We start from the raw sequence: 45060 nt of genomic DNA on the forward strand, positions 1-45060 counted from the left end.
GGGGCTGGCTGCGCGGGCTCGCGCGGCCCGCCGGGAGGTGCTGCTGCGGCAGGCGGAGGCTTGCGGGGCGGACGCGATCGTGTTGGGTCACACCGCGACGGACCAGGCAGAGACGATGCTGATGCATGTGACTCGGGGCGCGGGGCTCGATGGGCTCGCGGCCATGGCTACGCACGAGCCGCCGTGGCTGCGTCCGTTGTTGGGGCTCAGTCGGGGGCAGACGGGTCGGCTGTGCGAGCAACTTGGGCTGCGCTTCGTCGATGATCCGACCAACGCGGACACCGACGCGCTGCGGGTGTGGTTGCGCGAGCTGGTGCTGCCGCGACTGCGCGAGCAAAATCCCCGGGTCGAGTTCGCGCTGCTCGGGCTCGCGCGTCAGGCGGGGGACGCCGAGGATGCGCTGCTCGAGTGGGCGAACGCCGAGGTCGAGCGGCGCCGGGTTGGCGGGGGGTGGGAGCTCAGCCAGTTTCACGTGCTGCCGCGGGCGGTGAGGACGCGCGTGCTTCGGCGTGTGTGTGAGCTGTGTGGGGTCGATCTCAGCACCGTGCACCTGCGCGTGATCGAGGCGATGGACGAGGCGGCGGTGGCCGTGTCTCGGTCGCGGGCAGGGGGGCCGGGGACCCCAAATCCGGCGCCCCGAGGCTGGGACCTGCGCCCCGGCTGTCGGGTGGAGATCGGGAAAACAGGCGTTCACGCCCGCCAGCGCGGGACGAAACGGGGAACCGCGAACCATTGACCCCTCCGGGGCCGAGGGCTATCCTGGCCTGAACGGTCAGTCGGACGGTTCACGCCGCGCCAGGCCGTCATTTCCGCAGCTTCGGAGGCCTCCGGCAGGTCTGGGCTCTAGTGCGCTATGACGCACCTGCGGACCGTGAGCCCCCGCGACGGACACTCGGAAGCAACCGACGTGAAGCAGCAGACCAAGACCCTCCTCGTTTGGCTCGGCCTGATCGTGGCCGTGCTGTTGTTGGCCAACCTGTTCAACAACAGCAACAAGGCCAACCCGATCACCTACACGGAGTTTCGGGAGCAGGTCGAGGCCGACGAGCTCAACTCCGCGAAGACCTCGACCTCGGTCGAGCTCGAGGTCCACCCCAGCCACGTCAACATCACCTACGAGCGCGACGACGCCGAGGTCAAGGTCGTGGCGCCGGCCACCGACGAGCTCTACACGCTGCTCGAGTCCCACGGGGTTCAGTACAAGGTCGAGCCGGAAGACGACGGGGTGTTCTTCCAGATCGCCATGATGTGGCTGCCGGTCCTGCTGATCGTCGCCGTGATGATCATGTTCATGCGCCAGATGCAAGCTGGCGGCGGCAAGGCGATGAGCTTTGGCAAGTCCAAGGCCCGCCTGCTCAACGAGCACCAGCAAAAGGTCACGTTCAAGGACGTCGCCGGGATCGAAGAAGCCCGCGAGGAGGTCGAAGAGATCATCGACTTCCTGCGCGACACCCGAAAGTACATGCGGGTCGGCGGTCGGATCCCCAAGGGCGTGCTGTTGATGGGCCCGCCCGGGACCGGCAAGACCCTGCTCGCGCGGGCGATCGCAGGCGAGGCCGGGGTCGCGTTCTTCTCGATCTCGGGCTCGGACTTCGTCGAGATGTTCGTCGGCGTCGGGGCCAGCCGGGTCCGCGACCTGTTCGAGCAGGGCAAGAAGAACGCGCCGTGCATCATCTTCATCGACGAGATCGACGCGGTCGGTCGCCACCGCGGCGCCGGGCTCGGCGGCGGTCACGATGAGCGCGAGCAGACCCTCAACCAGCTGCTCGTCGAGATGGACGGCTTCGAGGGCAACGACGGGGTGATCCTGGTCGCGGCGACCAACCGACCCGACGTCCTGGATCCGGCGCTGCTGCGACCCGGTCGGTTCGATCGTCGGATCGTCGTGGGGCTGCCGGATGTCCGCGGCCGCGAGGCGATCCTCTCGGTCCACACCCGCAAGGTCCCGCTCGGTGACGACGTCGAGCTCAACTCGATCGCCCGCGGCACCCCGGGCTTCTCGGGCGCTGACCTCGAGAACCTCGTCAACGAGGCCGCGCTGTTCGCCGCTCGCTGCAACCGCGACCGGGTGCTGCACGGCGACTTCGACCACGCCCGCGACAAGGTCATGATGGGCGCCGAGCGCAAGAGCGCCTACGTCTCGCACGCGGAGCGGAAGATCACCGCCTGGCACGAGGCCGGTCACACCCTGGTCGCGGCGCTGCTGCCCAGCGGCACCGTCGATCCGATCCACAAGGTCACGATCATCCCGCGTGGCCGCGCGCTCGGGGTCACCCACTTCCTGCCCGAGCAAGACAAGCTCTCCTACGATCAGAACAACGCCGCGGGGATCATCGCGGTCAGCCTTGGCGGTCGGATCGCGGAAGAGATCGAGTTCGAGGGGCTCAAGAGCACCGGGGCCGGCAACGACCTGTCCAAGTCGTCCGAGATCGCCCGCAAGATGGTCTGTGAGTGGGGCATGAGCGATCGGCTTGGCCCGATCACCTTCGGCCGCGAGGACTCCGAGCCGTTCCTCGGCCGCGACATCCAGCGCCCGCAGAACTACTCCGAGGCGACCGCCCGAGCGATCGACGACGAGGTCCACCGGATCGTCACGGATCAGTACAAGCGGGCCCGCAAGCTGCTCGAGGACAACTACGCGGCGCTCGCCCGGATCGCCAACGCCCTGATCGAGCGCGAGGTCCTCGACGCCGCCGAGGTCGCGGATCTGATCGCCGACCGCCAGCTCGGTCCGTTCGAGAAGCGCCGGCCCTTGACCTCACGGGTCGAGGACAGCCGCGAGGCCGCTGGTGAGTCCCGGGTCGAGCCTCCGCGCGCGACCGGGTTTCCAGTGCCCGATCCTGGTTGAGCGCTGGGTTGCCCGGCTGGGATCCAGTCGAGCCCCGGCTGGGCGCCCGCTCACTCGGCCAAGACGGTCTCGAGCACGGCCCCGAGCTCGGGGTCGTTCTTGGTGATCTCGCCCTCGCGCTTCCAGCGAACGTTGCCCTGGCGATCGATCAAGAACGAGGTCGGGTACCCGCGGAGCTTCAGCGCGACCTGGGACTTGCTCTCGAAGTCGAGCCAGATCGGGAACGGCAGGGCGTGGTGGATGACCATGGTCCGGACCGCCGCGAGCTTGCTGCGGACGTCGGTGTTGAGGCCGATGACCGTGAAGCCCTTGTGCTTCAGGCTCTCGTGCATGCGCGCGAGCTCGGGCAGCTCGCGCACGCACGGGTCGCACCAGGTCGCCCACACGTTGAGCAGCACGACCTGGCCCTTCAGATCGGCGAGGCTGACGTCGTCGCCGTCGAGGTTCTTGGTCGCAAACTCGGGAGCGGGCGTGTGCTCGGCGGCCTCGTCCTCGCTCGATCGTGTCTTGCAGCCGAACCCGAGCACCAAGCTCGAGGCCAACGCGAGCGCGCTGAGGCGTGATCGCGATCGCGGTCGGGCGAGCGAGTGGCTCGAGGACTCCGTGCTTCGCTCGATCGTCACCGCGCGAACCGATCTACCTCGCTCCCGGTCCACCGTCCACCGCACACCGCCGCGCGCGGGGCCGGCCAGGTCGCCAACGAGCGTCGACATCAGGCGGCCATGCCCAGCCCATAGTTGGTCGCGTAGTCGCTCAGCTGCTCGCGGAGCAGCTTGCGGGCCCGATGCAGCCGGCTCATCACGGTGCCGAGCGGGCAGCCGATCTCGTCGGCGGCTTCCTTGTAGGCGAGGCCGCGAACGTCGACGAGCTCGACGACTTCGCGGTACTGGGGCGGGAGCTCGGCGAGGGCCTCGAGCACCTCGTCCGAGAAGTGGTTGCTGTGCCAGCTGCCCTCGGGGGCCGCGGCCTCGTCGAGGCGGTTGGGGTCGTAGAGGTGGGTCAGGATGTCGGGGCGAACCGCGGTGGTGTCGACGACCCGCTGATGACGGTGGCGCGAGATGAAGGTGTTGACCAGGATCCGCGAGAGCCAGGCCCCGACGCTGCCGGACTGCTCGAACCGGTGCCAGTTGGCCCACGCCTTGCTCAGCGCTTCCTGTACGAGATCTTGGGACTCGCTCGGCTGGTGCGTCAGCCGCATGCCGATCCGAAACAGGCGGGGGAGGTGGGGATTGGTCAGGGCGACGAACTCGTTACAGGTGGCGACGGTCATGCAGCACAGATATGCATGTCGGCGGCCACTCTATAAAACCGATTGATATCAAATAGTTATGTGTTGGCAGGGAGGCCGTGGCGGGGCTTCGCTACGTAAAGTCGCAAGCACATATGATTTTCATGACGTTTGCGTTGGCGGGCCCTGAGGCCTTCGTTGCCCGCGAACCATCCAGTACGCTGAGGCGCAGCTATCCATGAAAGCTCGACTCCCCGCGCTGATCATCGCCACGCTGCCTGCGCTGGCCTCCGAGGCCGCCGCCGCCGACGTCCCCGATGGGCGCTACCCGGTGTGGCCCACGGAGATCGATCGCATCGCGCAGCCGCTGCGGGACCCGACGATCATGAGCGAGAGCGCCAGGATCGCGGCGCTCGAGGAGCTCGATGCGTACGCCTCGGAGGTCATCTTGCCGGACCTCGAGCTCGCGCTCACCGATCCCTCGCCCGAGGTTCGCAAGATCGCGCTGCAGCTGTGCGCGTCGCGGCACTTGCTCGCGTGCGTCGATGAGGCCGAGCAGATGTGGGAGACGGGCGAGGGCAGCGTGCGGCTGCTGGCGCTTCAGCTGCTGAGCCAAGATCCGACCCCGGCCCATCTCGACCTCGTGTACGAGGCGATGCGGGATCCCAACGATCTGATCCGCGAACAAGCGATCATGTTGTTGGTCGACGCGCCGCTCGGGCCCGAGCGAGCCGTGGAGGCGCGGCGAGAGCTCGTCGCCCAGCTCGGAGACATCTCGGCCCGGGTCCGTCGCACCGCGGCGCGCAGCCTCGGCCGCATGGGACCGGGGGAGGGCGCGCTGGCGCTGGTGCGGCTGCTCGATGACATTGACGCCGACGTCGCGACGGCCGCGGCTGTCAGCCTCGGGCAGATGGCCGACGCACGCACGGCCCCGGCGCTGCGTCGCACCCTCGACAACCCGGCGAACCCGGTGTTTGGATCTGCAGCCGTCACCGCGCTCGCGCGCCTGCCAGGTCGAGAGATCGATCTTCAGCTGCTCGATCTGCTCGACGCGCCGCCGCGAAACATCAGGCGTCCCGATGTCGCCAAGGCGATCGGTGGCCGACCCGATCCCGATCCCGAGCTGATCGCGGGGCTCGTCGATCGCATGCGGGACCCGGAGCTGCGCGAGCCCTCGACCCAGGCGCTGCTGTGGTTGGGTGATCGAGCCGTCGCGCAGCTCGCTTCGGCGACCGAGCGCGGGCTCGAGCCCGACATCGCCCTGGAGGTTCAGCGCCTGCTCGCGGCCCGCAGGCTCGAGCCAACCCCGCGCGTGGCGACCAGCGGTGACAGCCCCGTCGTCGAGTCGACGCCGCTCGAGCTGCCCGCGATCGACGATCGCAAGGCATGGTTCGATCGGCTCGGCGATCCCGAGGCCGAGCTGATCGGCGCGGCGCTGGCCGAGGCCGCGCCCGCGTGGATGGGCGGCGCGCTGGCGTGGCAGCTGGACCGGGCCGCGAGCGCCGAGCAAGTCCGGCCCTGGCTCATGGCCCTGGCCCTGGCCCCCGAGCCGATCCTCGACGATCCCGCCCACGCCGTGATCTGGGGGCGGGTCGCCGGCTGGGCCCACGATCGCAGCAACAGCGGCGACTCGCGCTGTCTGGCCACGCTGGGGCTCGGCCGCGCCGAGGGGACCCGCCACGCGGAGCCCGCTCGCGTGGAGCTGCGCCAGCTCGCGGCGGCCCACCACGCCGACGTGCGCGCTTGCGCTGCGCTTGCGCTCGCGCGGTTTGGCGAGGACCCGCTGCTCGAGGCGCTGCTCGCTGATCCGTCCCCGCGGGTCCGGGCTGCGACCGCGCTTTCGCTGCGGATCATTCGCCGGCCCGCGGCGGTGGTTCGAGCCCGCCTGTCACTGCAGGCCGATCGAGACTCGGAGATGCGCGCTCGAACCAGCGCAGCGCTCAGCCTGCAGTCGCGCGATCCCGAGGCCCGCTTCGTGCTGGTGCGCGCGCGCCCGAGCAGCGCGAGCGGCTGGGCTGGCAGCGATCTGTGGGAGCGGTTTGTGTTCGGCGAGGTCGAGGTCGACGTGCCGATGTTCGGGTCCGGCCGCGGCTGGGCGATCGTGCCGCTGCCTGGAGCCGTGCCCGCGGTCGTCGACACGGGCGCGGTGCTGCTCCCGATCAACGACTACGCGCCGCACGACTACTATCACATGTGAATGGGCCCACGGCTGGGCGTCAGCGAAGCGCGAGCAACACCGCCGCCGCGACCAGCCCGACCGCGAGCAGCCCGATCACGGTCCACAGCGCGCCGCGGCGGCTCTCGGGCTCAGCCAGCACGACGGGCGAGATCGCGGCCACGCGCGGGGCGCTGGCCTCTTCGGCGCGGGCGCGGGCCTCGAACAGCGGACGCAGACCGGGAAGATCCACGGCCAGGGCCTGCCCGCCCGAGCTCTGGACCTCGATCGAGTCGACGCTGCGCAGCTTGCCCATCGGGATCAGCCGCTCGAGCTGGGCCAGATCGTAGGGACCGTGCCGCTTGCCGTGCCGCAGAATGACGAAGTCGGCGGGGCCTCGGCTCAGCGGCGCCATCATGCTGCCGTCGGGCGCCGGCATCATGATCGAGACCGAGTGCGACTTCTTGAAGATCGACGACTGATGCGGCCCGGGGGCGACGATGACGGGCGTCGGCGGTGGTGCTGCCGGCGGCGCGCTGGCACCGAACGACTGAGCGCGGTCGTCGGCGCGGGCTGATCGGCCGTTGTCGTAGCTCGGCAGCGCCATGGCTTCGGCGGTGCTCGGGCTGACACCCTGCGGTGGCGGTGGCGCAGGCATCGGGAAATTGCGACCGAAGGCCGGCGGTGCGACGGGCGGAGGCGCCGGGCTCGGCTGCCCAACCGGCTGCCCAACCGCCTGCCCAGCCGCCTGCCATGACGCGGAGCTCTGCCGCGGGATCGATGGCGGGATCGGTGGCGGGATCGGGGCCGGCGCGCTGGGCGGGGCCGGATGACTCCACGCGCCCGACCCTCCCTGGCCGGGAGCTCCCTGCAGCGATTGATGGTGCCAGGCCCCCGAGCCCGGGGTTGGCGCGCCGACGTTCCACGCGCCCGACCCGTGGTTCGGCCCGGCATCCTCGGCGGCCCACGGTGGCGGGGCCGGCGGGGGCGGGCGCCAGGCGTGAGCGCGAACCGCAGGGTAGCGCGGGTCGGCGTGGTCACCGTGGTGAACCGGCTCGAGCACCGCCGAGGGCTCCGTGGGATCTTCGCCGAGCCCAACCGCCGCCTGCAGGCGACGAGAGAACATCAAGATGTCCTGGGGTCGATCTTCGGGATCGGGCCGACTCGCGACCTCCAAAATTCGCTGCAGCTTGGGCGGCAGGCCGAAGCGATCCAGCAGCATGTCGGGCTCGAGCGGCTGCCCGGTGAGGATCTCCAGGACCAGCGCTGCACACCCGAGCACGTCGGTCTCGACCCGCGGCTCGTGGGGAGGCGCGGACATCTCGGGGCCGGCCTGCGGCAGGTACCCGGCCTCGGCGAAGCGATCGAAGCCCGGCGCGAACGGCAGCAGCGAACCCTCGCCGGTACCCGACAGCAGCGCCTGCGGCATCCCGCCGGTCGGGTACATGAACACGTTGTCAGCGGTGACGTAGCCGTGGGGAAATTTCTCGTGGAGCAGCGCGAGCGCCTCGCAGATCTGCACGGTGATCGCCACGGCGTTGAGGGGGTCGAGCGTGTGCCCGGCCTGCCAGACTTCGTGCAGCCACTGGCGAAGGGTCGGGCAGCCGGGATCGGGGCGCACGATGAACAGGGTCTCGAAGCCCTCTTCACCGAGTGGCAGCCGCACGCAGCCGTAGGTCGGCAGCAAGTTGGGGTGGCTGACGTCGCCGGCCTGCACGACCCGGTAGCTCAGCAGGTCGTGCAGCTCTCGCTGCATGGTGACGTCTGGCACCAGCGTGGTGAGCAGCAACAAGCTCTTGCCCTGCCGCGCACGGAAGCGCTGGCCATGGGGGACCTCTCCTAGATCCTCGAGCACGACGATCGGCGTCCCCGGCTGTTCGCCAGGGATCCGCAGGTCTTCAGGATCGATGATGGCGCCCGGGGCGAGCACGCGGCGCCATCATATGCCAGTTCCGGACCCCACGCGATTCTGGTGATTCTCGATCACCCCACCGCGCGAGAATCGAAGCCGGACCCTCACGTCCGGTCGTCGCGTTGCGTGCGAATTCCGCTGAGCAGTGACTGCGCGGACTCACGCGTGATCACGGGGGTGCCCGGGGCAGCGATCACGGCTTCGAGCCACGGCTCGACTTCGGCGCGGATATGCGGGGTCGTCGCGCGCATGGCCCCGAGCGCCTGCATGGTCTTCATCCCGAACCGCTCGGTCGGGAGCAGCAGATCTTCCCGATCGTTCTCGCCATCTGGACAGGCGTACACGGTGACGCGCTCACACACGAACTCGCGCTGGTCCGCGCTCAGGCCATCGTAGGCGTGCATGAGCGCGAGGTTGGAGCGCTCGTCAGCGAGCACCCCGAGCGAGTGCACGATCGCGCACTTGGTCGCGAGCGGGGCTGCGGGCAGTCGCTGCTCGAGCAGGTCGGCGGCCTCGCGGCCCTTGCCGCTGTCGCGCTGTTGCGACAGCGCCCAGGCGGCCAGCCGCTGGATGGTCTCGTCGGGGTGGTAGAGCGCGCGGTCGAGGACCGGCAGCGACTCGCCGACCTGCAGATAGCCCAGACCCCAGATCAAGCGGACGTCGATCGCCTCGCCGCTGTCGAGCTGGGCCGCGAGCTCGGCCTGGACCTCGTCGGCGATCGCCTGGTGTTGGAGCCGGGCGAGGGCGATGAGGGCCTCGTGCCGGACCTGCGGCGCGCCGTTGCGAACCCGCTCGATCAGCGCGGGGACGCGGTTGATGTTCATGACTTCGTTTTGCTTGTGGCGGCCGATCGCCCACGCCGCCCAGGCCTCGACCTCGGGGTCACCATCGAGCAGCGCTTCCTCGAGAATAGGTAGTACTTCCGGGCGGATACGCTGCGAAAGTTGAAGGATTGCTTGCTGCTGTTCGGCGGGGGTGGAGGCGCTGCTTCGGAGCACGTGGGCGTGCTCGCCGACGTCCTTCCACCAGTTGTCGAACCCGCGGTTGACCAGGTTGAACACGCCATACGTCACCGCTGCGCAGACGATCACGACGACCGGAAAGCTGATCGATCCGCGCTGCAGCGAGGCCGCCATCTCGTCGACGTCATCCTTCTTGCCGGCGAACCGGCCGGTCTTGCCCTGGAGGCTGCGGCGGAACGAGCCCTTGAACACCAGCTCGTCGAGCCACATCGCGTCGGCGACGCCCGCGAGCAGCATCGCCCCATAGTAGAAGAGGAACAGGACGTCGGGGTTGCCACCGCCAGCGCGCAGGGTCGCGGACACGTAGAAGGCCGCGAACAGTCCGATGAGGTTCGTCGAGACGACCGCCAGCCACAGCATCACGCCTGTGCGTCGGGGGTCGTTTCGGCCATATGCTCGGGGTGCCTTCGCGGCCATGGCGTGATTCATACCGCGGCCTGACCACGAGCGGCGGCATCGGTTCCAGATCGTCGCAAACCGAGTACAGGGGGCTGTTCGCGGCCGACGCCGTCCGCGAGCGGACAACCCCGGGGTCGACCCGTCGAGATCTTGGATTTTTTGGTGTTCGCGGTCGGGTTGCCTAGGTTGCGAAGCGGTGACCGCACAAGCCGCCCTACGCATCACCGGTGCCGTGGCCAAGGTCGCGGGGCCGGCTCGCGCCTCGCAGGCCCGGGGGCGGACCGGCGCGCGTCGGAGCCAGCGTCCGGTCAGCGAGCCGGAGCCCGAGCTGACGCCCCAACCACAGCGCCGTCGCGGATGGTGGGGGGTGCTGGCGGGCGCGGAGTCGATCGCGATGCTGGCCGCCGGGGCGGCGACGGCCGCCGTGCTGGCGGGCGCGTGGGAGACCAGCCAGGCGCGCGACCGAGCCGTGCCGGGGCTGATGCTCGCGGGCGAAGACGTCGGCGGGCTCGACCGCGAGCACATCGATGAAATCGCGACGGCGGCGGGCGAGCGATCGCTGGATCGCAGCCTGAGCCTGGCCGCGGGCTCGGTCACGACCACGACGACCGCGCGGGCCCTGGGCGCGGTCCCCGATCCCGCGGCGGTCGTGGATCAAGCGCTGGACTATGGGCACAGCGGCGATCTGATCGCGGATCTCCGCGCGCGCGCCCGGGCCCGCGCGGGCCGGGCCGATCTGCGGATCGGCATGCGCTTCGACGCCCGCGAGGCGCTCGCCGAGCTGCTCGAGCTCGCGCCAGCGGTCGACACGATGTCGGTGCCGACGCGCCTGGATCTCGAGGCTCGCAAGGTGCTGCCCGCGGCGCGGGGCACCGCGCTGCTGCCCTACGACTCGCTGTCGAGCGTGGCGATCGGCCTGGCGTCGGGGCTCGATCGGATCGAGCTCGCCGTCGCTCACAAACCGCCGGTCGCCGATCCGCTCGCGGCCCAGCTCGCGGACCAGGGCCTCGACAGTCTCGACGTCGGGGTCGTGCTCGGGACCTTCTCCACGCCCTACTCGATGGAGGCGAGCTCGGCCGACCGCACCTTCAATTTGAAGGTCGGCGCGGCGGCGCTCGACGGCCACGTGCTGATGCCGGGCGAGCGCTTCTCGTTCAACGAGGTCGTGGGTGAGCGCAGCGCCGAGAACGGCTACCGGTGGGCGCCCGGGATCTCCGGCGGGCAGATCGTCGACTCGGTCGGCGGTGGGATCTGTCAGGTTGCGAGCACGATGTTTGGCGCGGGCTTCTTCGCTGGCCTCGAGATCGTCAATGCCCGGCCGCACAGTCGGCCGAGCGGCTACGTCGACATGGGCCTCGACGCGACCGTCGTGTGGGACACCGTCGACCTGGTGTTGCGCAACCCCTTCGAGTTCCCGGTGGTCATTCACATGACCGTCAGCCAGGGCCAGGTCCGCGGCGAGATCCTGGGTCCGCAGCGGACCCACCAGGTCGCGTTCGAGCGCTCGCTGGTCGAGTCGATGCCGTACGAGACGGTCTATCGCAGCGATCCGCGCCTGCGCACGGGCGCCGAAGTGGTGGCGCAGCGAGGCATGCGTGGCTTCAAGATCGAGCGGGTTCGCAAGCTCTACCGCGGCGGCACCGTCGACAGCGAGCAGAGCTGGGAGCTCGTGTATCCGGCGACGCGGGAGATCATTCGGATCGGGACGGATCCGAGCGGCGAGGTGCCGGAGCAGACCAGCCAGCCGCCGCTGCGTGATCCCGCCGCGTCGATGCGAATCATGCAGTGACGATCCGTCGGTGCTGTGCCGAGATCGTCCACGCCGTGACGCGAGTGGGTGTGACGCGAGTGGTCGCTCGCTCGCTCGCTCGTTCATTCATTGGTCGTCGAGAGCGCCGATCTCCATCGCGGGGGTCGCTGGGTTTCGCCGGTTTTTCGTGCTCGGTCCCGAAATGTCATAGGCCGATAGGTGATCGCTAGGAGCCGCGGGCTCCACGAAATGAGGAACGACGACATGCGTGAAATGCACAAGTGGAAGGACAAGGTCGAGCTGTCGCTCGACAATCGCCAGATCTTCTTCCTGTTCTTTGGTCTGTCCGTGATCGGATGCTTCGTGTTCGCGCTCGGGATCATGACGGGGCGTCGGATCCAGTGGGAGCCGGGGCAGGAGGTCGCGGCGGTCGGTGGGCAGGACTCGCTCGCGCTGCTCGAGGGCGAGGCGCCCGAGGATGAGCACTTCGCGTTTCAGCGCGGGCTGTCCGAGTCGGACGCCGAGGCGATCCCCCCGACCCGCGATCCCGCGGTGCCCCCGCGCGATGAGGGCGAGGTCCGGGCCGAGCGAGCCGAGGCCGCTGATCAGGCCGCCAATCAGGCCGCCAGTCAGGCCGCCAACCACGCCAACGCGGTCGCCGACGCAGCCTCGGCCCGCGCCGAGCAGCGTGCGGCCGAGAATGACGAGGTCGACGCCAAGATCGCCGAGCAACAGCAGGCGCTCGCGCACGCGACCCCAGCCGCGGCCCAGGCCAAGCCCGCGAGCAGCGAGGCCGACGGTACCCGCCGGTTTACCCTGCAAATGAAGGCTTTCTCGCGCCAAGAGGACGCCGACAAGCTGGCCGCGACGCTCCGCCACAACGGGCACGACGTGCGCATCGAGAGCCATGACGTGCGCGGCCGGAGCTGGCACCGGGTCCGGCTCGGGACCTTCGACACCTGGGACGAGGCGCTCGCGGCCAAGCAGACCTTCGAGAAGGCTGAGAAGGTCATCGCCTACGTCGTCAGCTTGTAGCTGCCCGCTCGCGGCTGATCATTTGTGAGCCAACGGGCCCTGCGGGGTCCGTTGGCTTTTAAGCTACAACGCGGACGCCGTGCCGGCCCCACACAACAGCGCCGATAGTCCGGTGATGCGGCAGTTCCTCGCGATCAAGGGCCGCTACGCCGACGCGATCGTGATGTTCCGAATGGGGGACTTCTACGAGATGTTCTTCGAGGACGCGGTGACCGTGGGTCCGGTGCTCGACATCGTGGTCACCAGTCGCGACAAGAACGCCGAAGATCCCGTGCCGATGGCGGGGGTTCCGTACCACGCGATCGGTGGGTACCTGCGGACCCTGGTCGAGCGTGGCTTCAAGGTCGCGATCGTCGAGCAGATGGAGTCGCCCGAGGAGGCGCGCAAGCGCAAGGGGCCCAACATCGTCCGGCGCGAGGTGGTCCGCGTGGTCACGCCGGGCGCGCTGCTCGACGAGGAGCACCTGCGCGGCGGTGAGCCCAACTACTTGGTCTCGCTGATCCCCGGCCCGCGCGGCGCTGGCTTGCTCGACGACGACAGCCCGCCGCCCGCGGCCAAAGCCGAGAAGACCAAGCGCGCGGGCCAGAAGCCCGCGGAGCCGCTCGCGGTCGCGCTGGCGGCCCTCGACATCTCGTCGAGCGAGTTCGTGGTCATGGGGTGTCGGCGGCTCGACGATCTTCGGTCCGAGCTGGCGCGCCTGAGCCCCCGCGAGATCTTGGCGCCGCCGTCCGTGCATGCGTGGTTGCGGGCCGAGCTCGGGCCCGACTGTCCGCCGTTGGCCACCCGCGAGTCGCTCGATGGCGCCGTCGATCCGCGCCGCCTGATCGCGCGGGTCCGGCACCTCTATGAAGAAGGGGGGACCGGGCTGGCGCTGCATGATCTCGAGGCCGACGCCGCCGCGACGGCGCTGTCCTACGCCGAAGCCACGCAGCCCGGTCACACCTTGCTGCTGCATCGGCTGCGGCGCCACGAGCCCAGCCGCCACCTGATCCTCGACGAGACCTCGCTGCGCAACCTCGAGATCTACCGCACCGCCCGCGATGGCCAGCGCCGCGGCTCGCTGGTGTGGGCCTGCGATCGAACCCAGACCTCGATGGGGGCGCGGCTGCTGCGGGCGTGGATCGGCGCGCCGCTGCTGGACATCGCGGCGATCAACGCCCGCCAGCAGGGGATCGCCGCGCTGCTCGGCGAGTCGCGGCTGCGGGCCGAGCTGCAGTCGCGGCTCAAGGACGTGCGCGACGTGGTCCGGCTGGCCGCGCGCGCGCGGCTGGGAACGATCAGCCCGCGCGAGCTCGGGGCCCTGCGCGCGAGCCTGCAGGCGGTCCCGAGCCTGGCCACGCTGCTCGCGGAGCTCGGCTCGCGTCGCACCGACAAGCTGCTGCCCGCGATCTTGGATCTCGGCGACGATCGCTTGGCCGACGTGTGCGCGCAGCTCGAGGCCACGCTCGTCGATGATCCGCCGTCGGTGGTGCGCGACGGCGGGATGATCCGATCGAGCGCCGATCCAGTGCTGGCCGAGCAGCGAGAGCTGGCCGCCGGAGGCCGCGACGCGCTCGCGGCGATCGAGGCCCGCGAGCGCGAGTCGACCGGGATCACCAGCCTCAAGGTCAAGCACAACAACGTGTTCGGCTACTTCCTCGAGGTCCCGCGGGCCCACGTCAAGAAGGTCCCGAGCGGCTGGGTCCGCAAGCAGACCCTGGTTAACGCCGAGCGCTACGTCACCGAGGAGCTCGCCGGGCTCGAGGCCAAGGTGCTCGGGGCCCAGAGCATCGCGCTCGAGCGCGAGCTCGAGCTGTTCACCGCGCTGCGGAAATTCGTCAGCGACGCGGGCGAGCGGCTGGTGACCCTCGGCGATGCGCTCGCGTCTCTGGACGTGCTGGCTGGGTTCGCCGAGGTCGCCGAGGCCCACGACTACGTCCGCCCCGAGCTGGTCGTGGGGCCGGAGCTGGACATCTGCGAAGGGCGGCACCCGGTCGTCGAGCGGATGCTGGGCGCCGGTCGCTTCGTGCCCAACGACACCCAGCTGGTCGCGGGGGCCCAAGCCGAGGTCCCCACGGACGGCGCGGACGGGCGCGCGCGGCTGTGGGTGATCACGGGGCCCAACATGGGCGGCAAGAGCACGGTCATGCGGCAGGTCGCGCTGATCACGATCCTCGCGCACGTCGGCAGCTACGTGCCGGCCAAGCGCGCCCGGATCGGGCTCGTCGATCGCGTGTTCACCCGGGTCGGCGCCGCCGACGATCTCGGCCGCGGCGACAGCACCTTCATGGTCGAGATGCGCGAGACGGCGCAGATCGTGGCCCAGGCGAGCCCTCGCTCGCTGGTCCTGCTCGACGAGATCGGCCGGGGCACGGCCACCTTCGACGGGCTCGCGCTCGCGTGGGCGATCACCGAGCACCTTCACGATCAGGTCGGGTGCCGCGCCATGTTTGCGACCCACTACCACGAGCTGTGCGGCCTCGAGGCTCGGCTCGCGGGGGTCCGCAACGTCCACGTCGCGGTCCACGAGCACCGCGGCGAGATCGTGTTTCTGCACCGGGTGGAGCCGGGCCCAGCCGGCCGCAGCTACGGCATTCAAGTGGGTCGCCTGGCGGGCCTGCCCGCTCGGCTGTTGCGCCGAGCTCAGCGGATCCTCGATCGGCTCGAGGCGCAAGAGCGCGCTGCCCCGAGTGCCCAGCTGGATCTCTTCGCTCCACGTGCGCCGCACGAGAGTGAGCCAGATCGTCATGGCGCCGCGGTGGCAAGTGAACCGCGCTCGCTGGCGGCCGCCGATGTGCTCGCCGAGATCGAGGACTGCGACCCAGATCGGCTCACGCCGCGGGATGCCCACGCGCTGCTGTATCGCCTGTGTGATCGCATGCACACGCCCGAGTGACGCAGGGGCCCATGATTACTGGGCGCAAAAAAAGTGATCACTCGCGCAGCGGCCGTGAAAGCTCGTCCGCAACGCCGAGCGTCGCGGGCAGGTGACAAAAAAACATCGCTGACCCATCCGATAGGCGTGATAGATTGCCGCCGCGACCCGGAGAGAGACAAATGCGAAAGTTCCCCTTGATTACGACCATGTTCGTTGGACTCGCGCTGAGCATCAGCATCGCCGCCTGCGATGGCGGTGACGACGGAAGCGAGATGGCCGCGGACACGAGCTCTGGCGATGGCGACGGTGATCCCGGCGATGGCGATCCCGGTGATGGCGACGGCGATCCGACTGGGGGCGAGTGCTTCCCGCAGCCGCCGATCTGCGAGCAGTTTGTCCGCTGCATCGCCGCTGTGGTCCCTGGTCAGGCCGAGCTGGTCGAGGCGCAGTACGGCGCCGAGGGGTCGTGCTGGTGTGGTACCAGCGAGGAAGCCCAGAAGTGTTACGAGACCTGCGGCGCAGAGGTCGAGAAGGCCAAGCTCTCCAGCCCCACGGAGAGCCAGTGTCACGACGAGGTCTGCCCGATCGAGGAGCTCAATCCCGACGAGCCCTACGGACCGATCGAGGGCGGCAACTGCTCGGACTACATCGGTCCGCAGGGCAACCCGATCGCCCAGACCCCGTTCGACGGTCCGCTCGGTATCTCGGGTGGGTTCTGCTCGCCAGCCTGTTCCGGGCTCGCGGACTACTGCCCGGGTCACAAGCAGACCTCGGCCCAGGGCACCTGCTACCTCGTCGGCCCCAACGACAACTTCTGTGTCGCGCGCTGCTACGTGAACTCCGAGTTCCTCGGTGGGCACCAGTGTCAGTGCGGTGCGAAGTGCCAGCCGCAGGGCAGCCCGGACGGCGAAGGCCAGATGCGCGGTCTGTGCACCTTCGAGTAGTTCACGCCAGCCCCTGACTCGCGCAAGCGAGCCGGCGCCGACCCCACCGAGCGCACATGAGCTCGGGGGGCCGGCGTTGTCACGTGTTGGGTGAGGCGGCGAGACGTAATAGAATCGGCGCACGTGTCTGGTGTCCGCACACGCTCGTTCGCCGCGGCCTTGCTGCTCGGGATCGCGGGGTGTGGTCTCGAGCCGCAGCCCGAGCCCGATCCCGAGCCGATCCCGGTCACGGATCTGAGCCCGGGAATCGTGCTCCGAGGCGGTGACTACGCGGACTTCGACGATCACCTGGTCGAGCTGCTGGTCCACGAGGGCCACGTCTACGTGGCCAACAGCACCCTGGGCGTGGCCGCGATGCGGCTCGACGACGACGGCGGGGTGACGCTGACCGATCCGGGCTCGCTGCCGTCGACGCTGCGGCGCTGCACGTCGGTGGCTGTCCACGCCAAGTCGGACACGCTCTATTGTGGATCCGATGCCCCCATGGGGGCGACCGGTCCGGTCGTCGAGGTCTACGACATCTCGACGCCGGGCACGGTGACCTGGCGCGGCGCGTTTGCCCTGGAAAAACCGGCGATTCGAGATCTGGAGGTCGTCGGTGATCAGCTGCTGATCCAGCAGTTCGACGACGGGATCTGGACCGCCCAGATCGGCGCGGGCGGGCTGCTGTCGCAGCTGAGCGACACGGGGATCGTCGGCAACGCGCGGGTCAGCGTGGCCGTGAACGGCGAAGTGGTGACCCTGTTTGCGGATCCAGCCGGGCCGGGGGCGCAGCTGCGACTGTTCGATCCGTCGACCTGGACCGAGCTCGATCGACTCGCGCTCGCTGGGCCCCCGCTGGGCCTGAGCGCCGACGCCGAGGCTGGATCCCGGGTCGCGGTGGGCCTCGGCTCGGGCGGGATGGCCGTGGTCGGGGTCCGTGATCACGCGCTCACGCTCGAGCGCACGCTCGCGCCACCCGCGGTCGTCACCACGGGCTTGCTCGCGGGCGACATCGCGGTCGCGGTGACGCTGAGCGGGGTGTTCGCGTGGGATCTCGCGGCCGAGCAGTCGAGCTCCGATGACTCGCCGCGCCTGTTCGGGTTTGGCCCGGCGGCGATGCTGGGCCACGAGCGGGCGGGCAACATGCTGCATGGGGTCCTGCACGAGGGCGAGGTGCTGACCTCGGACTGGCTGTGGGTCGAGCGCTGGGCCCTCGATCCCGCCGGCGAGGTGCTCGAGCTCGACGTGCCGCGCGGGATCTACGTTCAGCCCGAGGGCCCGGTCCGCTGGCGGATGCGCAACCCTGGCCCGATCGCGCTGCGGGCCGAGCTGTGGTTCGATCGGCGCCCTGTGTGGGTCGGCGAGCTCGGGCCCTGGGCGGTCATCGACGTCGACGTCCCGGTCGAGCTGCGCGCGCGGATCCTCGCGGCCGACGAGCCCAACACCCGGCTGAGCGTGCGCGTCTATGACCCGAAGGTGCCCAGCGTGGGGGAGCCCGTGTCCAGCACCGTGCTGGTCATCGCCCAGCGCGAGGTCGACGATCCGATGCCACCCGCGACCGGCGACGTGTTCCCGACCCTGACCCTGGCCGACGTCGAGCACGAGATCTACACGCTGCCCACGCCAGCGGGCAGCCAGACCATCTGGTTTTGGCCCGACTGCGCGCTGATGTGGCCGCAGCTCGAAGACCTGGCCTGGCTCGGCCGCGAGGGCCGGGACCTCGGACGCGGCGAGCCGATCATGCTCGGCTCGTTCGACCCCGCGCAGGACGGCTTCGCGACCCGCTGGGCGCTCGACGGCGCAACCTTTGGTCTGTGGGGCGTGGCCGCGCCCGAGCTCGGCGACGCCAACGACTTCATCGACGAAGAGGACATCTACATGCCCTTCTTCATCCCCACGATGCCGGGCGACGCGATGCCAACGGACTACGTGATCGACTCGCAGGGCGTGATCCGGTCGATCGAGCGCATGTACCGGGGCCCCTGGACCCTCGTCGTCCCGTGGCCCTGGGATCAGGACTGACCGCGACATGAGCAAAGCCCGCCGCAAGCGACAATACTGGCTGATGAAGTCCGAGCCGGACGTGTACTCGATCGACGATCTCGAGCGCGCCGGGCAAGGGGAGTGGGAAGGGGTCCGCAACTACCAGGCTCGCAACATGATGCGAGACGAGATGGCGATCGGCGATCTCGTGCTGTTCTACCACTCCAACGCGAAGCCACCGGGTGTCGCGGGGGTGGCCCGGATCGCGGCCGAGGCGTACCCCGATCACCACGCCTTCGACCCCGACTCGAACTACTACGATCCCAAGAGCGATCCCGACAACCCGCGGTGGGTGATGGTCGACGTCGCCTTCGTCGAGAAGCTGCCCGAGTTCGTCAGCCTCGAGACCCTCAAGGACGAGGCCAGCGGCCCGCTCGAAGGGATGCTCGTGGTCCGTCGCGGGCAGCGGCTGTCAATTCAACCCGTCGACAAAGCTCACTTCGTTCGGGTCTTGCAACTGGGCAAGGCGAAGACCCGGGTCCGCTGAGTGTGGTACCTTCCGCCCCGGAGCCAGGCATGAAGCGTTCGATCTGTGCAACTCTCGTCCTCTTGGTAGGTGTCAGCGTTCAAACCGGCTGCGAGCGCGGCGGAAGCACGCAGGCGCCCGATGTCGGCAACGAGGAGACGCTCGTGGGCTCCCGCGAGTCCTACGACACCGAGGACGAGGAGGCCTCGCTCAACGAGAGCTACGGCGCCCGTCCCGAGCTTCCCGCCGCCAAGAAGCCCGTCGAGAAGTGCACCGGAAAGGGCAAGACCCGCGAGTGCACCATGGTCGATCCCCAGCCCGAGGTCACCGCGGCCCGGGGTGCGCGGGCGATCATCGGTCGGTTCCGCTGGGGCATGGACATCAAGACGGTCATGGCCCAGCTCGAGAAGGACATCGAGGACGAGTACGCCGAGCTGCAGGCCAAGACCAAAGACCCGATGGAGCAGGACAAGAACCGCGAGTGGAAGCGCGAGGCGATCGGTGAGATCGCCAAGAACCACGTGCGCTTCGAGGCCGCCGCCCACCATCGCTGGGGCGTCTCGCTGATCGGTCACGAGTTCAAGGACAACGAGAACGAAGAGATGATCTGGATCAAGTCTCCAACCCTGAAGAAGTTCTACTTCTTCAAGGACGGTGACCTCTACAAGATCGTCTACGCCTACGGCACCCAGGCCTGGGCGGGCCTCACCTACCAGGAGATCCTCGACCAGAAGTTCAAGACCTGGTTCGGTCCCAGCCCCGAGGCCAAGGCCGAGTTCGACGAAGAGACCCAGATCAAGCTGATCGACTACGTGCAGTGGAACACCTCCGACGGCGACCGCGTCCGCGCGTTCGACATGACCGCCGTCCACGGCGCGTTCGTGGTCTCGATCGTCCAGGGCGAGTCCGAGGATCAGTACGGCCCCCGCCTGCCAACCGGCCTCGAGAGCGGCGAATTCACCGACGACGTCTCCGACGTGCTCGGCGGCAGCGACATCTGCTACGACGCCGAGGGCAACATGATCGAAGACCCCGAGAAGTGCAAAAAGATCCGCGGCGACCTGGACATCTAGGCTGTTTTCAGCTCGGGCGAGACTCCTCGCCCGCTTGCAGGCGGCATTCCTAGACCGGTCCACCGAGGGCAGCGAACTCGAGAACCCAAGTTGACGCGGGCGCACATACGCCCGCGTTCATCGTTAATTCGATCGCACTCGGTGCGCCTCGAACACGGTTCCGTGTTCATTCGCGGTGGCCGAGGTGCCCCCCCGCGTACGGCTCTACGCTGCCCAGCTCTACCGCTGCCCAGCCCGTTCCAGCAGCGCCGCCCCCAGCGTGATCGCCACGACCGCCAAGATCCCCAGCATCAGCGCCGCCCAAGTCCCCACGCCAGGGGCCAACAGCTCGAGGGTCAACAGCGCCGCAAAGGTGCACAGACCCACGCCAATCGCGATCATCCCCCGAAACCGAAGCTCGGAAGCCGGCAGCAGCTCGAACCGCCGATACCAGAGGTAGCGACGCAGCTGGCTCTGGGCGATCTCGGTGTCGAACGCGAGCGCGCTCCCGATCAGCACCACGAACACCAGCGCCAAGACGATGAGCGCGCTCGTACTGTCGGCCAAGATTCCAAGCATGATGATCAGGGGAGAGCGGTCAGGGCAGGGGGGCGGGCGTGTCCGCGTGGCGGAGGTCCCGTCGATAGTAAATGTTTGCCTGTGGCATGCCAGCGACGGGCGGCCCGCCGTGGGTCGCGTCGACGACGACCTGGCCGATCCCCTCGGGCGTGGACGGGGGAATCCGGTCGTGCGTGCGCCCCTCCACGACGATCTTCATGAATTCGGTCCACATCGGGATCGCCGTCGTGTAGCTCGCGTCCTCGTCGCCGAGTGAGCGCTCGTTGCGATCGTCGAAGCCCATCCACGCCGCGGTGGCGTGCTGCGAGGTGTAGCCGACGAACCATGTGTCGGTGGTCAGATCATCCCACCGTCCGTCGCGCTTGTAGCGACCCGAGGCCGTGCCGCTCTTGCCGGCCGAGGGCGCGCCGATCGTGGTCGCGCGCGTCGAGGTTCCCGAGGTCACGACCTCGCGCAGGAGCCTGCTGATCAAGAAATTCGTGCGCGTGTCGAGCAGCTGCTTGGGTGGATCGCCGGCGAGCGCGGCCATTCGATCGATGCGATCCCCGATCCCGATCGCGCCGTCGATCGGGTGGCGCTGATCGATCCGCAGCTGCCCGTGCTTGTCGATCACCCGTCGCAGGTACACGGGGGGCCGCGGGCTCCCGCCCCGGGCGAACACCGCGAAGCCAGCCGTCAGCTCGTCGATGCGCACGCACGAGGTCCCGAGCGAGAGGCCCTTGTCGGCGATCAGCTCCGTCGTGAACCCGAGCTTGCGAGCGAAGTCGATCACGTCCTGGATCCCGACCGCCAAGAACAGCCGGATCGAGGGGGTGTTGAGCGACTTGATCAGGGCCGTGCGCAGCAGGACCTTGCCGTCGAGGGTCTTGTCGATGTTGCGCGGGCTCCATTCTTCACCGGGCTCGGGCTCCCACGGCTTGGCCTCGAGCACGTCGTCGGCCTGCCAGCCCTCGTCGAGCGCGAGCGCGAAGTAGAAGGCCTTGAACACCGAGCCGGGTGAGCGGCAGGCCTGGGTCGCGCGATCGTACTGCGAGCGATCGTAGTCGACGCCCGCGGTCATGGCCTCGACGTAGCCACGCTGGTGGTCGTACGCGAACAGCGTGCCCTCGACCGCCGGGATCTGACCGAGCTCGACGATCGGCCGGTCGGACTCGTCGCCGCGCTGGGGCAGCCCGTCCGCGTCGAGGTGCGCGCGGACCCAGATCACGTCGCCGACCTCCAGGGCCTGACCGAGACCGGAGATCGTGCGGTCGTTCTCGCCGCTCGAGCGATCGTAGGGCGCGGCCCAGTGGGCCAGCCGCAGCGGCAGCTCGGCCTCGATCGCGCCGAGGTCGACGATCGCGAGGTGGCGATCGACGTCGGTGACCAGCCCGAGCAGCCAGCGATTGGGCTGCGCGAGCGGCTGATCGCCGTACTCGCTGTACTCGCGGATCATGCGCTCGTGCAGGCGCGCGCGCGCGTTGTCCTTGCTCAGGTGGGCGGCCGGTCCCCGCCAGCCGTGGCGACGATCGAGCTTGCGCGCGGCCGCGTCGACGGTCTGATCGGCGGCGGCCTGCAGCGTCAGGTTGGCGCCGGTCTCGATCACCAAGCCGTCGCTGAGCACGGCCTCGTCGCCGAGCTGCTCGCCGACCAGCTGGCGGACGTGCTCGGCGTAAAACGGCGCGCGCCAACGAAACGGGTCGCGCAGCTCGGCCAGCACGATCGGCTCTGCGGTCGCCTGGTTGGCCTCGTCGGCGTCGAGGTAGCCAGCCTCGACCATGTCGGACAGGACCTCGTTGCGCCGCCGCAGCGCCAGCTCGGGGCTGCTGACGGGGGACCAGCGGCTGGGCGCCTGCGCCAACCCGGCGATCAGGGCCGACTCGGCCAAGGTCAGCTCGTCGAGCTGCTTGTCGAAGTAGCGACTCGCCGCCGCGCGCACGCCGTAGGCCCCGTGACCCAGGAAGATCTTGTTCAGATAGATCTCGAGGATCGGCGGCTTGCCCAGCCGCGACTCCATGCGGACCGACAAGATCGCCTCTCGAACCTTGCGCTCGAGCGTGCGCTCTTGATCCTCGAGGAAGCTCTTGGCGACCTGCTGGGTGATCGTCGAGCCGCCCTGGACGATCGTGCCCGAGCTGATGTTGGCCTTGGTCGCGCGGGCGAGCCCGCGAAAGTCGAGGCCGCCGTGCGCGTAGAATCGCCGGTCTTCGGCCGACAAGAACGCGGCGATCAGCGGCGCGGGGATGTCCTCGAGTGGCGCGTAGGATCGGTGCTCGCGGGCGAGCTCCGCGAGCAAGGTGCCGTCCGCGGCATAGATCCGGGTGACGCCGGGTGCTCGCTCGCGATAGTCCGAGACCGAGTCGAGCTGCGGCAGGTCGGCCGCGAAGTAGCGGTAGGCCGCCCGGCCGATCAGCCCCAGCGCGGGCAGCGTCAGCAACAGCAACACCACCAAATACCGAAAGAGCCAGCCAAACAGGCCAGCTCTCGCGGGGTTGGTGACCCAAACCCGGGCAGAAACGGTTGCGTCAGTCGCCACTGATGACGGGGTTCTCGGTGTAGTTCCCGATGCCGGCCAGCGCGTCGTCTTTGAGCTTGACCATGGCGTCCATGGTGTCCTTGAGCTTGCCCATGCGGATGTCGAAGTACGACTTCGCGTTCGCGTCGGGGTTGGCACCGATCGCGTAGCTGTACATCTGGCCCATGGGGGCGAGGAACATGCCTTGCGGGACGAACTGGACGTCGCCGCCGATCTCGGTGCGGACCATGAAGGCCCGGGCCGAGAGGATGGCGTCGCCCTCACACTTCTCGAGCGTGCTGGGGTCGAAGCCCTCGGGCAGCTCTTCGGGGATCTCGCCGCAGATCGCCGAGACGTACTCGGCGAGGATCGACCCCTGCGGGCCGGCGATGACCACGAAGGCTGACGGACCCTTGGCGCGCCCGGAGAGGATCGCCTCGTTGGCGCCGATCCAGCCCTTGAGGATGCCGACGTCGAGCTGCAGGTTGTTGTTGGCCTCCGCGAGCGTGAAGATCGACTTGATCACGTCGGGGTGCATCGAGGCCATCTGCCAGCCAAACAGGTCGGCCAGCTCCGCGTAGGTGGGCTCGAGCTCGGACAGCGCCGCGACGGCCTTCTCGCCCTCTTTGGCCTCGAGGGCGTCTTGCGCCTCCCCGATCTTGAGCGCGATGCGAGACCGCGTCTCTTCGATCTCGGTGACCTTCTTTTGGATGGTCTCGGCCTTCTTCTTGGCCGAGTTCACCCGATCGCGGGAGTCGACGGCGCGGTGGCCCATCCAACCGAGCCCGAGGCCGACGACGACGCCAATCGCACCGGCGAAGATCGCCAACCCGGCGCCGCCGCGGCTCTTGATCTCGCCGACGTCGTCGATGATGCCCGCGTTGGGATCGAAGGCGACCCCGCCGGACATCGGATCGTTGGCGATGTCCCCCCTGGGCTGGGCAGGTGGGGCGTACGGGGCCTGAGCCTGAGCCTGAGCCTGAGCCTGAGGTTGCGGCTGCTGCTGCAGGACCTCGCCGGGGGCTGGGATGTCGACGGGTTTCTTGACCTCGCCGGGGGCCGGAATGTCGGCCGGTTTGTTGACCTGGCCCGGCGCCGGGATATCGGCGGCTGGCCGTTTGACCTCACCAGGTGCCGGTACTTCGGCCCTGACCTCGCCTGGCGACGGTACGTCTGGCGTGCTGGTGACTGGGCCCTCGGGTTCCCCCGCGGCCGCAGCCTTTTTGGCTAGACGCGCCTTCAGTGCGCTGAGGTCCTTACCTTTCTTCGGTGCGCTCAAGACCGGCTCCCTCTGACTATGCTGGTGACGGGCTCGTTTTGAGCCCGTACGACGAGGCGCAGGATAGAGACAAGGCCGTTCGAGTGTCAACGCAAGATAGTCGTCGAGATCGCCGAATATGCAGGGAAAAACCCGATAAGCGCGGATCTCGGCAAGTCGATCCCACCTGGAGGGGACGCGGTGTCAGGCGTGCGACGAAAAATTCGCAATTGACACACGCCCCGATCATGGGGTTTCACTGGCCCCGCAAGACCAAAAGATCTCGGCCTTGCGCACATTAGATCTCAAGTGCGTTTTCCACATACATCTCTGTCTGAAATGTTAGATGATCCACCAGAATTTCTCATGAAGTACGCTGTAAATGCGATTTTTTGTCTAGAAAGTCAGGATTGTCAGAAAAATTTTGTGTTGCGTTCTTGGGTTTCGACATGTAATGGTTTCTCCGACGCGCCAAGCAGAGTGGTTGCGTGTCGCACGCATGATCATCCCAATGGCACGACGTGCCATGATCTAGATCGCGTCACGGGCTAGACCGAAGCTGCGACAGTTCAGCCCCCCCAGATTCACACCCAGAAAGTTTCAGACGAGGGACGACATGAAGAAGACACTTGTGCTTTCCATGATGCTGTGCGGTTCAGTGAGCTTGGTGCTCGCGGGCTGTGCAAAGGACGATGAACCCGGCACGACCAACGCCAATACGGCCGCCAGTGCCAGCGCCGAGAACAACGGCGACGGCGACGGTGACCCCGGTGACGGTGATGGCGACGCCGAGACCGGCACCGACGATGGCGACGAGACCAACCCCAACCTGACCTTCGTGCCGGTGGACACCGACATGGCGTCGGTCTCGGAGTGTGATCCCTTCGCGCAAGACTGCCCCGAAGGCGAGAAGTGCGTGCCGTACGGCAGCACCGGCTCCAACTGGGACGCCAACAAGTGCGTGCCGGTCACGGGCTCGGGCTCGCCTGGCGACCCCTGCATCTCGGGCGGCGTCGTCGAGGGTACGGACGACTGCGACGCGAACAGCCACTGTTGGGACGTCATGGATGTCGACGGTCAGCCGGTCGGCGTGTGCACCGAGTTCTGCACGGGCACGCCTGACGATCCGATCTGTGCGCCGGGCACCTCCTGCCTGATCGCCAACGAGGGGTCCATCACCCTGTGCATCCAGACCTGTGATCCGCTGCTGCAAGATTGTGGTGCCGGGCTCGCGTGCTTCTGGGCCAACAACGGCTTCAACTGCATCTTCACCACGCAGGACATCCCGCTGGGTGAGCCCTGCGGCTTCATCAACGACTGCGTCGCAGGCACTGGCTGCCTGACCGCCGAAGTCCTCCCGGCCTGCAACGGCTCGGCTTGCTGTGGCAGCTTCTGCAGCCTCAGCGACCCCACGTGCCCGCAGATGGGCACCGAGTGCGCGGACTTCTTCGAGATGGGCATGGCCCCTCCCGGCTACGAGGACGTCGGCGTCTGCATCATCCCGGGTGCGTGATCGCCCGCAGCTGAGCCGCTGACTCGCTGGATTCCAGGCCGAGTTCAGGGCTGAGCTCAGACAAGACCACTCCGCATACGCGGGGTGGTCTTTTTCATTGGAGCAACTCGAGCGTGGACCGATCAGTCGATCATTGAAATTGCAGCTGTCCAGACCGCGCGTCCGACGCGGCACGAGGGTGAGAGATCGAGAAAAGCTCAATGATTTCAATAGATTCAAACAGCTATAGGAATTATGTTTGCTTAAGTAGTTAAAGTAGCTATCAAAGTTAAATGACTCGGGCAATCTGTCTCACGGTGACTGCGACTCTCGGCCTCTTCGCGTGTGGTGGCGGGGGCCTCCTGCTTCCAGATGACAGCGCAGGGGAGGCATCCGACGGCGGAGATGGCGACGGCGACGGCGACGGCGACTCGATCGGGGATCCCGACGACGGGACCGAGACCGGCGCCAACTTCGTGCCCCTCGACTTGGTCGGAGAAGAGCAGTGCGACCCGTGGGCGCAGGACTGCCAGGAGGGGGAGAAGTGCGTGCCCTACGGGAGCACCGGTGGAAATTGGGACAACAACAAGTGCGTCCCCGTGGAGGGGGATGGCCAACCTGGCGACACGTGCGTGTACGGGGGGACCGCGGCCGCGACCGACGACTGCGGGGCCGACTCGCACTGCTGGGACGTGATGGACGTCGACGGACAGGCCGTGGGCGTGTGCACACCGTTTTGTAGTGGCAACCCAGATAGCCCGATCTGCGGGCCCGGGACCTCGTGCCTGGTCGCCAACGAAGGCTCGATCACGCTGTGCATCGAGACCTGCGATCCGCTGTTGCAGGCCTGCAGCGAGGGCTTGGGCTGCTTTTGGGCCAACAACGAGTTCAACTGCATCTTCACCGCGGGCGACATCCCCGAGGCCGAGCCGTGTGGCTTCGTCAACGACTGCGCGCCGGGTCTGCTGTGCACCACCGGCGAGGTGTTGCCGAGCTGCACCGGATCGAATTGCTGCACCGCCTACTGCGAGCTGAGCTCCCCCGAGTGTCCGGTCGAGGGGACGGAGTGCTCGCCCTTCTTCGAGGAAGGCACGGCTCCACCCACCTACGAAGACGTCGGGCTGTGCATCCTGCCCGGCGCCTGAGGGGAGCTGCCTGAGGGAGCTGCCTGAGGGACGCTAGAGCTCGCGCGAGACGTGGAGGTCGAAGCCAAACTCGGCGAGCGGGCGATGGTCGGGCGTCTGGGGCCGCCACACCAACACAGCGTGGTTGGCGGTCTCGCGGACGTCTTCGAAGTACACATACCCACGCATCTGCGTGCCTGGCATCAACACTCCCCACGGGAGGCCCAGGCGGCCGAGCTCGGCGTCGTCGGTCCGCACGGTCTCGTAGTTCATGCTGCGGCCCGGATCGTAGCCGAGCTGCGCTTGCACGTAGGCGTTGGGATCGCCGCCGTCGGGGATCGCTTGGAACGCACCGCCGGCGTCCAACAGCGCGTAGTCGAAGCCCCGGCGGTCCCGCAGCTCGAAGTCGCCGGGGGCCAGCAGCAGCGGCTCGGAGCCCATGTTGGCGATCAGCAGATGAACGATCGTGAGGTCTTCGCCGTAGGCCGAGTCGCCGGCCCAGCTCTCGGTCGTGAGCACCACGGTGATCCCCGAGCCAGCGTCGCGGGCGACGAGTCGGTGGGATCCGTCTGCCGCGACGAGTCGGACTTGCGAGGCGCAGGCCAGCGGCGCGGCGCACAGACCCACGAGCGCGAGCTTCAAGAGCCCCTTGTGCATGTGCAGTGCGAGCCGGTCGAGCACGGCCGCAGTCTAACACTCAGGGGAGGCCGAGGCCGGGGATCAGCATCTGGGCGAGGCGCTCGGGCTCGGCGACCCCAGCGTCGAGGAAGAACCGCAGGCCTTGCGTGCGGTGGTCGTGGGCCCGATCGCGGTCGTCGCTGAGCGAGGCCAGGGCCAGGCGCGCGGCGGCGGCGTAGGGCAGGGCGCGGCACCGGACGAAGCTGGCCAGCGCGGTCTCGAGCGACACGCGGGCCCGCGCCCGATCGCCGTCTTGCGCGAACATGACGCCCTGGTAGGCCTCGCCGCGGCCGCGGTGATAGGTGCCGGGGTAGGCGAGCAGGAACTTGATCGGTCGCAGCAGCGGACGGTGCGACATGGTCGGGCGTCCAGCGCGGACCGCGAGCAGCGCCGAGATCTCGGCGCCGCAGGCCTCGGCCTTGGCATCGGGCGCGCGCACGGTCATCGACGCGCGCATGGGTCCGCGGCCGGCGTCGAACATCCGCATCGCCTCCTCACCCTTGCCGTCATAGATCGCGCAGCGGATCTTGCTGAGCAGCGCCGACAGGTGCCCGATCGTGAAGCTCTTGGGATCGAGCAAGGCCAGGCCCTCGTCGACGGTTGCGAGCAGGGCGTCTGGGCGACCCTGGATCAGGTGGGTCATGCCGAAGTCGGGGCTGACGTAGGCGTGGATCAGCGCCGAGCGATCGTCCCGACCGCGGGCGTCGTCGAGGTACTCGCGCAGCTGGGCCTCGAGCGATCGGTAGTCTCCGGCCCGGGCGCTGGCGATCGTGCGCATCAGCAGCGCGAGGCTGGTCATGATCGCCCGAACCGCGACGCCGAGATCATCGCCTCGATCGGCGCGCCCGGATCGCCGCAGCTTTCGCAGCGCCACAGTCACGCTCTGCCGGTACTGCTCACAGTCCTCGGCGACCAGCCCAATGTGGACGCCCCGCTGCAGGGCCACGCACGCGATCGCGAAGGGATCGGGGGCGTCGAGCCCGTCGAGCAGCGCCTCGGCGTCGTTCATGAGCTGCTCGCCCTTGCTGTTTTGACCGAGGTAGCTGCGGGTCACCCCCTCGAGGCTCAGGGCGATCGCGACCTTGTCGGGGTCCTGGCTGCGCAGCGCGAGGCGGACGTAGGCGGCGGTGAAGTAGCCGGCCAGGAACATGTCGTGGGGCAGGAACACCCGCGACGCGGCCGAGCAGATCTCGAGGCGCAGGCGCTCTTCGAACCCGAGCTCGACCTCGCCCGCGCGGGGCCGAAACCCACGCAGGCGCAGCAAGGTGCGCTCGCGCAGCAGGTGCAGCATGGTCGTGGTCTCGCCGCGGGGGATCGGCAGGCTCAGCTCGCGGCCGAGATCGGCGAGCAGGTCCACGCCCGTGTCGAATTGACCGGCCGACAGCAGGTGGATCGCGGCCTTGGTCCGCAGCTCGAGCGCCGAGGCGACCGAGACCGTGCTGGTCTCGGCGTCGAGGTAGGCGTGCGCGGCCTCGATCCCACGACCGGTCCACGCGAGCGCGTGGGCGCGGGCGACGAGCAGCTCCTGGCGGTCCGCGCTGTCCTCGGGTGGGTGGCGCAGGGCCAGGTTGTACAGCTGCACGGCGTTCTGGAACGCCATCGCGCTCATCGCCACGTCGGCGGCCTCGACGGCCCAGCCCGCGGCCTCGACCTCTTCGCCCGCGTGGAGCAGGTGGCTGACCAGGCGCTCGACGTCCTCGCCCTGGACCTCGAGCATCCGCGCGATCGCGAGGTGGGTCGCGCGGGCTTGATCGGGGTCGATGTGGGCCAGCAGGGTCTGGCGGATCTGATCGTGATAGACCTCGACGCGGCCGGCATGGGCGCCGCTGGTCGAGCGGATCCACAGGCGGGCGCGCAGGACATCGAGCGCGCGGTTGAGCTCGGCGCCGTCGAGCCTGGCCAGGCTCGCCAGGTCGGCCGGCTCGAGCGGGCGCTCGGCGATCGCCAGCACGTCGAGCACCGCCCGCTCACGCGCCGCCAGCGGGGCGATCTCGGTCCACAGGCACTCCGCCAGCGAGGGCGGCTCCGCGGACGCGAAGTCGGTGGTCGAGCGGAGCAGGACGTCGAGGAAGAAGGGGTGGCCGGCGGCGGCCTCGACCAGCGAGTGGGCCAGCGCCGACTGCCCGTCGACCGGGCGACCGTGCAGCTCGGCGAGCACCGTGATGTCGGCGCTGGTCAGGGGCCCGAGCGTGAGCTGCTCGAGCGAGGGCGAGCGCAAGAACGGCAGCGCGGCCTCGGGCGGCGCCTCGAGCAGCTCGGTCCGGCCGGTCGCCAGGACCGCGAGCGGCGGCGCGTCGGTGCCCGAGGTCAGCGCCGAGAGCAGCGACCAGCTGCCCGGATCGGCCCACTGGAGATCCTCGATCACCAGGACCAGGTGGCTGCGCTCGGCCAGCCGGGCGAACAGCTCACGGAACGCCGCGAACATCTGCCGCTGCAGGGCCCCGCGGTGCTGCCACGAGCCGTGGCGTACGCCCATCTCGGCGAACGCCCGGACCCGCTGCAGCACCGGAAACGCGCGGCACAACAGCCAAGCCTGGCGCGGCAGCAGCTCGCGGATCTCGACCAGGCCGAACCGCTCGGGCAGCTCGATGCTGAGCTGATCGACGAGGGTGTCGAAGGCCTTGAACCGGACCTGCTCGTGCTCGTGACAGCGGCCGCGCAGGATCCATGGGCGCATGTTGACCTGCGCCGCCGAGCGGCTGATCGCCTCGCGGACCAGCGCCGACTTGCCGATCCCCGACTCGCCCAAGATCAGGATCTGGCGAGCCTGCTTGGTGCGCGTGGCCGCCACCGCCCGCGAGAGCTCGGCGAGCTCGAACTCGCGACCGACGCAGGGCAGCTCGCGGACGCCCGAGACATCCGGCCCCTCGTCGCGCACGCCCCCCCAGGCCTTCGGCCCCGCGCCCAGCCACTGCAAGATCGTTTCGCCGGTCGGCCGCGCGCTGGGATCGACGGCGAGCAGCTCCATGCACAGCTGCTCGAGATCTTCGGGGACCGCTTGATCCGTCAGCGCGCTCGGGTGCTTGGTGACCTCGAACTGCTTGTCCGACATCATGGTCAGCGAGGTCCCGGTCACGGGCCAGCTGCCGCACAGGGCCTCGTACAACATCACGCCGACGGCGTACCAGTCCGCGGGCGGCCCGGTCGGCAGACCCGACGCTTGCTCGGGCGCCATGTAGGCTGGGGTCCCGACCACCTTCGTCTCTTGCTTGGCGCGCTCGTCCTCGAATTCGCTGATCAGCCCAAAGTCCAGAATCACCACCCGCCCCGCGGGCGTCACCAGCACGTTGGAGGGCTTGAGATCCCGGTGAACCCGGCCCGACTCGTGGAGCGTGCGGGTGGCGTCGACCAGCTGCAGCAAGCAGTGGCGCAGCCGCCCCTCCTCGAACAGATCAGCCCCGTTGCCGCCCGTCTTGTCTGGATCTCCGCCGTCGAACCCACCGACCGCCGTGATGCTGCCGCCGCTGAGCAGGCGCGGATCGGAGCCCACGCCCGTGTTGGTCCCGGTCCCCGTGGTCGTGCCCCGCAGCTGGCTCGGCCGCGCCGTCGAGGCGAAGCTCTCGTGGCTCTCGGGGATCGGTCGGACGTGATCCAGGAAGCTCGTCCCATCGATGTACTCCATCGACAGGTACCACTGCCCCTCCGACTCGAACAGCTCACCGAGGCTGACCAGGTTGGGATGCGCGAGCCCCTTGACCGAGCGGAACTCGTGCTTGAAGCGCAGCAGTGCCTTGCCGGTCACCTGCCCAACCGTCTTGAGCGCGACGCGAACCCGAAGCCGACGATCGTAAGCGAGCGAGACCGTACCCATCCCGCCCTCGCCCAGAGGCCCAAGCACCTCGAAGCGATCGAACAGCGAGTCGGCTGAGTCCTGCGTGTTCATCCTGGGGACGCACTGAGGCTACTCGCTCGCCGGGCCCCCACAAAACCCCACGACGCAGGAGGGGTGGAAGCAAGCGAGCCTGAATGGGAAGATGTCCGAGGCCAGAAGAGCCCCCTTCTAGCCCCCCCAGGAGCGAGCGAGCCTGAATGGGAGGATGTCCGAGGCCAGAAGAGCCCCCTTCTAGCCCCCCAGGAGCGAGCGAGCCTGAATGGGAGGATGTCCGAGGCCAGAAGAGCCCCCTTCTAGCCCCCCAGGAGCGAGCGAGCCTGAATGGGAAGATGTCCGAGGCCAGAAGAGCCCCCTTCTAGGGGGCCAATGATGCCCCCGCCAACAACCAGCCCATTGGGAGCGAGCGAAGCGAGTGACCGCGAAGTGCGAAGCCGCCCCGTGGGGGTCCTAAACCAGTGACCCGCGAAGTGCGAAGCCGCCCCGTGGGGGTCTAAATCAATACCTGCCGCCATCGGCAAGGATCTGGCGGACGTCTGGGAGCGATTGGTAGCCCTCGCGCAGCTCGTAGTCGCGGAGGTCATCCAGGCGGCTCTGAACCGCCCGTGCGGCCTCGGACAGCAGCGCCCGGGCCTCGGACTCGTGACCTTGGTCGCGCAGCAGCCGGCCGAGGTGGTGGAGCGAGCGGACCCCGTCGACCGGGGCGGCGCCGAGCCGGACCAGGCGCTCGGCGTCGCGCTCGTGGGCGATCGCCCGGGCGCTGTCACCCTGACGCACCGCGATGAGCGCCAGCACGTGCGCGGCGCGGGCGGTGCTCGAGCGCAGCCCCGACGCGCGGCCCCGATCGTAGACGCTGGTGGCGATCAGGTCGGCCTCGGCGATCGCCTGCTCGCTGGGGCTGGCGTCGCCGTGCTCGTCGACGGGCGTGGTGACGAGCACGCGGGCGAGCCGGACCTCGGCGCGCAGCTGCGTGCGGATGTCGCCGCGCCGGGCGGCGACCTTGGCCGCGTCGGTCAGCAGCACGTGCGCGGCCTCGGGGTCGCCGAGGTGGGCGACGACGATCCCGAGGCTGACCATCACGTCGTTGAGCAGCCCAGGGTGACCGATCGCCTCGTGCAGCTCGAGCGCCTTGCGAAGGTAGCGCTCGGCCCGTTGGTACAGCCCGATCGCGGTGTAGGCGAGCCCGAGGTTGGCCAGCTTGACCCCGGTCGCGAAGCGATCGCCGAGATCCCGATCGATCCCCAGGGCGGCCTTGAAGCAGTCGATCGCCTCTTGATAGTGGGTGCTGCGCCCGGCGACCTCACCGAGGTTGTTGAGGGCCTCGGCCTCGAGCCGCCGATGGCCGATGCTCCGCGCGAGGTGCAGGGCCTCACGAAAGGTCTCGCTGGCGGGCTCGAGCCGCCCGGTCCCCAGCTGGACCCGGCCGATCGCTCGGAGCAGCCGCACGCGCAGGCGGACGCCGCGGTGGTCGTGGGCACAGAACACCAGCGAGTCGCGGGCGACCGACTCGGCCTCGTCGAAGTGACCGCGGGCGAACATCAGCTCGCTCTCGAGCTCACCGAGGATCGCCAGGTAGGGCTCGGGCTCGGCCAGCGCGTGGACCTGGGCCTGCAGACGCGGGACCAGGCGCGTGGCTCGATGGCTGCGCCCGCACTCGAGGTAGAACCGCAGCAGCCGCAGCGAGGCCACGACCTGCTTGACCGGCTTGTCGGGGCCATCGAGCGCGTCCGCGACCGCGAGGAGCTGGCGAATGTCGGCGCCCTGGGCCCGGCGTCGGCCCCACGCCCGCAAGATCGGCTCGCGGTCGAGCAGGACCTCGAAGCGGCGCGGATCATCGGAATCGAGCGCGCGCAGCGCCTGGCTCAGGAAGTAGTAGGCCTCGACGTTGCCCGCCACGTTCTCGGCGTAGTGGGCCGCCCGCATGGCCGGTCCGTACGCCTCCTGGAACCGACCGGCGTGCATGAGGTGGTCGGCGATCGGCCCGTCGTCGCGGCCCCCGGCGTAGTCGTGGCGGGCCTGCTTGATCTCGGCCGCGCGCCCGTGGAGGTGCTCGAGCGAGGTGAGCGGGATCTGGGCCTTGCAGACCTCGTGGAGGCTGACCGTCACGAACCGCAGGCCGTGATCGTGCGGGGCGCGACGATCTCGTTGGCGGTGGCGACCCGGGTCGCTGGCCGACGACATGTCCTCGGTGCCCGGCAGGTCGTGCTCGATCAAGCTGGCGTCGAGCAGGGTCTCGAGGTTGCGCGCCACGCTGCGGTCGAGCAGGTCGGCGAGCTCGGCCGCCCGAAAGCTGCGCCCGAGCACCGCCGCGCCCAGCAGCGTGTCGCGGTCCGAGGGCGCGAGATCGTCGACGCGGGCCTGCAGCGCCGCCTCGATGCTGGGCGGCAGCTCGATCTCGGCCCCGCGCTCGCGCACGACCAGGTAGCGAGCCTGGGCGTTCCAGGTGATCGTGCCGTGGTGCAGCAGCGAGGCCAGGATCTCCTCGATGAACAGCGGATGGCCGCCCGTGCGGGCGAGGATCGCATCGCAGAGCTCGGCGGCCTCGCGCGGGTCCTCGAACCGACGCAGGATCATCTCGCGGGCCGCGGCCGGGTCGAGCTCGGGCAGCTCGACGACGCTGACGCCGTCGCGCGCGGCGAAGTCCGACGCGCGCGGGCCTGGCCGCGCCGAGGAGATGCCGAGGATCGGCAGCGGGTGCGAGGCGTCAGCCCACTCCTCGAGCACGCGCAAGCTCGGCTCGTCGATGAAGTGCAGGTTCTCGATGACGATCAGCACCGGCCGACGCTGGGCCAGCGCGCGGATCAGCCGGCGGATCAACCGGTGGATCCGCTCGCGGCGCTGACGTGGGTCGAGCTCGGACTCGGCGCTTCCGGTGCCCGTGAAGTACAGACCCAGGGCCGACGCCAGCGCCGTGGCCAGCTGCTCGGCCTCGCGGACGCCGTAGTCTTCGAGCTTGCGGATGATCGTCTCGAGCCGGGTGTCGGACTCGATCCGCAGGAACCGACGCAGCAAGGTCAGGAACACCCCGAGCGGCTGGTTGCGGGTCGACCACTGGCCGACGCCGCGCAGCACCGCACACGCGGAAGACGGCAGCGACGCGACGAAGCGATCGATGATCGCCTGCTTGCCCATGCCGGGCCCGCCGAGGATCAGCAGGCTGCGGCTGATCGGCCCGCGGATCGCCTCGGCGAAGCTGTCGCGCAGGGCCTTGAGCTCGAGCTCGCGCCCGAACAGAGACTTGCGGCCGACCCAGGTCTGCTGGCTGCGCCGCTCGGCCTCCGACAGCGGCCCGAGCACGGGCGCCACGCGCTGAAAGTCGGCGGCCCACGGCGAGCCGGCCGACGCCTCGGGGATCTGGGGGTCGAGCCAGCCGGCCTCGCCGATCCGCCAGGCCCGGCGGAGCCGCTCGGTGAGCTCGCCGGCGACCATGATCGGCTCTTCGACGACGTGGCGACCGACACGGTCGAGCTGCTCGGCGAGGCCCGGCGGCAGCTCGATCGTGAGCTTGCCATCTTCACCGCGAACCAGCGTGACGTGGGTGGCGAGCAGGACCAGGCCCAGATCCACGCCGGGCGCGAACTCGGCCACGCTCTCGCGCATGGTCCGGGCCACCCGCAGGGCTCGCTCGGCGTCGTCGCTGGCGCTGAGCATGGTCCCAAACACCAACAGCGCGCCGCGGTCGTCGAGCCGCTGGACGTGAGCCTCGCGCTTGAACGCGACGTCGCGGACCAGATCGAGCAGCGGGCGGACGTTGAGCGGGGTGTCGCGCGGCGCGGATCCGGGCTCGAGGCTGGCGTAGAGCAGCACACAGCGGGCCGAGCTGCGCGACGGACCGAGCGCGAGCTCCGAGTCGCCGACCTCGCGGGTCTCGACCACCGACAGCGACGAGGGGGCGCGCGACGAGGCCCGGACCGCGTGCTTTTGCGGCTCGTCCCCCCGGTAGCTGGCGAGGTACTGCGAGAGCACCTCGTCGTCGACGACTGGATCGGCGCGGTGCAAAAATTGGGCGAGCGCCGACTGCATCTCGCGAGCCGACTCCCAGCGCTGATCCGGGTCGCGGGCGAGCGCCTTGTCGACGATCTGCGCCAGCTCGTCGGATAGATCCGGGGCCCGCTCGAGGATCGGCGGGATCGCCTGGTTGCGGACCATGTTGAGGGCCTCGAGCCGATCGCGGGTCCGGAACAAGAGCTCGCCGGTCAGCAGCTCGTGGAGCACCACGCCGAGCGAGTAGATGTCCGAGCGCTGGTCGACCGGCCGGCCCATCGACTGCTCGGGGGACATGTACGCGACCTTGCCCTTGATCGTCTCGAGCTCGGGCGGGGCGTGGCCCTTGTCCCAGGCCTTGCGGGTGCGGGCGATGCCGAAGTCGAGGATCTTGACCTGGCCCTCCCAGCTCAGCATCAAGTTGTGCGGGCTGACGTCGCGGTGGACGATCCCGAGCGGCGTGCCGTAGTCGTCACACTTGCGGTGCGCGTAGGCCAGCCCCGACGCGACCTGGTGACCCACGTAGGCGCCGATCACCGCGGGGAATCCGTCTTCGCGCCCGCGCACGGCGTGAAACAGGCGCATCAGATCGACGCCCTCGATCAGCTCCATCGCCAGATAGAAGGTGCCGCGGATCTGACCGAAGTCGAACACCTGAACGATGTTGGCGTGGTTGAGGCTCAGCGCGATCTTGGCCTCGTCGACGAACATCCGCGTGAAGTCGCGATCGTCGGCGAAGTCTGCCCGGATCCGCTTGATGACGACCCACTTGGTCAGGCCTTCGGCGACGCGAACGCTGGCCTGGTAGACCTCGGCCATGCCGCCCTCGCCGATCACGCGGGTGAGCACATAGCGGCCGAAGGGGCGGGGGAGGTCGTCAGTCATGCGGGCGCTCGGGGTGGTCGGACCGTGTACCACCGGTGGCGGCGCACGTCATCGCGGCTGTAGTCTGGGCGTGAACAGGGTTTGGGCCGTGATCGAACACATGTTCTGAGATGAGCTGGCGGTCAGCTCCGGCTCGGGGCTACGAGGATCCCGGCACGATCGAGCCCGCTTCGACGAAGCCCGACCGCGGGACCTCGTGCCGTCCGACGCCGGGTGGCCGAGGACCTCGAGGCGGGCGCGGGCGTCGTGACCGTTCGGGTGCGTGAGCGCGACCGAGATCAACCGGGGTGGTGGCTTCGATCGGTGACTCGAACGAGGGCCGCATGTCGATCGAACAAGGGCCGGATGTCGAGCCGGAGACCGCGATGTCGGTGGCCGACGCGGCGGCTGGCGCGACGGTCCGCTCGGCCTGCTGAACTGGGCTCGCGGGCAGGCACGGGCGGACGACGGTGGTCCAGGTGATCACCTCGCGGACTGGCCAGTGATCAAAGTGTCGGTGACGGTGTTGGGGCTGTAAGGTTTGCCCCGCCTGGTCAGCTGTCCAAGCTTCTCGAACACGAACTGCGTGAGCAAGGTTCACGCGCGGCCCTTCCTGTCCGTATGCTCGCCGTGTGGAACAACTCATCTTCGCGAAAGCGAACAGTTAGTACCCCAAGCCGGTCTCCACGCGAACGCTCCCCATCACCGAATTCAGCCTCCAGTCAGCCTTCTACGTGGGTGAAAACGGTCGACTCGGCCGCGCGGCCGAGTCGACCGCACTGGAATTTTTGCGATCGACTGTGTGGCGATCTCGGCGGCATCGTTGATTCACAAGTCTATGCAATCTCGAATCCGATCTGAGGGAATGGTCACAAACAACGGGGTCCGGGACAAATCGCTGGGCGGGCGGCGGACCAACTGCTGGTGTGGTTGAGCGTCGAACCTTCTCGCCCTCGTGGCCACCATCGTCCGGTGAGAGGCCTTCAGAGCGAAGAGCAGGCCCGTGGGTAGACACGAGGGGAGGGCCAAGAACAGGGCTTGACCCTTCGCATTGCGCATGGCAGAAAGGCGCAGAACCTGCCAGTCACGGAAGGGGAGGGGCCGGGAACGGTGAGCTGGTTCAACCTCCAGCTTCGAAGCGGCTGGGGGAGCGAGCGAGTTGCGCTGCTCGAGGTGTAGCTGAACCTACAGCTGCATCTGTGCGCAATGATCCAGGCCGAAATCACCGAAGAACTCATCTTTATGCGGAGAGCGCCCCCGGGATGACCAAGTCGATGACTTGGTTGTTTCGCTGATGTGTCTGCAATGTGATCAGCAGCTGTCCTCATTGGCCCATGCGACTCATGACCGAATATCCAAAATTCTCGGAGACGTTTTTGATTACAGCCGAGAACCCGCTGCTCAGTGGCCATGTCGTGTATGGCCGCAGCCTGTTGCCAGGCGTGGGGTATGTCGACCTCGTCTTGCAGGTGCTCGCCCGTCAGGGGTTCCCGATGCACGAGCTCGAGCTTCGCAAGCTGACGATCTTTGCGCCGTTGGTGGCGGAGCAGGGCGCCCCGGTACAGACGACGGTCGCGGGCCAGCCCGTGGGCACGGGGGGCTGGCGCGTCGAGGTGCGGAGTCGACGAGAAGGGGACGCGACGGAGGTGCTCCACGCCGTCGTCGAGGCTGTCGCGTGCGAGCCCAAGCACTTCACGGGCCGGCTCGCGCTGCCCGTGGCACGACCCCGTGAATTCACGTCGCTGACGGAGATCTACGGGTGGTGCAAGAACCAGGATCTTCGCCACTCGGGCATCATGAAGGTCGAGGGCGGGGTCCATCATCGCTCCGACGACTGGGTCGCCGAGGTCGAGCTCGGCGCCGCCTACCACGGCACGACCAGCTCGTTTTTGTTTCACCCGGCGCTGTTCGAAGCCGGCCTGCTCGGGGGTGGCGTCGCGATCGGCATGCTGTTTCCCGGCGATGACGGGCCCGGGCTCTACCTTCCGCTGATGTTCGAGTCGTTCCGCGCGGCGGGTGGGCTCGGCAAGCGCTGCTACGTCCGTGTGCCGACGGACTCGGTTCATCGCGACGAGGAGCTGGTCCGCTTGCGCGTCGAGTTCTACGACGAAGCGGGGGTCCAGGTCGCGGAGATCGGCCAGTTCGTGGGCAAGCGGGTGCGGGTGGCGAGCTCCCTCGACGTTCGCGAAGGGAGCGGTGAGGCGAGGCAGAGCTCGGCCCCGCGCCCAGCGGGGGCCCAGGCCACCCGACCCGAGGCGGGTCCGCCAGCGGGGGTCGTGGGGATCTTGCAAGGCCTCGTCGCCTCGGCGGTGGGGCTCGAGCCAGACCAGGTCGAGGTCGACCTGGGTTACTACGAGCTGGGTCTGGCCTCGGCCGACCTGCTCCACATCGTCGCGGCGCTGGAGACCGAGCTGTCGCTCTCGCTGTCGCCGACGATCATGTTCGAACACCGGACGATCGCCGAGCTCGCCGAGATGCTGGAGGCGCAGCTGCCGGTCGATCACCCCGCGCTCACGGGGGCCAGTGAGCCGCTCGTGTCGGCGATGGAGCAGGCCGAGGCAGAGGGGCTCGCGAGCCCGAGCGCCCGGATCGCTCCGCCCGAGCGCCCGGCATCGGCATCGGCTGCGGCATCGGCATCGGCTGCGGCATCGGCATCGGCATCGGCTTCGGTGCCGGCTCCGGCTTCGGTGCCCGCTCCGGCTTCGGTGCCCGCTCCGGCTCCAGCGGTCGTCGGGAGCACGGCGCAGTGGCGGGACACCGTGGTTGCCACGGTGACCGAGGACGTCGCCGAGCTGCTCGCGGTCCCGGCTGGGCACATCGGCGCGAGGGTCGAATTTCAGGAGCTGGGGCTCGACTGGAGCAACCTCGTCGAGCTCGCCGAGCGTCTCGACGCGCGCTACGACGTGCGCCTGCCTCAGGCATTGTTTGCCGAGCTGCGGACGATCGATGCCGTCGCCGCCCACCTCGTTGCGAGCCATCGGGACCATCTGGGGCAGGCCCAGAGCCCGAGCTCGTCGGTGGGCACTGCCGCCGCCGGGCCGCCAGTGGGCGGGTGGTTGCGCCCGTCGGGCCAGAGCGCGAAGGGGGGGCTGCGCCTGCGTGGTCACCTGTCGGGCGACGAGCCCTTCCTCGCAGGCCACCGCGTCGCAGGCCAGCGCGTGCTCCCGGGGGTTGCCCACCTCGAGCTGGCTCGGGCGGCCTTCGCCGAGCTCAGGCAAGCGCCCGAGCTCGGTGCGGTCGAGCTGCGCGATGTCGTGTGGTTGCGCCCGGTCGTGGCGGGGGCGGGCGGCGTCGAGCTCGAGCTCGAGCTCGACGAGCACACGACGGGCGCCCACAGCTTCGAGATCTACAGTCTCGACGACCAGGGCGAGCGGACGCTGTGCAGCGAGGGGCGGATCACGCCCAGGGTCGAGGGCGCGCGCGCGTCCGTCGAGCTCGCGGGCCTGCGCGCGCGCTGCAGCGAGGCCCGCTTCGACGCCGAGCAGATCTACGCCCGCTACGCCGAGCTCGGCCTCGACTACGGCCAGGATCACCGGGCCCTCGCCGAACTCGCGATTGGGCATGACGAGACCGGGCGCCCCGAGGTCCTCGCGCGCCTCGAGCTGCCGCCGGCCTCGGCTGGGCTCGGCGCGTGGGCGCTCAATCCCGCGACCCTCGACGGCGCGCTGCAGGCGACGATCGGGCTGTGGCTCACGGAGCAGGGCAGCGGCAGCCTGGCGCTGCCCTTCGTGCTCGAGCGCCTCGAGCTCCTCGCGCCGATCCCCGCGCGCGCCTACGCGTGGATCCGCCATCGCGCGGGCCGGGCCACGGACACCAAGTCGGCCCGCCTCGAGCTCAGCATCTGCGACGAGCGTGGGCGCGTGTGTGCGCAGCTCGTCGGCCTGAGCACGCGAGCCGTGTCGCGGCGGAGCGAGGCGCCGGCCCCGGGCCCGGCGCACGAGGCCGTCGTCGGCCCGCGCGCGGCGGCTTCACGGCCCGAGATCGCGATCGTCGGGCTTGGCGGCCGCTACCCCGAGGCTCCCGACCTCGACGCGTTCTGGGCCAACCTCCGCGAAGGTCGCGACTGCATCCGCGAGGTCCCTGCCGAGCGCTGGGACCACGAGCGCTACGCCGAGGGCGAGGGCTACACGACCTGTAAGTGGGGCGGGTTCCTCGACGAGATCGATCGCTTTGATCCGCTGTTCTTCCAGATCTCCAAGCTCGAGGCCGAGTACCTCGATCCCCAAGAGCGGATCTTTCTCGAGTGTGCTCACCACACGCTCGAGGACGCGGGCTACACCGGCGACGCGCTCGGCCGCGCCGTCGGGGTGTTCGTCGCGGTCATGTACCAGGAGTACCCGCTGCTCGGGGCCGAGGCCCAAGGGCGGGGGCAGCAAGTCGCGCTGTGGGGCAGCGCGTCGACCATCGCCAACCGCGTGTCCTATTTCTATGACTTCCACGGGCCGAGCATGGCCGTGGACACCATGTGCTCGTCGTCGCTCACGGCGATCCACCTGGCCTGCGAGGCGATCGCCAGCGGGCAGTGCGAGGCCGCGCTGGCCGGCGGGGTCAACCTCAGCTTGCACCCCAACAAGTACATGGTCCTCAGTCAGCGCCAGTTCCTGGCCCACGACGGGCGCTGTCGCAGCTTCGGTGTCGGCGGCGACGGCTACGTGCCGGGGGAGGGCGTGGGCGCGGTCCTGCTCAAGCCGCTCGCCAAGGCGCTCGCCGACGGCGACCATGTCTACGGGGTCATCGCCGGGACGGCGCTCAACCATGGCGGACGAACCTCGGGCTACTCGGTCCCGACCCCGACCGCCCAGGGCGAGGTGATCGTCGCGGCGCTCGAGCGCGCGGGCGTCGATCCGCGGGCGCTGAGCTACCTCGAAGCCCACGGCACGGGGACCTCGCTCGGCGATCCGATCGAGATCGCGGGCCTGAGCAAGGCATTTGGCGACGCGGGCGGGGCCCCGGACAACTGCGCGATCGGATCGGTCAAGTCGAACATCGGCCACTGCGAGAGCGCGGCCGGGATCGCGGCGGTGACCAAGGTCCTGCTCCAGCTCCAGCACCGCGAGATCGTCCCGAGTCTCCACTCGGCCGAGCTCAACCCCCACATCGACTTCGAGCGCACCCCGCTGCGCGTGGTTCAGCGCCTCGAGCCATGGGAGCGACCGACGCTGCGGGTCGACGGCGTCGCGCGCCCCGGGCCGCGGATCGCCGGCGTGTCGAGCTTTGGCGGCGGAGGCTCCAACGCGCACGTCGTGATCCGCGAGCACGTGGCCGAGCGTCGCGCGACCGCGCCGGCTGGCTTGGGTCGCCCGGCGCTGTTCGTGCTCTCGGCCGAGCGCGAGGCCCAGCTCGTCGAGCTCGCCGGGCGCCTCGAGGCTCGGCTCGCGGCCTTGGAGCCCGAGCAGCTGCACGACGTCGCCTGGACCCTCCAGATCGGGCGCATGGCCCTGCGCGAGCGCCTCGCGTTTGCGGCGAGCTCGGTGGCCGAGGCGCGGGCGCTGCTCGCAGCCGTGGCCGCGGGTCGGTTGGACGGGCCGGGGCTGGTGCGGGGCCGGGCGGCGCCCGCGGGCGCGCGGGCGGGTGCTTCGCTGAACGCGAAGCTGGCCGCGTGGACCGAGCGTGGCGAGGCCGAGGGGCTGCTGCGCGCCTGGGTCAGCGGTGCGCGCGTGAGCTGGAAGCTCGCGCAGCAGGGCGAGCGTCGGCGGGTGAGCCTGCCGGGCTACCCCTTCGCCCGCGAGCGCTGCTGGATCGAGCTCGACGTCGACGCGGACCGGTCCGCGCCAACCCGGGCCTCGCTGGCATCCGCGCCTGCGCTCGCGTCGGTGGACGGCGCCGAGCTGATGCTGCTGCGTCCGCAGTGGGTCGCCCGCGCGCTCGGGGGTGGGCTCAGCCAGTCCTTCGCGGCCCATCGCGTGGTGGCCCTCGGGGACTGCCCGGCGCGCGCGCGGGCCGAGCTGCGCGCGGCCTTGCCGGCGACCGTGAGCTGCGAGTTCATCGAGCTCGGGGCCGGCTCGCTCGACGAGCAGTGCACCGCCGCGATCGAGGCGGTGTTCGAGCGTGTCCGTGGGTTGCTCGTGCGCGGGGGCTTCCGCCAGCCCGAGCTGCTGCAGGTCGTGCTGCTCGGGGATCCCGAGACGGCGCTCGAGCGCGAGCGCCTCGCCTGTTTCGGCGCGGTCATGGGCGTGCTCGACAGCGCCCGGCGCGAGAATGGGCTGCTGCGCACGCAGCTGCTCGATTGCCTCGACGGGGCCGTCGGCCAGGCTCTCGCGGATCGGCTGGTGGCCGAGGCCGAGGCGCCCGAGCTCGAGGCCCACGTGCGCTACAGCGAGGGCCGGCGCGAGGTCTCGCGCCTGACCGAGCTCAGCGCGGACACCCAGCCCGCGGCGGCGTGGCGCGACGGTGGGGTCTATCTGGTGACCGGCGGGGCCGGGGCGCTCGGGCTGATCGTGGCCGAGGAGATCGCCGCGACGACCCACGGCGCGAGCGTGATCCTGAGCGGGCGCTCGGCGCTCGGTGAGCGCCAGCGCCGGGCCCTCGACGAGCTCCGCGCTGCCGGGCTGCGCGTGGACTACCAGCGCTGCGACGTCGCGCGCCGCGAGCAGGTCGCTCGCTTGCTCGACCACGCTCGCGCCAACTACGGCGCGCTGACGGGCATCGTCCACAGCGCCGGGGTCCTCGACGATGGCTTCGTGGTCCGCAAGCGCCCCGCCCAGGTGCGGGCCGTGCTCGCGCCCAAGATCGCGGGCCTCGTCGCGCTCGACGAGCTCAGCCGCGCGGACGAACTCGAGCTGTTCGTGTGCTTCTCGTCGATCGCCTCGGTGTTCGGCAACCCAGGTCAGAGCGACTACGCGGCAGCCAACGCGTTCATGGACGCCTACGCGGCCTATCGCCGTCGGCTGGTCGCGGCGGGCGAGCGCGCAGGCGCGAGCGTGTCGATCAATTGGCCGCTGTGGGACGCGGGGGGCATGGGCCAGACCCCGGCCGTGCGCGAGCAGCTGCGCGAGGCTGGGCTCGTGCCCCTGGCGACGCACGAGGGAGTCCGGGCGCTGCGCCACGCCCTCGACCCCCGCGGTACCGTTGGCCAGGCCCGCCTGGTCGTGCTCGCCGGGCAGCGCCGTGTGCTCGCCGAGCTGACCCGGGACGCGGCCCCGGTGTCCGAGCCGGTCGCGGACGAGCGTGACCTCGGGGCGCCCTCGTCGGTGCTCGTCGAGCGGGCCGTGGGTTTGTTTCGCCGGATGGTCGCCCGCGCGCTCAAGCTCGATCCCGAGCGCATCGATCCCGACACGCCGCTCGAGCGCTACGGGCTCGACTCGGTCCTCGCGGTCAAGCTGACGTCGAGCCTCGAGCGTGACTTCGGCGAGCTTCCGCGGACGCTGTTGTTCGAGGTCGAGACGCTGCGCGAGCTCGTGCGCGACCTCGATCAGCGCCGGCCTGGGGCCCTGGCCAAGCTCGTCGGTGAGGCCGTGGTCGCGCCGGGTGGTGAGGACGTGGTCGCGTCGGTTGACGAGGCTCCCGCGTCGCGCCGGGCTGTCCCGGCGCGGGCGAGCGCCGCGTCCGAGTCACAGGCCGTGGCGATCATCGGGATCAGCGGCCGCTATCCCCAAGCCGCCGATCTCGACGAGTTTTGGGCCAACCTCCGCGCGGGCAAGGACTGCGTCACCGAGGTTCCCGCCGAGCGCTGGTCCGGGTCGGGAGCTGACCGCCAGTGGTGGGGGGGCTTTCTCGATGGCGTCGACCGCTTCGATCCACTGTTCTTCGGGATCTCGCCGCGCGAAGCGTCGATGATGGATCCGCAGCAGCGCCTGTTCTTGACCACGACGTGGCACTTGCTCGAGCGCAGCGGCGTGACCCAGGCCGCGCTCGACCAGCGCTATGGCCGTCGGGTGGGTGTGTACGTGGGCGCGTCGAGCCAGCTCTACCGTCCACAGGGACCCGACGCCGCGAGCACGGCGCTGACGGCCACGGCCTCCTACAACCTGATCGCCAACCGCGTGTCGCACTTTTTTGGTCTCGAGGGGCCGAGCCTGGCGGTCGACAGCATGTGCACGTCGGCGGCGATGGCCATCCACCTCGCCTGCGTCGATCTGCTCCGCGGTGAGGCCGAGCTCGCGATCGCGGGCGGCGTCAATTTGGCGATTCACCCGGACAAGTACGTCGCGCTCGCGCAGATGGGCCTGCTCGGCAGCGAGCCCGGCAGTCGCAGCTATCGCGCGGGCGATGGCTACCTGCCGGCCGAGGGCGTGGGCGCGGTCTTGCTCAAGCCCCTCGACGCGGCGGTGCGCGACGGCGACGAGCTGCTCGCGGTGATCCGTGGGACCGCGTCCCGCCACAGCGGCCGGGCCAAGGGCTTCATGACCCCGAGCTACCGCGTGCGCGTCGCGACCATGCGGCGAGCGCTGGCCCAGGCCCAGCTCGAGCCCGCGGACATCAGCTACGTCGAGGACGCCGCCGATGGCTCGACCCTGACCGACGAGGTCGGGATCTCGGCGCTGCGCGAGCTGTTTCGTGGCGGCGATGAGCCCGTCGTCGTGGGCACGGTCAAGTCCAACCTCGGTCACCCCGAGGCGGCCTCGGGCATCGCCCAGCTGACCAAGGTCGTGCTGCAGCTCGCCCACGAGGAGCTCGCGCCGCTCGTCGAGGTCGGTCAGCCGAACCCGCAGCTCGGGCTCGACGGCTCGGGGCTCGAGCTGTGCACGCAGCTGCGTCCGTGGCGGTCGCGTGGCTCGGGCGAGGCCCCGCGCCGGGCGCTGATCAACTCGGTCGCCGCGGGCGGCAGCCACGTCAGCCTCGTCATCGAGGAGCCGCCGGCAGCTCCGGTCCAGGTCGCGAGCCCCGCCGACGCGCGTCCGCAGCTGGTGGTCCTCTCGGCCAAGCGCCCGGCCGGCCTGCGCCTGGCCGCGCAGCGCCTCCACGACCACGCGGCGACGAGCGTGGACCACGAGCTGGCGGACCTCGCCTATACGACCCAGCTCGGTCGGGAGCCGTTGGGCGAGCGCCTCGCGGTCGTCGCGGGCTCGGTCGCCGAGCTGCGCGAGGCCCTCGCCGCCTATCTCGTCGCGTCGGCGCCCGCGGGC

The 45060-nt window shown here is 69.6% G+C and carries 23 protein-coding genes; 13 read left to right on the forward strand and 10 right to left on the reverse strand.

The annotated features are described in order from the left end of the window. Positions 1–736 (forward strand): tRNA lysidine(34) synthetase (locus ENSA7_RS33215; protein ID WP_280524055.1); only part of this gene is annotated, 736 nt, incomplete at its 5' end. A gap of 171 nt (positions 737–907) precedes the next feature. Then, positions 908–2848, forward strand: coding sequence for an ATP-dependent zinc metalloprotease FtsH (ftsH, locus tag ENSA7_RS33220; RefSeq protein WP_106093455.1), 1941 nt, complete (start codon positions 908–910; stop codon positions 2846–2848). Positions 2849–2898: 50 nt separating this feature from the next. Here the strand turns inward: ftsH and ENSA7_RS33225 are convergent, their stop codons facing one another. After that, positions 2899–3471 (reverse strand): TlpA family protein disulfide reductase, encoded by a 573-nt coding sequence (locus ENSA7_RS33225; RefSeq protein WP_181234351.1) that lies wholly within the window; start codon positions 3469–3471, stop codon positions 2899–2901. An 89-nt stretch (positions 3472–3560) separates the two neighbouring features. Continuing rightward, on the reverse strand, positions 3561–4118 hold the full coding sequence (locus ENSA7_RS33230) for a sigma-70 family RNA polymerase sigma factor (RefSeq protein ID WP_106093438.1): 558 nt from the start codon (positions 4116–4118) through the stop codon (positions 3561–3563). A gap of 196 nt (positions 4119–4314) precedes the next feature. Here ENSA7_RS33230 and ENSA7_RS33235 point away from each other — a divergent pair, with 196 nt between their 5' ends. Then, positions 4315–6273 carry a HEAT repeat domain-containing protein gene (locus ENSA7_RS33235; RefSeq protein ID WP_106093439.1) on the forward strand — a complete coding sequence of 653 codons (1959 nt, stop codon included), beginning with the start codon at positions 4315–4317 and terminating at the stop codon, positions 6271–6273. 19 nt (positions 6274–6292) lie between these two features. Here ENSA7_RS33235 and ENSA7_RS33240 read toward each other — a convergent pair whose 3' ends face one another. After that, a complete protein-coding gene (locus ENSA7_RS33240) occupies positions 6293–8161 on the reverse strand; it encodes a hypothetical protein (protein WP_106093440.1) in 1869 nt (622 codons plus the stop codon). Between the two features lie 86 nt (positions 8162–8247). Then, positions 8248–9582 (reverse strand): HEAT repeat domain-containing protein, encoded by a 1335-nt coding sequence (locus ENSA7_RS33245; protein ID WP_181234352.1) that lies wholly within the window; start codon positions 9580–9582, stop codon positions 8248–8250. A 178-nt stretch (positions 9583–9760) separates the two neighbouring features. Here ENSA7_RS33245 and ENSA7_RS33250 point away from each other — a divergent pair, with 178 nt between their 5' ends. From ENSA7_RS33250 to ENSA7_RS33280, 7 genes are all read left to right on the forward strand, one after another. Continuing rightward, a complete protein-coding gene (locus tag ENSA7_RS33250) occupies positions 9761–11353 on the forward strand; it encodes a VanW family protein (protein ID WP_106093441.1) in 1593 nt (530 codons plus the stop codon). Positions 11354–11578: 225 nt separating this feature from the next. Continuing rightward, positions 11579–12349 (forward strand): SPOR domain-containing protein, encoded by a 771-nt coding sequence (locus ENSA7_RS33255; protein WP_181234353.1) that lies wholly within the window; start codon positions 11579–11581, stop codon positions 12347–12349. A gap of 115 nt (positions 12350–12464) precedes the next feature. After that, entirely contained in the window at positions 12465–15224 is a 2760-nt protein-coding gene (gene mutS / locus ENSA7_RS33260; protein WP_106093443.1) for a DNA mismatch repair protein MutS, read from the forward strand. 161 nt (positions 15225–15385) lie between these two features. After that, positions 15386–16150 carry a hypothetical protein gene (locus tag ENSA7_RS33265; protein ID WP_106093444.1) on the forward strand — a complete coding sequence of 255 codons (765 nt, stop codon included), beginning with the start codon at positions 15386–15388 and terminating at the stop codon, positions 16148–16150. Between the two features lie 123 nt (positions 16151–16273). Continuing rightward, positions 16274–18154 carry a hypothetical protein gene (locus ENSA7_RS33270; RefSeq protein WP_146158425.1) on the forward strand — a complete coding sequence of 627 codons (1881 nt, stop codon included), beginning with the start codon at positions 16274–16276 and terminating at the stop codon, positions 18152–18154. Positions 18155–18161: 7 nt separating this feature from the next. Further along, positions 18162–18662, forward strand: a complete 501-nt coding sequence (locus ENSA7_RS33275) for an EVE domain-containing protein (protein WP_106093446.1) — start codon at positions 18162–18164, stop codon at positions 18660–18662. Between the two features lie 29 nt (positions 18663–18691). After that, a complete protein-coding gene (locus ENSA7_RS33280) occupies positions 18692–19714 on the forward strand; it encodes a hypothetical protein (protein ID WP_146158426.1) in 1023 nt (340 codons plus the stop codon). A gap of 219 nt (positions 19715–19933) precedes the next feature. Here ENSA7_RS33280 and ENSA7_RS33285 read toward each other — a convergent pair whose 3' ends face one another. The 3 genes from ENSA7_RS33285 to ENSA7_RS44480 form a co-directional block, all read right to left on the reverse strand. Continuing rightward, positions 19934–20260 (reverse strand): hypothetical protein, encoded by a 327-nt coding sequence (locus ENSA7_RS33285; RefSeq protein ID WP_146158427.1) that lies wholly within the window; start codon positions 20258–20260, stop codon positions 19934–19936. 31 nt (positions 20261–20291) lie between these two features. Then, positions 20292–22694 (reverse strand): penicillin-binding protein 1A, encoded by a 2403-nt coding sequence (locus tag ENSA7_RS33290; RefSeq protein WP_181234354.1) that lies wholly within the window; start codon positions 22692–22694, stop codon positions 20292–20294. A gap of 82 nt (positions 22695–22776) precedes the next feature. Continuing rightward, positions 22777–24045 carry a hypothetical protein gene (locus ENSA7_RS44480; RefSeq protein WP_181234355.1) on the reverse strand — a complete coding sequence of 423 codons (1269 nt, stop codon included), beginning with the start codon at positions 24043–24045 and terminating at the stop codon, positions 22777–22779. Positions 24046–24640: 595 nt separating this feature from the next. On the opposite strand from ENSA7_RS44480, the gene ENSA7_RS33295 reads away from it, so the two are divergent. Together ENSA7_RS33295 and ENSA7_RS33300 are read left to right on the forward strand one after the other, a co-directional pair. Next, positions 24641–25537 (forward strand): ribulose phosphate epimerase, encoded by an 897-nt coding sequence (locus ENSA7_RS33295; RefSeq protein ID WP_244923997.1) that lies wholly within the window; start codon positions 24641–24643, stop codon positions 25535–25537. Between the two features lie 272 nt (positions 25538–25809). Beyond that, positions 25810–26661: a Cys-rich lipoprotein gene (locus tag ENSA7_RS33300; RefSeq protein WP_504823233.1), complete on the forward strand. Its 852-nt coding sequence runs from the start codon at positions 25810–25812 to the stop codon at positions 26659–26661. A 33-nt stretch (positions 26662–26694) separates the two neighbouring features. Here ENSA7_RS33300 and ENSA7_RS33305 read toward each other — a convergent pair whose 3' ends face one another. The 3 genes from ENSA7_RS33305 to ENSA7_RS33315 form a co-directional block, all read right to left on the reverse strand. Continuing rightward, entirely contained in the window at positions 26695–27321 is a 627-nt protein-coding gene (locus tag ENSA7_RS33305) for a hypothetical protein (protein WP_146158428.1), read from the reverse strand. A 16-nt stretch (positions 27322–27337) separates the two neighbouring features. Further along, entirely contained in the window at positions 27338–31201 is a 3864-nt protein-coding gene (locus tag ENSA7_RS33310) for a serine/threonine-protein kinase (RefSeq protein WP_106093452.1), read from the reverse strand. Positions 31202–31645: 444 nt separating this feature from the next. Continuing rightward, a complete protein-coding gene (locus ENSA7_RS33315) occupies positions 31646–36016 on the reverse strand; it encodes a serine/threonine-protein kinase (protein WP_106093453.1) in 4371 nt (1456 codons plus the stop codon). A gap of 1322 nt (positions 36017–37338) precedes the next feature. Between ENSA7_RS33315 and ENSA7_RS33320 the strand changes: the two genes are divergently transcribed. Further along, positions 37339–45060, forward strand: a 7722-nt coding sequence (locus tag ENSA7_RS33320; protein WP_106093454.1) for an SDR family NAD(P)-dependent oxidoreductase, incomplete at its 3' end; no start/stop codon positions are given.

The organism is Enhygromyxa salina (assembly GCF_002994635.1).
Classification (GTDB): Bacteria; Myxococcota_A; Polyangia; order Nannocystales; family Nannocystaceae; genus Plesiocystis; species Plesiocystis salina_B.

Coding starts and splice junctions, on each gene's coding strand:
- ENSA7_RS33230 (WP_106093438.1), bottom strand. CDS start 4,118: ATGACCGTCGCCACCTGTAACGAGTTCGTCGCCCTGACCAATCCCCAC.
- ENSA7_RS33235 (WP_106093439.1), top strand. CDS start 4,315: ATGAAAGCTCGACTCCCCGCGCTGATCATCGCCACGCTGCCTGCGCTG.
- ENSA7_RS33245 (WP_181234352.1), bottom strand. CDS start 9,582: ATGGCCGCGAAGGCACCCCGAGCATATGGCCGAAACGACCCCCGACGC.
- ENSA7_RS33255 (WP_181234353.1), top strand. CDS start 11,579: ATGCGTGAAATGCACAAGTGGAAGGACAAGGTCGAGCTGTCGCTCGAC.
- mutS (WP_106093443.1), top strand. CDS start 12,465: ATGCGGCAGTTCCTCGCGATCAAGGGCCGCTACGCCGACGCGATCGTG.
- ENSA7_RS33265 (WP_106093444.1), top strand. CDS start 15,386: ATGCGAAAGTTCCCCTTGATTACGACCATGTTCGTTGGACTCGCGCTG.
- ENSA7_RS33275 (WP_106093446.1), top strand. CDS start 18,162: ATGAGCAAAGCCCGCCGCAAGCGACAATACTGGCTGATGAAGTCCGAG.
- ENSA7_RS33280 (WP_146158426.1), top strand. CDS start 18,692: ATGAAGCGTTCGATCTGTGCAACTCTCGTCCTCTTGGTAGGTGTCAGC.
- ENSA7_RS33295 (WP_244923997.1), top strand. CDS start 24,641: ATGAAGAAGACACTTGTGCTTTCCATGATGCTGTGCGGTTCAGTGAGC.
- ENSA7_RS33300 (WP_504823233.1), top strand. CDS start 25,810: ATGACTCGGGCAATCTGTCTCACGGTGACTGCGACTCTCGGCCTCTTC.
- ENSA7_RS33310 (WP_106093452.1), bottom strand. CDS start 31,201: ATGAACACGCAGGACTCAGCCGACTCGCTGTTCGATCGCTTCGAGGTG.
- ENSA7_RS33315 (WP_106093453.1), bottom strand. CDS start 36,016: ATGACTGACGACCTCCCCCGCCCCTTCGGCCGCTATGTGCTCACCCGC.